This window comes from Ochrobactrum sp. XJ1, assembly GCF_024701725.1.
Classification (GTDB): Bacteria; Pseudomonadota; Alphaproteobacteria; order Rhizobiales; family Rhizobiaceae; genus Brucella; species Brucella anthropi.
In genome coordinates this window covers 516,954-573,939 of the sequence record NZ_VDGD01000001.1, presented here as the reverse complement: position 1 = coordinate 573,939, position 56,986 = coordinate 516,954, and the positions used below count along the sequence as shown (strand labels likewise).

Sequence of the window (56,986 nt, the reverse complement as noted above, 5' to 3'; positions counted from 1 at the left end):
TGACGGCAATGCGCGCCAGATGCGCGACGCGCTTGACGGTAGAAATATCGACGGACATCCTGTTCTCCGCAAATGCTAGATTGGGCGGCGAACCGCCACCCTGAAAAGTTTTCCTACCGGCTATAACGGCGCGATTGTTGAAGCGCAACATTTCTTGCGCTTCAAATCCAAAGTCAGAACGAATGAACGGTGCCAGCTGGATCGGCAATAACCTTCGTTTCCCGATGATCTGCCATTCCGGCCAAGAACTTATCCGCCGTCTGGTCGATGATCGGAAATGAGGCGTAATGGCATGGCAGCACGGTTTTGAAGTTGAAATAGCGCTGGCAGGCGAGAGCCGCGACCGCGCCACCCATCGTGAAGCGGTCGCCAATGGGAACGATGCCGATTTCTGGCTGATGGAGCTCGTTGATAAGCCCCATATCCGAGAAGATGTCCGTGTCGCCCATATGATAGAGCGTCGGTGCATCTTCGAAATGGAATACCAGACCATTAGGATTCCCCAGCGCCTGCGAGACACCGTTTTGCGTCAGCATTGCCGAAGAGTGGAGTGCATTGACGAAAGTAACGGTAAACCCGTCATGCGCCACCGTGCCACCCGTATTGCCAGGATCGAGCTTTTCCACGCCCTGGCTGCCAAGCCAGGTTGCAAGATCGGCATTGGCAATCACAATCGCGCCATGCTCCCTGGCGATGGCAACCGTATCGCCCACATGGTCGCCATGACCATGGGTCAGCGCTATATGGGTTACGCCCTTGGTCGCCTCCTTGAAGTCGATGCCCTTTGCACCGGGATTTCCGTTCAGAAACGGATCGATGAGAATAACAGCCTTTGCCGTTTCAATGCGGAAAGCGGCGTGGCCAAGCCATGTTAGTTTCATAAAGTCTCTCCTCAATCTCTGTTTCCGGCTCGATTTCCGGTTTGCGAACAGATATGACGCCGATAAAGTTGAAGGCAATATGAAACCACTTCAAAATCCGATGAGGACCAATGGCTGTCGTTGAAATCGAGGAAATTCCGGCGCTGCTTCAGTCCGGGCAGACCATTGCCGGACTGGATCTGGGAACCAAGACCATCGGCCTTGCGGTGTCTGATCTCGGTCTTTCCTTCGCGCATCCGCGCCCCGTTATCAAACGGGTGAAGTTTTCCATCGACGCACAGGTGCTTTTGAAGGCACTCGACGCCGACAAGGTCGGCGTTATCGTCATCGGTTTGCCTATGAATATGGACGGAACATCCGGTCCCCGCGTTCAGGCCACACGGGCATTTGTGCGCACCATGCAGCCGTTGACCGACCTGCCCTTCGTTTTCTGGGATGAACGCCTATCGACCGTCGCTGCCGAACGGGCACTGATCGGTATGGACGTCTCACGCGGCAAGCGGGCCGAACGGATCGATTCGGCTGCGGCATCCTTCATTCTTCAAGGCGCACTCGACCGCCTGCACAGTATCAGGCGGTCGGCATCCGACGATTACGACGCCGGATAAAGCTGATCCAGAATCCGTTCCGCATTGTGGCGCGCATCCAGCATGCCATAGGTCGAACGCCACTGGCCGCCAAGACGGGTCTCGATGAACGCATCAGCCACATCGTCGGCCCCAATCTGACGCAATTCTGCTGCTGCAGCAGCATAGGCCAGTTGCTCGGTTAGAAGGCGTGCGACACCCGGATCGGTTTCGGTCAGCTGCAATGCAGCACGCAGCACATCAAGTGTCCCTTGCCCACGCGGACCAAGCTGCCCGCCGATCCACTCCAGCACTTCATCGAAAAGCCCCGGTGCGCGCGACAGTACACGTGCCACGTCCAGTGCCATGACATTGCCGGAACCCTCCCAGATCGCATTGACCGGCGCTTCGCGATAGGCGCGTGCGAGATTGCCTTCTTCGATGTAACCGTTGCCGCCGAGGCACTCCATTGCTTCATAGAGTAATGCAGGTGCGATCTTGCAAACCCAGTATTTCACCACCGGCGTCATGCAACGGGCAAAAGCCGCCTCGGCACGATCACTGGCAGCCATATCGAAAGCGCGTGCCAGCCGCATGGAAAGTGCAGTCGCACCGGCAACATCGAGCGCCATGTCGGCAAGAACGCGCTGCATCAATGGCTGCTCGACAAGAGCCTTGCCGAATACCTGACGATAACGGCTATGGTGCACGGCTTCGGCGAGGCCTGAACGCATCAGTCCGGCCGACGCGACAGCGCAATCGAGCCGTGTCAGCGTGACCATATCCATGATCGTTTTGACGCCTTCACCGGGATTACCGATCAGATGACCGATGGCACCATCGAATTCAACCTCCGACGAAGCGTTGGACTTGTTGCCAAGCTTGTCTTTCAGGCGCTGGAAAAAGAACCCGTTCCCGCTTCCCTCTGAAGTGAGGCGCGGGAGCAGAAAACAGGAAAGGCCTTCTTCCGCCTGCGCGAGCGTCAGAAAAGCATCCGACATTGGTGCGGACATGAACCACTTGTGACCGGTTATGGCATAGGTGCCATCGTCATTGTGTGTCGCGCGGGTCGTATTGGCGCGCACATCGGTTCCGCCCTGCTTTTCAGTCATGCCCATGCCAAGCGTAATGCCCTGCTTGGCAAAAGCGGGTTTCTGCGAAAAATCGTATTTGCGCGACAGGATGACCGGCGACCATTCCTTATAGATTTCCGGCGATGCCATAAGTGCTGCGAGCGATGCGCTGGTCATGGTAAGCGGGCAGAGGTGTCCCGCCTCGAGCTGTGCGGTCAGGAAAAAGCGCGATGCACGCGCCTGATGACGGCGGCCGCTTTCGAGCGGATTGCCTTCCCAGATCGAGCAATGCAGTCCTGACGCGATGGAACGGCGCATCAGCGCATGATACGCAGGATGATATTCGACAAGGTCGATACGGTTGCCCTGCCTGTCATGCGTGCTCAATTTTGGCAGTTCGGTATTGGCGAGACGCGCAAGGTCCTGCGCTTCAGCCGACGACACAAAACGTCCCGTCTGTTCCAGATCGGCATGCAGTTCCTTCGGGAATCCTGCCGCAATCTGCATCAAGAGCGGATCGCCCAGATAGGCATTGTTACCCGTCATGGGTGGCGTCTGGTTGGTAACGTCGTGCGTTTTCAAAAGCTCGTTCCGTATTGTGCGATTCAATTTAATTTAGGTTTCTTGCATTGCATTTGCTAAAATTTTGCCATCCCGAACACAATTTGTCGTCAGAACAGCACAGGTTTTTCTTGGTGAATCGCCTGAAGCCATTATAAGGACGGTTGCGGGACCTGCCTCATGGTCCTATACGGGTGACTTGCCATGATAAATCAAACGGTCCCTCCGCTTTTCCCTCACCGCCACCTGCTGGGCATCAAGGGGCTTTCGCCCCTGGACATTCTCTGCCTTCTTGATCTCGCCGATCAGGAAATCGCTGTCTCCAGACAGCCAGAGAAGAAAAAGTCCGTGCTTCGCGGTCGCACGCAAATCAATCTCTTCTTCGAAGCATCGACACGAACGCAATCGTCGTTCGAGCTGGCCGGAAAACGGCTCGGTGCCGACGTCATGAATATGTCTGTCGGCAACTCGTCGGTCAAGAAAGGCGAAACGCTCATCGATACAGCGATGACGCTGAACGCCATGCAGCCGGATATATTGGTTATCCGTCACGCTTCGGCGGGCGCGGCTGCCCTGCTCGCGCAGAAAGTCGGCTGTTCGGTGGTCAACGCCGGTGACGGCGCGCACGAACACCCCACCCAGGCACTTCTCGATGCGCTGACCATTCGTCGCGCCAAGGGCGGAATCGAAAACCTGATCGTCGCCATTTGCGGCGATGTGCTGCATTCCCGCGTCGCACGCTCCAACATTCTCCTTCTCAACGCGCTTGGCGCAAGGGTGCGTGTCGTCGCGCCATCCACCCTTCTGCCTTCCGGCATGGCCGATATGAGCGTCGAAGTCTTCAATTCGATGGAAGAAGGCTTGAAAGATGCCGACGTCGTCATGATGCTGCGCCTTCAGCGTGAGCGCATGGCCGGCTCCTTCGTGCCTTCGGTACGCGAATATTTCCGCTTCTACGGCCTGGATAAAGAGAAGCTCAAAGTCGCCAAGCCAGACGCGCTCGTCATGCATCCCGGTCCGATGAATCGCGGCGTCGAGATCGCATCCGACGTTGCCGACGGACCGCAGAGCGTGATCCAGCAACAGGTAGAAATGGGTGTCGCCGTGCGTATGGCCGTGATGGAAGCCCTGCTCGATCCGCGCCGTAATCCCAGCAACGGAGAAGCAGCATGAGCGCGATCCTGTTTGAAAACGCGCGCGTCATCGATCCGTCGCGCGGTCTCGATGAAACCGGCAGCGTTCTGATCTGCGATGGCAAGATTGTTGCCGCCGGAGCGGATGCCCGCAATCAGGGCGCGCCGGAAGGCGCAGAAATCATCGACCTGAATGGCAAGGCAGTATTGCCTGGCCTCGTGGATGCCCGCGTCTTCGTCGGTGAGCCCGGCGCTGAACATCGCGAAACCATCGCCTCGGCAAGCCGCGCGGCAGCTGCTGGCGGTGTAACCTCAATCATCATGATGCCCGACACCGATCCGGTGATCGATGACGTAGCTCTGGTGGAATTTGTCAAACGCACGGCGCGTGACACGGCTGTCGTCAATGTGCACCCGGCTGCGGCGATCACCAAAGGTCTGCGCGGCGAAGAAATGACCGAAATCGGCCTGCTGCGCGATGCCGGTGCCGTCGCCTTCACGGAAGGCAGGCAGACGATCGCCAATACCCAGCTCATGCGGCGCGCTCTGACCTACGCCCGCGATTTCAATGCCGTGATTGCCTGCGAAACACGCGATCCGTTCCTTGGTGCGAATGGCGTGATGAACGAGGGTCTGTTTGCAAGCTGGCTCGGTCTTTCCGGGAGTCCGCGTGAAGCGGAGGTGATTCCCCTGGAACGCGATCTCCGTCTAGCAGCCCTGACCAACAGCAACTATCATGCCGCACAGCTTTCCTGCGAAATGTCGGCGGAAGCTGTTCGCCGCGCCAAGGATCTCGGCGCGAAGGTAACGGCAGGCGTATCGATCAACCATTTGTCGCTTAATGAAAACGACATTGGTGAATTCCGCACGTTTTTCCGACTTTCGCCACCTTTGCGCGGAGAACAGGATCGCCTTGCTATGGTCGAAGCCGTGAAGAACGGCACCATCGATATTGTCGTTTCGGCTCATGATCCGCAAGATGTCGATACCAAACGCCTGCCCTTTGCTGATGCCGAAGCCGGTGCCATCGGCCTTGAAACATTGCTGGGGGCCGCACTTCGTCTCTATCACAATGACAGCATTCCGCTGCCGCGGCTGGTTGAAGTGCTATCAACAGCTCCAGCGCGTATTTTCGGCCTTGATGCTGGTACGCTAAAGCCAGGCGCCAAGGCAGATCTCGCCATTGTCGATCTGGATGAGCCTTGGATCGTACGTGAAGAAGATCTGCACTCGCTATCCAAGAACAGTTGCTTTGAAAGTGCTCGCTTTCAAGGTCGCGTCGTCCACACCTTAGTGGCTGGCAAGACCGTTTACTCGGCTTGAAAAACGCCGCATAACCCGGAACAATCATTCGAAAATTCCGGGTAGGCGGAATCAAGAAACAAGGGGACATTCATGGCCGAACCGGGATTCCTTAGCTTGACGCTCATAGGGGCGCTCGTCTTCGGCTATTTTCTTGGCTCCATTCCATTTGGTTTGATCCTGACCCGGCTTGCAGGATTGGGCGACGTCCGGTCCATCGGCTCGGGCAATATCGGCGCGACGAACGTGCTGCGCACCGGTAACAAGAAGCTTGCCGCTGCGACGCTGATTTTTGACATGCTGAAAGGTACGGTCGCCGTTCTCGTCGCTTCACGCTACGGCCCGGACGCCGCTATTGGTGCAGGCTTCGGTGCCTTTATCGGGCATCTCTTTCCAGTATGGATCGGCTTCAAGGGTGGCAAAGGCGTCGCCACCTATCTGGGCGTCCTCATCGGGCTTGCATGGCCCGGAGCATTGGTCTTCGCTGCCGTCTGGATCGTGACGGCACTTTTGACGCGCTATTCCTCCCTTGCGGCACTTATCGCCAGCATCGTTGTTCCCATTGCGCTCTATTCGCGGGGGTATCCAGCAATCGCAGTGCTCTTTGCGATCATGACGGTCATCGTTATCTTCAAACATAAGGCCAACATTACGCGCCTCTTAAACGGCACCGAGAGCAAGATCGGAGCCAAGGGATGAAGGAAAGCGCGAATTCGAAAACTGGAATTCGCCTCTCTGATCGCCAGCGGCTTAACTGGCTACGCCTCATCCGAACCGACAATATCGGCCCTGTCACCTTTCGCGATCTGATTCTGTTTTGTGGCTCAGCATCAAGCGCGATAGAAATGCTACCTGATCTCAATATCAGAGGCGGCAGTGCCCGTCCGATCCGCGTTGCGTCCATGGACGACGCTGAGCGCGAGCTTGAAGCTATTGAACGCGCCGGTGCCCGTCTTGTCGGCATGGGCGAACCGGATTATCCACAGCAACTCAAGAATTGTGAGGCTCCGCCCCCTTTGGTTACGATCAAGGGGAATGCAGCCATTTTCAGCAAGCCACCCATCGCTATTGTCGGTTCACGTAATGCTTCGGTGATTGGCGCACGTTTTACCGAGCGTCTGGCACATGATCTTGGCGAGGCAGGATTTGCTGTGATTTCCGGACTTGCCCGCGGCATTGATGCCGCTGCGCACCGCGCAAGCATGAAAACCGGTACCGTAGCAGTACTTGCAGGTGGACTTGACCGCCCCTATCCGCCGGAAAACCTTCCACTCTATCACGCCATACCAGAACAAGGTGGCGCGCTCATAAGCGAAATGCCAATGGGCGCAGAGCCACGCTCGCGTGATTTTCCACGCCGCAATCGGATTATTGCAGGCTTGTCGCTGGGTTTGATCGTCGTCGAAGCAGCAGAGCGTTCCGGCTCGCTTATCAGCGCGCGTATGGCTGGGGACATGGGACGCACCGTGTTCGCTGTTCCTGGCTCTCCGCTTGATCCTCGTGCGCGCGGCACAAACCTGCTTCTGAAACAAGGTGCGACACTGGTTACCGAAGCAAACGATGTCATTGAAGCACTCCGGCCGCTGGCCGGTCCAAACGCCTATCAGGCGAATATACCAGCACAGCCAGATCTTTTATCCCCAGCGCTGGAAGAACCGGAATCGCTCCAACCGTTCGCAACGGAAGAGCAAAGAGACATCGTTATCGATGCGCTCGGTCCTGTACCGACCGACATTGACACCCTCGTTCGTCACACGGGTATGGATACTGGAGCTGTTCAGCTCATTCTGCTGGAACTGGACTTGGCAGGGCGGCTCCATCGATATGCCGGCAATCAGGTGGCATTGGTTCCGATGGAGTGACGACTGTTACGACTCGGCCTCATTGTGAAGCGCTTCCCGAGCCTCAATGAGAGCTATTTCGATCATATAGGCCAGCAACACATAATTCGTACTTTTCGCCATCAAACTGAGCTGTTCAAGCATCTGCTCTATATATGCTACCGTCTCGGAGCGAGTCGCGGTTTCCATATCCTCACCGTCTTCCATCTCTGGAAAACTCGCCGTATCATCCATACCTATCTCCTCGAGAGATAAACTCGATTTCTTCATACCCTATGCTACTATTGGTTTCATTCAACTTAACAGCAATCTTAAGTTGTATTTCGTGATTTTTGTTGTCCTGCTCTTGACCAAACGCTGCCCGCTGTTCATGTGAAGGCAACGAATTTCACGCGGAGAGGAGGTATTTTATCTCCATGGGGCGCGAATCTGGGCTGCTTTAAATGAACGTCGTCGTTGTCGAATCGCCTGCCAAGGCTAAAACCATCAATAAATATCTGGGCTCGAACTATAAGGTTCTGGCCTCGTTCGGTCATGTGCGGGACTTGCCAGCCAAGGATGGCTCGGTTCGTCCCGACGAAGACTTTGCAATGTCGTGGGAGGTGGATAGCAATTCCTCCAAACGCCTTGCCGATATTGTCAAAGCGCTGAAAGACAGCGATGGCATCATTCTCGCAACCGATCCGGATCGCGAAGGTGAAGCCATTTCCTGGCATGTGCTTGAAGTGCTCAACCAGAAAAAGGCGCTCAAGGGCAAGACAGTCAAACGTGTGGCTTTCAATGCCATCACCAAGAAGGCTGTTCTGGATGCCATCGCCAATCCGCGCGACATCGATGAACCTCTGGTCGATGCATATCTTGCACGCCGTGCACTGGATTATCTTGTCGGCTTCACGCTTTCGCCCGTTCTGTGGCGCAAACTGCCGGGCGCGCGCTCGGCTGGCCGCGTTCAGTCTGTTGCGCTGCGTCTCGTTGCAGATCGTGAATCCGAGATCGAACGCTTCATCCGTGAGGAATACTGGAATATCGCGGCGTTGTTGAAAACGCCGCGCAATGACAGTTTCACCGCCCGTCTCACTGCCGTTGACGGCAAGAAGCTCGGCAAACTCGACATCAAGAATGGTGAACAGGCAACGGCCATTCGCACCATGCTGGAAGGCGCAAGCTTCAAGGCTCTTTCTGTCGAGGCAAAGCCAACCAAGCGCAATCCGGGACCGCCATTCACCACGTCAACCTTGCAGCAGGCCGCATCCGGCCAGCTCGGATTTTCTGCCTCGCGCACCATGCAAGTGGCGCAGCGACTTTACGAAGGTGTCGATATTGGCGGCGAGACTGCCGGCCTGATCACCTATATGCGTACCGATGGCGTGCAGATAGCTCCGGAAGCCATCAATGCGGCCCGCGACGCCATCGGCAAAAGCTTCGGCGCAAAATATGTGCCGGAAAAGCCGCGCTATTATTCCAGCAAGGCAAAGAACGCACAGGAAGCGCACGAAGCCATCCGGCCAACGGATTTCTCGCGTCACCCGAAGGATGTGCGTCGCTATCTCGATGACGATCAGGCGCGGCTCTATGAGCTCATCTGGAAGCGCGCCATCGCCAGCCAGATGCAGGCTGCCGACATTGAGCGTACAACCGTCGACATTGAGGCGGTCAACAGCTCGCGTTCGGCCATGCTGCGCGCCAATGGGTCTGTCACTAAGTTCGATGGCTTCCTCGCAGCCTATATGGATCATCGCGAAGAAGAGGACGACGACGAGGATAGCGCAAAGCTGCCGGAAATTCGTTCCGGTGAAGCTCTGGCGCGCGCGAAGATCGATGCGACCCAGCATTCGACCGAACCGCCGCCGCGCTATTCGGAAGCTTCGCTCATCAAGAAGATGGAAGAACTCGGTATCGGTCGTCCTTCGACCTATGCCGCGACTCTGGCCACGCTGCGCGATCGCGAATACATCACCATCGACAAGCGCAAGCTCATTCCGGAACCCAAGGGTCGTCTGGTCACCGCCTTCCTTGAGAGTTTCTTCGAGCGCTATGTGGAATATGATTTCACGGCAGACCTTGAGGAAAAGCTCGATCTTATTTCGGACGGCAAGCTTTCCTGGAAAGACGTTTTGCGCGATTTTTGGCGCGACTTCTCGGGTAATGTCGATGACATCAAGGAATTGCGCGTCACCAATGTTCTCGACGCACTGAACGAAGAACTGGCACCACTGGTGTTCCCGGCACGAGAAGACGGTAGCGATCCACGTTCGTGCCCGACCTGCGGCACAGGAATGCTGTCGTTGAAGCTTGGAAAATACGGTGCATTCGTCGGCTGTTCCAACTATCCGGAATGCAAGTATACTCGCCAGCTCGGCGGCGACGCCAACGGCGAATCTGCTGCTGCGGACGAACCGAAATCGCTCGGCAAGGACCCCTTCACCGGTGAGGAAATCACCGCACGGACCGGTCGTTTCGGCCCCTATGTCCAACGTGGCGAGGGCAAGGAAGCAAAGCGCGCCAGCCTTCCGAAAGGCTGGACCGTAGATACGCTCGACCATGAGAAAGCCGTTGCGCTTCTGTCCCTGCCGCGCGACATCGGGCAGCATCCAGAAACCGGCAAGATGATCTCCGCTGGCATCGGTCGCTACGGGCCTTATGTTAGCCATGACGGCACGTTCGCCAATCTGGAGAATGCCGAAGAGGTCTTCTCCGTCGGCCTCAATCGCGCCGTATCGGTTCTGGCCGACAAACAGTCGAAGGGGGGCGGTCGTGGCCGCTCCACGCCGGCTGCATTGGCGACACTTGGCGACCATCCAGACGGTGGCTCGATTACAGTTCGCGACGGTCGCTATGGGCCTTATGTCAACTGGGGCAAGGTCAATGCCACTTTGCCGAAGGGCAAGGACCCGGCAAGTGTCACGCTGGAAGAAGCATTGGCTCTGATTACGGAAAAGGCCGGGTCGTCCAAGAGTAAAAAAGCCCCTGCTCGCAAGGCTTCAGCCAGCACTGAAAAGAAAGCTGCTGCAAAAAAGCCCGCGGCCAAGAAGGCATCAGCAAAAGCCAAGTCGACAGCCAAGCCGAAAGCCAAATCCAAGGCCGAGACGGTAGAGGAGTAGCAATTGGCACGCCGTTTTTCCAAATCCGATACCGGTCGATCCGCACGGACCGAACGGCGTGCAGCCAAAGCAAAATCTGCCGATGGGAAGAGCGATCCCAATGCGTTTCTGCCAACCCGCGAAGAGGTTCTCAAATATATTGAAGAGAATCCTGACCGGGCAGGCAAGCGCGAACTGGCAAAAGCATTCAACATCAAGGGCGATGCGCGGGTTTATCTGAAAGATCTTCTACGCGAACTTTCTGATGAGGGTCTGGTTGAAAAACGCGCCCGCAAACTGTCTCGCCCCGGCGCACTGCCTGCTGTCACCGTGCTGGATATTACCGGGCGCGACGAAGATGGCGGTTTGCTCGCACGTCCGTCGGAATGGGACGAGGCCGGTTACGGCAAACCACCTATTGTCCTGATCCGCCGCACCCGGCTCAACAAAGCCTCAGAAGGCGGCCCGGCAGTCGGCGTCGGCGACCGCGTTCTGGCGAAAATATTCCGCAGTGAAGATCGCGACGGACCAGATTATACCGCCCGCGTCATGAAGCGTCTCGAGCACCGCACGAACGCGGTGCTGGGTATTGTTCGCAAGCTCGGCAACGGTGAATGGCGGCTGGACCCTGTAAACCGAAAACAGCCTGAGGTGCAGCTCGATCCGGCACAGCTGGAAAACGCTGAAGCTGGCGATCTTGTTGAAGTGGACCTGATTTCCTCGCGTCGTCAGGGATTGCCGCGCGGCAAAGTTCGACAGGTGGTTGGGTCTATCGACAGCGAAAAAGCCCTGTCGATGATTGCCATCCATGAGCATGAAATTCCGCATGTTTTCCCGGCTGAAGCGCTGAGCGAAGCAGAAGCCGCCCAGCCTGCGACGATGGACGGCCGGGAAGACTGGCGTGACATTCCGCTTCTCACCATTGATCCGGCTGACGCCAAAGATCATGACGACGCCGTTTACGCCGAGCCGGATAAAGACCCTGAAAATCCGGGTGGCCAGATTGTTATCGTAGCGATTGCTGACGTCGCCGCCTATGTCCGTCCAGATTCCGCGCTTGATCGTGAAGCACAGAAGCGCGGTAACTCGGTCTATTTCCCGGACAGGGTCGTGCCGATGCTTCCCGAACGGATTTCAAACAACCTTTGTTCGCTTCGTGAGCTTGAAGATCGCCCCGCTCTTGCCGTCCGTATGATTTTTGCTTCTGACGGGCGCAAGAAGTCACACAAATTCCATCGCATCATGATGAAATCGGCAGCTAAGCTTGCCTACTCGCAAGCCCAGGCTGCCATTGACGGCGCGCCGGATGACAAGACCACGCCCATTCTCGACGGCATACTAAAACCGCTGTGGGACGCCTATGCTGTGCTGAAGCGTGGGCGCGATGCCCGCGAGCCGCTGGAACTTGACCTGCCAGAAAAGAAAATTCTGCTCACGCCCGATGGAAAGGTAGACAAGGTTATCGTTCCTGAACGGCTCGATGCACACAAGCTCATCGAAGAGTTCATGATTCAGGCGAACGTCGCTGCCGCAGAAACATTGGAAGCGCACCGCCAGCCGTTGATTTTCCGCATTCACGATGCTCCGGCTCTTGCCAAACAGGAAACCCTGCGTGAATTCCTACGTACGCTTGATCTGAGTCTTGCCAAGGGCGCGGAGCTGCAGCCAGCACAGTTCAACCGGATTCTTGAGGCCGTTGAAGGCTCGGATCATCAAGAACTGGTCAATCAGGTCGTGCTGCGCACGCAAAGCCAAGCGGAATATAACCCCGATAATATCGGGCATTTCGGCCTGCATCTGCGCCGTTATGCGCATTTCACCTCGCCGATCCGCCGCTATGCCGACCTCATCGTTCACCGCGCTTTGATCAAAGCCCTGAAACTGGGAAGTGACGGACTAACGACAGAAGAAGAAACACAGCTCGAAGAAATCTCCGCACTGATTTCCTCGACCGAGCGTCGCGCCATGCTGGCCGAGCGTGAAACAGTAGACCGCCTCATCGCGCATTTTCTCGCCGCACATCTCGGCGACGAATATGAAGGGCGCGTTACGGGCGTCACACGGGCAGGCCTTTTCGTGAACCTTGCGACATATGGCGCGGATGGGCTGGTACCCATTTCAACTTTAGGTCATGAATACTATTTATATGACGAAGCGAACCATGCGATTGCCGGTGAACGGAGCGGTAAAGGCTTCCGGCTTGGTGATACAGTGACGGTTCGGCTTGTAGAGGCGCTCCCCGTTGCGGGCGCGCTTCGCTTTGAGATGGTTTCGGAACCGCATCCCCTGCCGATGGCGACCCGCTCGCATCATAAGGCAAGCCGGACGATGCGTGGGCGAAGGGGTAAACCCGCGGGTATTCCGCGTCAGAAGAGAAGAGGTCGCTGATGAGCACGCTAGAGGCCAATTCCGCGCAAAATGTTCAGGTTTTCGGTGGCGAAAGCCCCAAGGCCGCTCACCCGAAACGCCCTTTGGGTGAAGCTATGTGGCGCGGCTTTCGCGGACGTTGCCCGCATTGTGGTGAAGGAAAGCTTTTCCGGTCGTTTGTGAAGCCAGTGGCGCAGTGTTCCGTGTGTGGCGAAGACTACACGGAACAACGTGCCGACGACCTTCCTGCATACCTCACCATTCTGATCGTGGGACACGTGGTTGTAGGCGCTTTCATGGGTGTGGAAGCAACCACCAATCTGCCACTCTGGGCTCATATGGCGATCTGGGGACCGTTGACTGTGATCATGTCGCTGCTGCTGCTTCAACCTATGAAGGGCGCGACTATCGGCCTGCAATGGGCGCTCTACATGCATGGTTTCGGAGGTAAGGGCGAAGGTGAATATGGCGACGTGACCTGAAAGTCACCATGACTGCCATGGTTCAGCCCCCATCCACTTCGACTAAAGCCGTGAAAGCTTTGCGACCGCGTGACGCCGCATCCCTTTTGCTTGTCGACCGGTCGGGCAGCAAGCCGCGAATTCTCATGGGCAGACGCCACGCCAGCCTCGCCTTTATGCCCGGAAAGTTTGTTTTTCCGGGTGGTCGTGCCGATCCTGTAGACGGCGCTATCGCTGCCGCGGCTGAACTGAATAGTAATGATGTTGCCAAGCTGCTCGCAGGCATGGGGGCTCGTGCATCGCTGCGCCGCGCCCGTGCACTCGGCCTATGTGCCATTCGCGAAACCTTTGAAGAGACTGGCCTTCGCATCGGGCAAGCGACCTCAGCACCGGTTGCTTTGCCCACACATCGCGACTGGTCGGCCTTCCTCAATAAAGGCATGATGCCGGCTTTGAACAGCCTGCGTTATTTTGCTCGTGCGGTAACGCCCCCGGACTATGTTCGCCGTTTCGACACCCGTTTTTTTATCGCATTTCGCGATCATATATCGAAACTCGATCAGCAGCCACTCGTTCCCAGTGGCGAACTGGAAGACCTCGATTGGGTTTCCATTGATCAAATCGATTCACTCGACGTCGCTCATATTACTCAGGCGATCTTGAAAGAAGCGCGCGTGCTTCTAACGGATACCGAATTTGAACTGCCAGCCACCTTGCCGGTGGTACAATATTGGAAGCGGCATGGCCGCTTCATTCGCGAAGTGATCTGAACCCGATGAATAAAGAAATCCAACCCGCCGATCTTGTCCCGCAAGAACCTGGCGGCGGGCCGGCAGAGGGCCAGATGCACTGGCGTTCGCTTGCAGCAGCCATTGCCACGATCAGTGCAGTTGGTGCAGCAATTGGGCTGGGCATTCCGCTGTTGAGCGTTCTTCTGGAAAGCCGCGGTCATTCCGCCAGTCTGATAGGCGCTAACACTGCCGTGGCAGGACTGGCATCCATCGTTGCGGCTCCCCTTGCCGCCCCCATCGCCGCACGACTGGGTGTGGTCAAGGCGATTTTCCTTATGCTCATCATCGGAAGCGGAGCCTTTCTCGGCTTCCACTTCTTTCAACCGCTCTGGGCGTGGTTTGCGCTGCGCATCGTCCTGCATTTCGCGCTGACCGTACTTTTCGTTTTGTCCGAGTACTGGATCAATGCCTCCGCACCACCTGAGAAGCGCGGGCTCGTGCTTGGAATCTATTCGACATCACTTTCGCTGGGCTTTGCACTCGGACCGTGGTTGTTCTCGAAAATCGGGAGCACGGGCGGACTGCCTTTCTATGTCGGCTTCGTCATCATTCTGATCGCCCTCATACCGGTTGCGTTCGCATGGCGCGACAGTCCCGACTTCGAAGAAGGCGAACACGTCCCGTTCCTGCCCTTCATCTTTGCCGTTCCGACTGCAACTATGGCTGTCTTTGTTTTTGGTGCTGTGGAAACCGGCGGCTTTGCCCTCTTTCCAGTCTTCGGAGCGCGTATCGGTTATCCGGAAGCAGACGCAGCACTTCTGCTTACGATGATCGGCCTCGGCAATGTGTTGATGCAGATTCCATTAGGCCTTGTCAGCGATCGCATTTCGGATCGCCGCAAACTTCTGCTCTTCTGCGCCACGACGGGCCTGATCGGTATGATCGCCCTGCCCTATCTCATGCAGCACTGGTATCTCATGGCAGCCATTCTGTTCCTATGGGGCGGTGTAGTGGCTGGCCTCTATACGATCGGCCTCGCGCATCTCGGCTCCGAGCTGACGGGACGTGAGCTGGCATCCGCCAATGCCGCTTTCGTGTTCTGTTATGCCATCGGCATGCTTGCAGGACCGCAAGCCGTTGGTGTCGGTATGGACATGCTGGGACCAAAAGGATTCCCCATGACTCTCGGTGTGTTTTTTGCCGCATATGCACTCTTTGCAGCAGGAAGGCTGCTTTTGAGGAAGAAGCGGGCTTGACTTTTCGCCGCCAATACGTAGTGTCGCGCCAAATTTCCGCTGCCGGATGAGATTACCGGAATCGCTGGAGGTTTCCATCCATTGAGCATGATCCCGAGAATTGGGAACCGATTTTCGGCAAGATCATGCTCCGGCAAAGATACAGAGCAGGTAATTCGATATGGCCAAGGCTACGACGATCAAGATCAAGCTTTTGTCGACCGCTGACACCGGCTTCTTCTACGTAACGAAGAAGAACAGCCGCACGATGACGGAAAAGATGACAAAGACCAAGTACGACCCGATTGCGCGCAAGCACGTCGAGTTCAAGGAAACGAAGATCAAGTAATTCGTTTTCGGTCGTCATCGACAAGATGATTGAGATAAAAAGCCGTCTCTTCCGAGACGGCTTTTTTGCTTCCAGCTTCGTGGGTTCTTCAGGCAGCCGAAGAGACAATGCGATTGCGACCACCTTTCTTTGCCTGATAGAGCGCAGCATCTGCCCTCGAGAAAAGAGCGTCAGCGCTATCCCCCATCAGCCTCAGCCCTGCAACGCCCATGCTTATGGTCAAGTTGACCTTGTGCTTACCGGTGGCAACCGCAAAGGGCGTGTCTGACACAGCAACCCGGATTCGCTCGGCAACAGCCTTCGCAGCCTCCACATCGCTATCCGGCAGAACGACGACAAACTCCTCTCCGCCGTAGCGACACATGAGATCCATCCCACGGATATTCTTGCGCAGGCGCGTCGCAAATTCGCGAAGAACATCGTCACCAGCATCATGCCCGTATTGGTCGTTGATCCGTTTGAAGTGATCGAAGTCGAGCATGATGACTGACAATGGCCGCTCGCGCCCCATGGCGCGGGTCAGCAGGACAGGCATATGTGTATCGAGATAGCGGCGGTTGTGCAGCCCTGTGAGACTATCCGTCACCGCCATGGTGATCGTACGGTTCAGGCTCTGCCGCAGTAAATCGTTATAGCACTTCCGTTTGATCTGGGTTCGCAAGCGCGCAAACAGCTCCAGCTTCTCAAGCGGACGCATCAGATAGTCATTTACGCCAAGCTCCAGCGCACGCACCACGAGCGCGCCCTCATCTTCCCGAACAACGAGAATGATCGGCACCAGCCTTGTGCGTTCGATGGTTCGCAACTGCGAACAAAGGCGCAGCGGATCGTAATAAGTGAAGTTGGCTGAAACGACGATACTGTCGTAATCCGTATCTATCGCCCGGATCAAAGCCGTGTTGGCATCGCTGGCCACATCGACACGATAGGTCTCTCCAAGAATGAGACGAAGGCGTGCAGCCGCCAGTTCGTCCTCATCAACTATGAGAATGCGGGCGACCTCATCCTTATCGGCATAATTCCCGCCCATCTTGCTTGCCAGCAGCGTTTCCACTTCCGCGTCCGCAACTGTGCCCGTTCGCTGGAAAAGCTCATCAGAAACCAGTTTCAGCCGCGCCAGACTCTTCACACGCGACAATAATTGAAGATCGCTGACGGGCTTTGACAGAAAGTCGTCGGCGCCAGCTTCAAGGCCGCGAATCTTGTCATCGACACCATCGAGCGACGTCACCATCACAACAGGAATATTGGACGTACGTGGATCATCTTTCAATCGACGACATACTTCAAAACCGTCCATCTCCGGCATCAATATATCTAGAAGAACGACGTCAATCTGGCCGCCCAGACAAAGCTCAATGGCTTCAGGACCGCTATAAGCCGTAATAACCTCATAATATTCGGAGAGGAGCCTTGCCTCGAGGAGCTTTACATTGGAATCCACATCGTCAACGACGAGAATTCGTGCAGTCATGATGCCCCTCGCCCTGATTTCCGCTAAGCGTCGCCCAAATAGGATTTGATTGTCTCTATGAAGCGCGGCACCGATATCGGCTTGGATATATAGGCTTCACAGCCGCCCTGCCGAATACGCTCCTCGTCGCCCTTCATTGCAAAAGCCGTCACGGCAATAACCGGAATGTGCCGCAACTCGTCATCGTCTTTCAGCCATTTTGTGACTTCCAGTCCCGACACCTCGGGAAGCTGTATGTCCATGAGAATCAGATCAGGTCGATGTTCGCGCGCAAGATCGAGCGCCTCAAGCCCGTTTCTCGTCCGGATGGTCTCATATCCGCTGGCTTCGATAAGATCGCGAAACAACTTCATATTGAGTTCGTTGTCTTCGACAATCATCACGCTTTTCGGCATCGAAAATTCCTTGGTCTTATTCCCTGCAGCAACCCGGCATTTGCTCGATTTTCTTATCCGCCAGAGAGTCCCCACTTCTTAGACTGCGGGTAGTTTAACCTCATTTCATTGATGAAAGGCAAATAATTCCATTGTTCCTCGACTGAGCGACCGTTACACATTCGGCAAAGCAACAGAAAAAGCGGAGAAACCACATGAAAACGCCGATGAGCCAGGCGGATGCGGAAGCGATCGCCATTGAAGCGTTGGCGTGGTTGGCTCAGGACAAGGACCTGCTGCCTCGCTTCCTCGCCCTGACAGGCATTGAAGCTGCGTCGATCCGGCAGGCAGCACGTGAACCTGGCTTTCTGGCGGGTGTATTACAATTTTTTCTGACACATGAGCCGACGCTGCTGCGCTACTGCGACGAGGCTGGCCGTGATCCGGCAACAATTGAGAAAGCCTTGTCATATCTGCCCGGCGGGCTGAACCAGCACCTTTAGCAAAGACTTCGATCCGCAATTAAAAGCCCGGCATTGCCGGGCTTCTTGGTAATTATTCAGCAGCGGGATTTGCCGCAGAAACCTCGGCTTCGTTCGAAACCGACAATACGTTCAACTCGTGCTGCTTGCCATCCCGTGCAGTCCAGGAAATCGACTGGCCGGGTGCAAGGCCGATCAGCGCAGTACCGATAGGCGTGAGAATCGAAATTTTGCCCTGCGCGATATCCGCTTCGCCCGGATATACCAGAGTCACCCGACGCTCCTGCCCGTCATTGGAGCGAAACTCCACAGTAGAGCCCATGTGAATCACATTCTGCGGCAAACGCTTCGCAGGAACGACTTTCGCGCGGTCAAGTTCAACCATCAACTCCTCGGCGATCTCCTCGAGACGTTCCGAAACGTTTGTGGCCAGCCCCATCAGACGCTCATAGTCGATTTCGCTAACAACGATATTGGGCTTCTTGCGATTCTTTCCGCTCATGGCGAGTGCTCACTGCTGTTGAAAGGTAATAAGTCTCCGTGCTGTTTCTGCACGAAGCCGTTCAGATTGATTTTAATGAAAGCGCTTATTTGAAATCCGCTTTTGGACAAGCGGCGTACCGTCCCCCGGAGTTCCCCTGCGCTAGGCAGAACTCGAGGGTAGCTATCCCGTGATCGGATAAACCCGATGAAGTATGGATGCAAAACGGTTGTTCATATTGCTAAACTTGGTGATATTCCCGGCAATGTCAAGTGTAAGACCAACCGGGATGATATATCCCCATGGCACTTCGGCCTTTCGATGCTATAAAAGGATGTTCCTTTTATGTTCATCAGACGGTTCGTCCTCATGGCTGACACCATTGCACCTAACAGTTCGGAAAAAGGTGTATGCCGCGACTGCCTTGCGCCGCAAAAATCGCACACTGGCAGACGATGCCATGCATGCGGCAGCCCTCGCCTTCTCCGTCACAGCGAGCTTTATAAGCTCTCTCTGGCGCATGTTGATTGTGATGCGTTTTACGCCTCGGTCGAAAAACGCGACAATCCGGAACTGCGGGACAAACCGCTCATCATCGGCGGCGGAAAACGCGGCGTGGTATCGACGGCCTGCTATCTTGCCCGCATTCATGGCGTGCGATCTGCCATGCCCATGTTCAAGGCACTGGAAGCCTGTCCCGACGCCGTCGTCGTTAAGCCAAACATGGAAAAGTATGTTCGCGTTGGTCGTGAAGTGCGGCAAATGATGCGTGACCTGACGCCCCTCGTCGAACCTCTTTCCATCGATGAGGCTTTTCTGGATCTGAGCGGCACGGAACGCCTGCATAAAGCGCCACCTGCTATTGTTCTCGCCCACTTCGCCAAACGCGTAGAGGATGAAATAGGCATTTCTGCCTCGATCGGGCTATCCTATTGCAAGTTTCTGGCCAAGGTTGCATCAGATATCGAAAAGCCGCGCGGTTTTTCCGTTATCGGTGAAGCAGAAGCCCTGACGTTTCTGCGAGACCGATCCGTCAGCACGATCTGGGGAGTAGGCAAGGCTTTCGCAGCCAAACTGGAGAGTGACGGAATCAGGTCGATTGGCCAACTCCAGACGATGGAAGAAGGTGCACTTATGAAGGCGTATGGCACTATGGGGCAGCGTCTTTACCGTTTGTCACGAGGACAGGACAGCCGGAAGGTCGAGCCGGACCACGACATGAAAAGTGTTTCGGCAGAAACAACCTTCAACAATGACTTGTCGGATGCCAACGATCTCGTTCCTGTTCTTCGGGCGCTCGCCGAAAAGGTCTCGCGGCGACTGAAAGCAAGTGAAATAGCCGGGCGTACTGTCGTTTTGAAGCTGAAAACACACGACTTCAAATCGCGTACGCGCAATCGGCAGCTTTCTGATCCCACCCAGCTCGCGGACAGAATCTTCCGCCACGGATTGCAGCTTCTTGAAAAAGAACTGGATGGAACACGATTTAGATTGCTAGGGATTGGGGTTAGCGAGCTTTCTTCAAGTGATCGCGCCGATCCGCCCGATCTTGTAGACACTCAGGCGACCAAACGCGCCGTCGCCGAAAATGCCATCGACAAGTTGCGAAACAAATTTGGATTGAGTGTTGTCGAAACCGGCTATACCTTCTCCAAGGGCAATCTGGCACGCCCGCAAATGCCGCCAGATCGAGACGACCAGCATTGAAATTACAAAGCGCGAAGAAACCTTTGTAGAAATCTTCTACATTTGGCTCTAACGGCTTGACGAGACCGATCTGTATCAATATTGGAACGGGCCAAGGCGCTACCAACTGATTTGGCAACTGCCTTACGGAAGGCCTCGTGGCGGAGTGGTTACGCAGAGGACTGCAAATCCTTGCACCCCGGTTCGATTCCGGGCGAGGCCTCCAATATTTCCATATATAAAATCAATAGACTATTGAGATCAGCGTCGAATTCGACATGGCGAGCCTTGTTGCATCATGTTGGAAGTTAATTCCTATAAATTACAAATGGTGACGCAAAAATTGGGCGAACCCGTGTGACATCGAGCGCAACATACTTGGCTCTGTTTGTTGTCGTGAACAAAACAAAAGCCTCGGCAGGTGAAGTCTAAAGAAATTGCAGTCATGTTTGGTGGTATTTGTGTTCGTGTAACACGCAATAAATACGTAATTTAGACGCTTTGTAATTTCGACAGAATTGGCAAGCGCAATCCCGCTATTGCCAGATAAGAAATATTTCAAACACTTCTGAACTCTAACGGCGCAAGGACAAGACTTTGCGGCCACTATTCATATCAGCTGACTAAGAATAACGCCCGTACCAGCACTACATAGCGCAACAAGCACCAAGAACCTCGGTATCGAAAGCTGCTCGATCCATTCAATCGCTCGTATACGAGGCGCTTCTATGCCTTTCTTATCAAGCATTATCCCCTCCCACTATTTTTGTATATTTTATCATACGGTCAAAATTTGTCACCCGTCACTTTAGTTTAGAACGAGATCAGCTATTTACCGATGTGTAAGAACACCAAACACCGCGAGAAAAAATGAGAAACCATTGAAAAAAATGACGCATGTATTGTATGACTGATTTGATGCATCGGGCGGGACGTAAACTATACTTGGCAGGAGAGCCAGCTATGTCACCGAAGCTTAAAGCTGCCCTTGTGGGTGCAGTCATCGCAGTTGTTGTCGGCTTTGCCGCGTCGCAAGGACTGATCAGCCAACAGACAGCAGAAGACATAAAAACCAAGACAAATGAGGTCCTTGCAGAAGAACCTGCACCAGCACCTCAACAGCCTGCTCCCGCGCCTGCCGAAGCTTCTCAACCGCAAGAAAACGATACGCCGGCACAATAAGGCTCAAAGCGACTTCAACCCACCGCTTCCGCCGGCATTAAAAACCGGACCAACCTGTAATAAGCGACCCAGCTAGCGTCCGGTTAGAACTTTCGGGGCAAGGATTAACTGACCTTGTCCGTTGACATAATCCATATTGAAGTAAGCTCTGGCCCATTGAGAGAGCCAAGGAATGAAGCGCAACCGTTTCATCGACGAACAAATTATTGGTATTCTGAAGGAGCATGAGGCGGGCACACTGGTCTCGGAGCTTTGTCGTAATCACAGCGTCAGCGATGCCAGCATCTATAAATGGAAGGCCAAGTTCGGCGGGATGGACGTATCTGAGGCCAAGCGACTGAAGACGCTGGGGGACGAAAACACGAAGCTGAGGTGTCTCTTGGCGGAGGCGATGCTCTATAATGCAGCTTTGAAGGACCTTTTGTGACGCCCGCAGCCCAACGGAATGCTGTCGCGTATCTGATGAACCACCATCGGATGAGCGAACGGCAGACGTGTAAAGCCATCAGCGTTTGCCGGATGACGGTTCGTTACGAAAGCAGCTGTATCGACGACCATGACCTTCGCGAGCGAATGAGACTCTTCCGATTCTATCGGGAGGAGAAGTTGACAGTAAGCAAGCGTGGCGGTCGGAAGCGAGCGATAGGCACACGTACACCGATGCTGATCCCGATGGCAGCCAATGATCGTTGGTCGCTAGACTTCGTTTCGGATCAACTCACCGATGGACGCAGGTTCCGGATCCTGACTGTCGTCGATGATTGCACGAGGGAGTACCTGGCACTCGTCGGCGAGACGTCGCTTTCCGGTTTGCGCGTTGCCTGCGAGCTTGACCGGATCATTGAGGAACGCGGCAAACCCCGACTGATCGTCAGTGACAATGGCAGCGAATTCACCAGCAACGCGATCCTGCAATGGACGGCTGCGAGACGAGTTCTTGAATGAAACCTTCTTCTCGTCATTGCCCCAAGCTCGCTCAGCGCTTTCAATTTGGCGCAGCGATTACAACGGCCACCGACCACATTCTATTCTCGGCTGGCTGACACCTGCCAAGTTCGCTCAGACTATCGACCCGCGACGCGATGCGGTACTGCGCAGCCGAAATGGGTCCGCACCGCAACCCGCCGCTACCGCCCCAAATACAGCAACCCAAAACCGCTGGAGCGAACTCAAAACTGGATAAAATTTTTTTGGGGGGGGCACGGTCAGACATTTTCACCAGACTTGAATCACATCAAGTTAGCCTTCTTGATATCTCCCCAACCTTCAATAATCGCTCGGAGGAAGCGCGAACCAACGCTCCCCGCACGGGCCAATGGCAATCCAATTGATCTGCCACCCTTGACCATCAATGTTACCTAATGTTTGTAACACGCCGAATTGTTATCGGATCAACTGAACAAGCATGTGGGCGCAGACCGCGATAACAAAAACTGCGGCGAATCCGGATTCGAGACGAAAATACCAAGGCATTGCCATTCTCCAATCATGGTTAACAGACAGCTAACCAACGCACGAAAAACGATTTGGTTCAAAATGCTTCAGCAAAGAATGAATATCATCACCCGTTAAAGGACGCATCATAGCTTCATTGCTATCTATCCGCTTTGAATTGAGATGATACCGGCGAGCTCACATGGAGGGATTTTGATCATTCGCGAAGGTATGGCCGACCGTACAATGCCTGCGCTCTCAAGCGCTTAGCTACGTCGTCTCGACAAACTCGCTAAATCGTTAGCGTGCCCTTACACCGCAATCAATAGAGTGTCCAAGTAGTTCGGTCACGCACCAAAGTGCACTGCGCCAGAAACTTCGTTTTGAATGCAATGAAAAACTGAGCAACTTCATGAGATGAAGTGGCTCCCCGGGCCGGATTCGAACCAGCGACCAACCGGTTAACAGCCGGTTGCTCTACCGCTGAGCTACCGGGGAACAGGTGCTCGTCGTGTCAGCGAGGTGGCGTATAGCAAAAGGATTTCGCGTTTGCAAAGGGCTAAATCCATTTTTTTTCATCTTTTTGCATTATGGGACAAAAACCCTATATTCTCTGGGACGTTTTCCTCCTGTGAATTGTAACATATCAGCCTAAGAGATGCGCCTGTGAGTGACGAATACGCCGAAACACCCCGGAAAAAAGCCATCGTGATTCTTGGTCGGCGAATCCCAATGCCGCAATCAGTCATGATGCGGCGCATGCTTGGCGGCACGCTCGTCGTCGGCGGCTCGTTGGGGTTTCTCCCGATTCTCGGTTTCTGGATGCTTCCACTTGGGCTTATCGTGCTTTCTCACGATTCTCATCGCGTCCGTCGCTTGCGCCGCAGAAGTGAAATCCACATCTGGCGCAAATGGCTGAAACGAAGGCCGACCGACGCGTAAAGTTGTTCAGCTATTGCGTGCCTGATGTTGCTATCGCCCAGCCCCATTGCTCTATGAGGACGACACAAGAATGGGCCATCATTGCCAAGAGCGCCCCGATAGTTCTACTTGCGTAATTCGCCTGGCGTGGTCTGTCGGTGTTTTCGCAAAGCCGTTGTAAGATGGCTCTGGCTGGAAAAATTCAAATGGTGTGCGATCTCATTTATTGGCATCGATGTTTTTCTGAGGCACCGCTCAGCTTCGTCAAGCCTCAGTTCCATCAGGTACTGGTGAGGCGTCTGCCCAAAACTCTTTCGAAAGCATGTCGAAAAATGCCCAGCTGAAATTCCCAACAATGCTGCCATATCTGGAACCGAAAGAGGCTTGTGAAAGTTTTGGTTGAGATAGGCTTCTATCTGATGACGCGCTGCTTTGCTGAGTCCGACCTTATTGTCGATTGAAGCGCGCTCATTTAACAAGCTGCGCGCGACCGTGCGCATTAGAACCAACCCGAGAGCATTCAGGTAAGCTTCATCCTGCCCACCTCGCCGGCAAATTTCATCCCAGATCATATGAGATAGCGGCATGCAATCTTTGCATGAGAAACTCGCAACGTTCTTGGAGCCGTTGATTTCCCCGAATAGAGAGGCCAGAAAGGGCCCGTCCTGCAAAAGCTGCTCATCTGGCTGCATGGATATGATTTCGATGGGATTCGGCCAGTCGATTGATAAATCCGTAGAAGCCGGAATAATGAAAACAGTTCCAGCGGGGTAACTAGATTTCTCATCTTGCCGCACAGAAGAATACCATTTTAAATTGTGGACCTGTTCTCGCAGAACCATGATGGTTGTAACATCTCTGTGGTAACTCGCCACCCCGATTTGGGTAGTCGCGCACGTTAAACCGCTCTTGCTCGCTTTCGTCTGCACTTTTGTACCAGCCTCCTTCCCCGCTCTCTAACCTGTAATAATTGATTGAAATTCAATCACTAAGCTCATCCTCACCTTAATCATTCGATCTGAAAACAGAGAATAAGAACACACAGTTTGTTGCTAGACCGCGCACAGCCTCCCTGTCGTACACTTGTAAAAAATACAACCAATCAACTTCAATGTTCACAATAATACAATTTAAACGTGTAGTTGAAATTTGCAATCGGAATCTCAAGCGCTAAACATCGATTATTCTTTTGCAAATGGTTCGCAATAGCACTTGATCGTAAAACAGCGATCGGCTATGCAATTGCAACTGATTGGCAACAAGGATTTGGATATGCTGCGTCGTATTTTACGAACAACAACACTCGGCCTCGTGAGCGGAGCTCTTCTCTGGACAAGCGCAAGCGTTGCTTTTGCGGAGAAATTCAAGGCCGTGACGACATTCACTGTTATCGCCGATATTGCGCAGAATGTTGCGGGCGATGCCGCGACGGTTGAGTCAATCACGAAGCCAGGTGCCGAGATCCACAATTATCAGCCAACACCGGGAGATCTGATTAAAGCTCAGGACGCCAAGCTGGTCCTCTGGAATGGCCTTGGTCTGGAACTATGGTTCGAAAAATTCTTTTCGCGTCTCAAGGATGTTCCAAGCGCAGTTGTTTCCGATGGCGTTGATCCAATCGATATCAGCGAGGGACCTTATAGCGGCAAGCCAAATCCGCATGCCTGGATGTCACCGAATGCCGCATTGATCTATGTCGACAATATTCGGGATGCGTTTGTCAAAAATGATCCGGCGAACGCTGACATCTACAAGGCAAATGCAGAGATTTACAAAGCGAAGATTAAAGCGACGATCGATCCTATCCGGGCTGAGCTGACGGCTATTCCTGAAGACAAGCGTTGGCTCGTTTCAAGTGAAGGCGCATTCTCCTATCTGGCTCGGGACTTCGGTTTGAAAGAGCTTTATCTCTGGCCAATCAATGCAGACCAACAGGGCACTCCACAGCAGGTGCGAAAAGTGATCGATGCAGTGCGCGAAAATGGCATTACGGCTGTCTTTTCCGAAAGCACGGTTTCTCCTGCCCCAGCCAAGCAGGTCGCTCGTGAGACCGGCGCAAAATATGCCGGTGTTCTCTATGTTGATTCACTTTCGGACCCCGACGGTCCCGTGCCGACATATATTGATCTCCTGAAAGTCACCTCCAGCACGATTGCCCAAGGGCTCAAACAATGAATGCACCCATAGATCTTCATGGAGATACCTTCGCCGTGCTGGATAAAAGCGCGGTCGACGGTATCAACGTGCAAAATGCAACTGTCACGTATCGAAACGGCCATACGGCTTTACACAATGCAAGTTTTACGACCCCAACCGGAACGATTACAGCGCTTGTCGGCGTCAACGGATCCGGCAAGTCGACCCTGTTCAAAGCGATTATGGGGTTTGTCAAACTAGCCAAGGGCGAAATATCTATTCTCGGAATGCCGGTTGGGGCTGCGCTCAAGAAGAACCTAGTGGCTTACGTCCCGCAAAGTGAGGACGTCGACTGGAACTTTCCGGTTCTCGTCGAAGATGTCGTCATGATGGGTCGCTACGGCCATATGGGCATGATGCGCATCCCGCGCCGCGCCGACAAAGAAGCCGTAGAAAAAGCGCTTGATCGCGTGAATATGCTCGAATTTCGTCATCGACAGATCGGTGAGCTTTCAGGCGGGCAAAAGAAACGGGTATTTCTTGCACGAGCGCTCGCACAAGACGGGCGCGTCATTCTTCTGGATGAACCCTTCACTGGCGTAGATGTGAAGACCGAAGAAGCAATCGTCACACTTCTTCGCAGTTTGCGAGATGAGGGGCGCGTCATGCTGGTCTCGACCCACAATCTTGGCAGTGTTCCCGAATTCTGCGACCGAACCGTATTACTGAAACGAACAGTTCTCGGTTACGGGCCGACTGCGGAGGTTTTCACACAAGAGAACCTCGAAAAGACTTTCGGCGGCGTGCTGCGCCATCTTGTACTCGGCGAGACTAGCGGTGCAGGACGAGGCGCCGTCAGCGTCATAACTGACGATGAGCGCCCGTTTGTTGTTTATGAGAACGAAGACTCCGCGACCCGCAAACGGAGCCAGCAACAATGACCGTATTACTTGAGCCGTTCAGTTATAGCTACATGCTGAATGCGATGTGGGTTTCGGCGCTGGTGGGCGGGGTATGTGCCTTTCTTTCGGCTTATCTCATGCTGAAAGGTTGGTCGCTGATTGGCGACGCTCTATCCCATTCCATCGTCCCTGGCGTTGCGGGCGCTTATATGCTTGGCCTCCCCTTCTCCATCGGCGCATTTTTCTCTGGCGGTCTCGCCGCAGCAGCGATGCTCTTTCTCAACCAACGTACAAAGCTGAAGGAAGATGCGATCATCGGTCTGATCTTCTCGTCATTCTTCGGGCTTGGCCTCTTCATGATCTCGTTAAAGCCGACGGCCGTCAGCATTCAGACCATCGTTCTCGGCAATATCCTCGCCATCACACCGGAAGATACTCTACAACTGGCAATCATCGGCTTCGTTTCCCTGTCGCTGCTTCTTTTGAAGTGGAAAGATCTGATGGTAGTGTTCTTCGATGAAAACCATGCGCGTTCGATCGGTCTCAAGCCCAATCTGTTGAAGATCATGTTCTTCACATTGCTGTCGGCATCGACTGTCGCCGCGATGCAGACGGTTGGTGCCTTTCTCGTCATCTGTATGGTGGTAACGCCCGGTGCAACCGCATATCTACTGACAGACCGGTTTTCGCGACTGCTTTGGATTGCTGTTGCTATCGGCTCTGTCACAAGCTTCACAGGAGCCTATGTAAGCTATTTTCTGGACGGTGCGACGGGAGGCATCATCGTCGTTCTCCAGACGCTTGTCTTCCTCAGTGTATTTCTGCTTGCTCCAAAGCATGGGCTGCTGGCCGCACGCCGCAAAGCGGCAATCGCTCTAAGGGAGTTCCAGCAATGACCATTCTGGATATGCTGGCCTCACCGTTTCAGTTCGAGTTCATGCGCTATGCACTGGCTATTTCCGTGCTCATCGCGATACCAACAGCATTGCTGTCGTGCTTTCTGGTCCTCAAGGGCTGGTCATTGATGGGTGACGCTATCAGCCACGCGGTTCTTCCGGGTGTGGTTGTCGCCTATATTATCGGAATACCCTTCGGTATCGGAGCCTTCGTAGCGGGCATGGCCTGCGCCCTTGCAACCGGCTACCTCACCGAAAACAGCCGCATCAAGCAGGATACGGTGATGGGCATCGTATTCTCCGGCATGTTCGGTCTTGGTCTGGTTCTTTATGTTGCGATCCGCTCGACGGTGCATCTCGATCATATTCTGTTCGGCGACATGCTCGGAATAACATTGTCCGACCTCATCGAAACGGCTATTATCGCCGCACTGACCGCTGGTATTCTTGTGGTCAAATGGCGCGACTTCCTGCTGCACGCTTTCGATCCGGCGCAAGCCAGAGCCGTCGGCCTACCGGTCCGCCTGCTGCATTACGGCTTGCTTTGCCTGATTTCACTTACAATTGTCGGCGTTTTGAAGGCCGTAGGCATCATTCTGGCTATCGCCATGTTGATTGCGCCCGGTGCAATTGCGTTTCTGCTCACACGCAAATTCAGCACCATGATGCTGCTCGCCGTAACAATTGCGGTCACCGCATCCTTCTTCGGTGTCTATCTGGCTTTTTTCATCGACAGCGCGCCCGCTCCGACAATCGTTCTGCTGATGACCGCAATGTTTCTCGCCGCGTTCATCTACTCTTCCCGGAGAAATGCCAAGTTCGAAGAACGTGCAGAAGAAGTTTGACTGAACGCTCATAACAAGCTGGGTCCTGTACACTCTCCGTCGGACCTGCTTGCGTGCGACGTGGACAGCTTTGCAAAGCTGTCCACGTCTTCGTCTTTACGTCATACAGCTGTTATAAATTCTCGCTAAACAGCGCCTAGACGACGTTCCAAAATGGAACTGAAGATAGTTTTTTCAGCGCAACTTCACTTTTGCGGCTTGTCGAGGTGGCTTAAAGATGCTTCAATCCAATTTGCACGGCTGTGCAGAAAAAATAAAATCAGCCGGCGATCCTGGGGAGGAGACGCTTATGCCAGCGTTTTTGGAGGTGGCGGACGCGCGCGTTCGTTATGGCAACAATGAAGTTCTCAAAGGCGTAAATCTATCCGTCAAGAAGGGTGAGTTCGTCGCGCTTCTCGGCTCGTCTGGGTGCGGCAAGACAACCCTGCTGCGTGCGATTGCAGGCTTCAACATGCCGTCCAACGGTGCGATCCGTGTAGACGGCAGAGACGTCACCAAATCGCCCCCGGATAAACGCGGAATGGCCCTTGTCTTCCAGTCTTACGCGCTCTGGCCGCATATGACTGTCGCGCAGAACATGGGTTATGGTCTGCGTATTCGTGGCACGACGAAGGAGACCATCAAGCAGAAGGTTGATGAAGTTGCTTGCCTGCTGGGGCTGGATGCTTTGCTGGAGCGCAAACCTGCCGCCCTTTCCGGCGGACAACGCCAGCGCGTCGCCCTCGGGCGCGCCCTCGCCATTCAGCCTGACATCCTGCTTCTCGATGAGCCGCTCTCCAATCTCGATGCACGCATCAGACTATCGGTTCGCCATGAGATCAGCGCTTTGCAGCGCCGTCTCGGCATTACAGCTGTTCACGTAACGCATGATCGGGAAGAAGCCATGGTCATGGCCGACCGTATCGTCATTCTCAATAATGGCGAAATTGCTCAGGCAGGTGCTCCAGAAGAGGTTTACAACCACCCCGCCTCGGATTTCGTCGCGGCATTTATGGGCGCTGAGAATCTGATCGAAGTACCAATCCAGATCAAAGCCGACCGTATCGAGATCGCAGCAGGCGCCAACAACAAGGCGAGCACGATTTCGGCAGGACGCCGAAATCTGTCCGACGGCATGGCATCGGCTCGTTTCCGCAGCGAAGCAGCCTGTCTCACCAAGCCGGGAGTTGATCGGAACTCCCCGACGTCCGAATTAGCCCTCAACGGCACGGTGGAGCAGACCAGCTATCCCGGTGGCCTCTGGAGACACATGATCCGCGTCGGGGATCGGCACATCATGGTCGACGCACAGGAAAGCCATCAGCCCGGCGCCAATGTAGAAATCCACATACCTGAACACGCCCTGTTTCTGTTCGACAAATAGTCAGGCGCTCGCCGTCTTTTCGTCAGTGTGCTGATGATGCGTCATTGAGTTAATGGGAGACTAGAGATCAACGAAATACGCAATTCACGTTGAACTTGATCGTGCACAGCTGTGCACGTTGACCTCGACGTCTTTCCCGCACCAAAATGGGGCCCCCCGTTTCAAGATCGTTTTCACGGGCATTTTCGTGCCCGTGAATGCCACCATTCCCGATAGACGCCACTGGATGCACTGCATCTGCTTTCAATCAAAAGACCGGAAATCCCGGTTTCATACAGGAGTCCTTTTCATGAGAACTATCCTGAACGCGGCAATGGCAATTGGCCTCACCGTTGCACCCGCCACCGCCGATGAGCTTACCGTCATCACGGCAGGTGACCAGAACATGGTTGACTATATCAATCAGTATCTCGGACCGTTGTTCGAGAAGGAAAATCCCGGAACGACCGTTCGCGTTGTGGGAACAGGTCCCGGCGATGCGGGTTCGCAGAAGGTTCTCGAGCGTTTCGAAGCCCAGTCCAAGGCTGGCGTGGAAAAATGGGACACCGACGTCGCCGTCGTCCACGAGAAGTTCGTCGGACCTATGGTAACAGCGAAGTTCCTCGAAAATTATCGCGGCAAAATCGACAGCGGTAAGCTGGTGACGCGCGATAATGCGAAAATGGCGCTCGGTACGGATGTCGACGGCTACGTCATGCCGATGTTCAACAGCCAGACCGCACTTGCCTACAATCCTGCACTCGTTGCCAATCCGCCAAAGAGTTATGACGAGCTCGTCGCATGGGCCAAGGAAAACCCAAAGCAATTCGGCTATAACGGCATCAAGGGTGGCGCATCGGGCGTGAGCTTTGTTATGGGCTGGATCTATGCTTATGGTGGCGACGCAGACAAGCTGATGAAGGGTCCATTCGAAGAGGGCGAAGCGAAGAACTGGGACAAGGCGTTTGCCTCGCTAAAGGACTTTACTAAGAACGCCACCCTCACCCCAGGCAATGCAGGCACTCTCGACATGTTGAGCCGTGGCGAAATCGCGATGGGACCAGTCTGGGTCGACATGTTCTATTCGTGGAAGGCGAATGGACAGCTTCCCCCGGAAATGAAACTTGTCCTACCGGCTCCCGGCATGCCCGGTCAGCCGATGCATTATGTGATCCCGGAAAAAAGCGCGCATAAGGAACTGGCCGAAAAATTCGTGGCATTGGCGACGAGCCCGAAAGTACAGGCCGAAGGTATCGTGAAGCGCTTCAACTGGTATCCGGGCATCGATGCCGACCATGTCAAGGCAGAGCTGGACGGTGACACCTGGAACAAGCTCTTCACCGACATTTCGCCGGATGAGCTTGCTAAATACGGCAAACCCTTCCCAATCGCACCTTATAACAGCGCGATTCTGGAAGCTTATGAGCGTCAGGTCGGCAATTAAGTCCGACAATCCTGCCTTCTATCGGAGCGCTTTGACGAACTGGGTTCCATTCGGAGCGCTCCGAAATTGACGCCGGATTACGCAATCAAAGCACCACGAGTGTTTCCGGCGCGCATCCTACTTCATGAGGTTTCGAATGTCGCATCGACTGACGGGGATTCTTCTTGTCGCGCCGGCACTGGCGATCGTCCTATTGCTGTTCATCGTACCGCTTTTTGGAGCGATCACCGGAGCTTTCAATGTTTCCGGGGAATGGGGAACCGGCAATTTCACCAAAGCATTCGAACTTTATTCCAGCGACATCATCTTCACCTTTGTCATCGTTACACTGTCGTCCCTGCTGATTGCGTTATTCTCTATCGCCATCGGCGGTTACCTGACGCTTGGCTCGAACCCGCGCGCTGTCACTGTCCTGCGCTGGCTCTATCGCTGGCCGCTTTTCATCCCCTTCATTGTCGTTGGCCAGATACTCCGCACCTTCCTTGCCAAGAACGGGTTGATGAACAGCCTGCTCATCGAAACAGGGGTCCTTACCCCCTTGCAGGCAATGAGCTTTCTCGACTGGCGTGGCATCGTCATTGCATTCGTCTGGAAACAGACGCCATTTGTCACGTTGTTGCTGGCAGGTGCAATGGCATCCATCGATCGCAGCACGATTGAATCCGCTCGCAATCTTGGTGCCGGGCGGCTGCGCATTCTCATCGAGATTGTTCTGCCGCAAGTCCGCCAAACGCTGCTCGTTGGGTTGATACTGAGCTTTGTCACCATGATGTCCGTCTTGTCCGTGCCTTTGATGATCAACGCCCAATCACCAACGATGATTACGGCAAACATGGCATTCCGTATCAATGCTTATGGGGATTACGGCGTCGCAAATGCATTGGGTACGATCTCGCTCCTCATGACCAGCCTCGTCGCCTGGGTTTACCTGCGCCAGACCATGAAGGAACACGGCCAATGAGCAACATCATCGACTGGCGCTGGATACCACGTGGCATATTGCTTGGTCTGCTCGCCTTCGCGATTTTCGGGCCACTCGCCAACCTGCTTCTGTGGGCTGTAGCTGAGCGTTGGTATTTCCCACACACACTGCCGCTTCAGTATGGTTTCTCTTTCTGGACGAATGTGTTTTCGCCTCGCGGCAATGCGCTCTCGTCACTTGGCACAAGCGTTCTTATTGCAGGCCTGACAGTGATCGTTTCACTTGGCCTCGCCATTCCCGCCGGTTACGCTCTCGCACGCCTGAAACTGCCGTTTCGCGGGCTGATCCTGCTGACGCTGCTGATCCCGCAAGCTTTTCCGAACCTGCCCGTTTACGTAAACATCGCGCAGATGTTCTACTCGTTCGGCTTGAATGGCACGATCACAGGTGTCGTTCTGGTGCATGTCACTCATGGTCTGGTCTATGCCGTCTGGATCGCCACGGCAGCGTTTTCGGCAATTGATCGGGAGCTTGAAGAAGCGGCGCGCTCAATGGGCGCTTCCGCCCTCAAGACGTTCTTCGACATCACCCTGCCAATAGCCGCACCGGGTTTGCTTGCAAGCGCGATCTTTGTCTTTCTTGAATCGCTCGACGAGTTCACCGGCACTTATTTCGTTGGCGCCCCTGATATTTCCACCCTGCCCTTGCTGCTTTATACAGCGAGTTCCGGCGGCAATTATCAAATCGCGTCGATCAGCGCATTGATATTGCTGGTGCCATCAATTGCCTTCATGTTCGTGGTCGAGCGCTTCCTCAGGGCCGATGTTCTTTCAAAAGTAGGGCGATAAAATGCCGGATAAAGAAATGCAGCGAGAACAAGACGGCGCGGATAACCAGCCACGGTTCATCAGCGCGCATGAAGTCGCGCTCGAGGCAGGCGTGTCACGCTCCGCTGTGTCCCGAACCTTTACGCCTGGCGCCAGTGTTTCGCCCTCAACACGCGAGAAAGTGCTCAAAGCTGCCGAAAAACTTGGATATCAGGTCAATGACCTTGCGCGCGGTCTTCTTGCCAATCGCAGTCGTATCGTCGGAATGATTGCGGCAGACCCGGATAGTCCTTTTCGCTCCCGCCAGATTGCAGCGCTTTCCCGTCGACTTGCAGCACGTGGCAGTGTGCCGGTGTTGATCCCGACCGGCCAGCATGGAGAAAACCTCTCTGCAGCCCACGAAACGCTGTTGCGCTATCGTGCCGAAGCGACGGTAGTTCTTTCCGGCATGCCCTCGTCGTCATTTGTCGATCTTGCCCAACGAAACGGCCAGACCCTGATCCTTGTCGGGCGAACCGAAGAGGGAGCCGATCATATTCACATCAACAATCGACTAGCCGCCGAAACGGCTGTCGAAATTTTCGCGGCACGAGGCATGAAAAAGCTTGGCCTCATAACGTCGAATGTCGGTAGTCTCAATCTGATTGAACGTGAGGAAGCTTTCATCGCCAAAGGCAAAAGCCTCGGATTGAGCGTCAGTATACAGCGCGGTGACCTGACCGACTATGACGGCGGTTACGGCGCGGCCTCCTTACTCCTCGGCGAGCGAGAGCGCGTCGAAGGCGTGTTTTGCGTCAACGACCTTATGGCTTTCGGCCTGATGGACTGCGCGCGCGATGTCTTCAATCTCTCTATTCCTGACGATATTTCGGTTATCGGCTTCGATAATGTCACGGAAGCACGCTGGGGGGCCTACCGGCTGACAACATTCGATCAGAATGCTGAACGCCTCTCTGCCGAAATCATCCGTCTGCTTGACGAGAGACAGGCCGCGCCAAATGCGCTGCCTCAGACAGTTGTGCTCGAACTACCGCTCATATTGCGGAACAGCGTCAGGCCACTTAAAAACGAACGCGGCGTTCGAGGGATGCCAAATCAATGACTTTCCACTCCATCTGGTTGCGTCCTGCACGCGATGACCTCAAATTTCTGGAATCCATCGTTGCAGAACTGGCTGGCCACTTTGCTTCGCCCGTATTTGAACCACATGCGACACTTGTACCCGATATGATACGCTCGGCAGACGAACTGCTGCCGCTGGTGCTCAGCCTTGCGGTCGGTCGCAAACCTCTGGATGTTCTCATTGAGAACGTGACCGGAACCGAGGCTTATTTCCGCTCTTTCTACGCCACGCTGCAGAAAACACCTGCACTCATGGCACTGAAACAGGATTCACTGGGTATATCTGGAGAGAACGACATCTCGACTTTCCTTCCACATGTTTCGCTTGCCTATGGCGTTGCTGATCGAGCTTCGCGCGAAACAGAGATGACTCGCCTAGCAAGATCACTTGCTGGTCGCAATCTACGCTTCGACCGAATGGTGATCGTCAGTTCTTCAAGCGAGACACCAATCGATCAATGGATCGTCAAACACGAAATTTATCTTGCCGGATAGAAAAAGCCTGCCAGTCGGCAGGCTCTCTATACGTCCTCTCGGCTCTAAAGCGGACGCGGATACTGCCTGTAAACTTTTTCGATATCAGTCAGGACATCTTCCGACAGTTTGACTTGATGGGCCGCGATATCGGTCTTCAACTGATCTACAGTCGTTGCGCCTATGATGGCCGAGGTCATAAACGGGCGTGTCAATGTAAAGGCAATCGCCATCTGGGCGATGTCGAGACCGTGCTTCTTCGCAACATCGATATAGGCGCGAATTGCGGGCTCTGAGTGAACATTGTTCCGCCAGATGCCGCCTTCGGAAATGACCGCGCGCGAACCGGCGGGCAACCTGCCGCCCAGATATTTCCCGGTCAGAACGCCAGCTGCAAGCGTCGAATAAGCAAGCAGTCCAACGTCTTCGCAGAGCGCCAGCTCTGCCATGTCAAAATCGAACTGGCGCTGCAGAAGACTATATTCGTTCTGGATTGAGGCGATGCGTGGCAGACTGTGCTGCTCCGCCAACCGAAGCCACTGCATCGTTCCCCAGGCTGTCTCATTGGAAAGACCGATATGCCTGATCTTTCCGTCGCGAACCATGTCTCCGAGCCCGAGCAGAACATCATGCATCTGTTGAGTTTCTGCCGCACAATCCGTGTTGGACGGATCGAAGCTCCAGCTCTGGCCGAAATGGTAGTGTGCACGCATCGGCCAATGGACCTGATAGAGGTCAATATAGTCCGTCTGAAGCCGTTTCAGACTGTTCTCCACCGCCTCGCGAACACTGGTTCGGCTTGGCCTGGCGCCGTCTCGAATCCACTTCTGCCTACCGCCACCGGCGATCTTGCTCGCCAGTACGATCTTGTCACGTTTTCTAGATTTCTTGAGCCAACTACCAATGTAGGTCTCTGTCTTGCCATAGCTTTCCGAACTCATCGGTATGGCATATCCCTCGGCAGTATCAATAAAGTTGATACCAGCATCGAGAGCAATGTCGAGCTGCTCATGAGCATCGGACTCGGTATTCTGTACGCCCCAGGTCATGGTGCCGAGGCAAATTTCAGTGACAGTAAGGCCGGTACGGCCCAAAGGCTTCATTTTCACGAGAATTTTCCGGATCGATTGTTCGCGACTGCGCGATATGAGAATGGGACCAATTGATAGCCCCGCTCTACCGTAACTGACAAGCCTGTCACGAAAGTTTTAGATAAAACTATAGAAACCGTTCAGCCGAATAGGGTTTCGGATCGACAAACGGCTCTTCTCCCACGAGCATCTCAGCGAGCAAGCGTCCTGTCGCAGGCCCAAGCGTCAATCCATGATGAGCATGACCGAAATTGAACCATAGTCCCTTATGTTTTGGCGCTGCCCCAATCACCGGGCGCATATCCGGCAGGCACGGGCGCAATCCAAGCCATGGCGTCGTTTCGATGGGGTCTCCCAACTGAGGCACAAGCTTGCGCGCGATTTTCTCGTCCTTCCTGAGTTGTATATGGTTGGCAGGCGCATCCGGTGAAGCAAACTCTATGCCTGTCGACAGCCGCACACCTTGTACCATTGGGGCAAGAACATAGCCCGCTTCTTCATCCACCACTGTATGACCAAGCCGCGAGCCATCCTTCATGGTGAAATGAAGATGATGACCACGCTTGATGCCAAGCGGGACCGGATAGCCGAACTTTCGGAAGATGAGGCCGGATTGCGGACCAAGTGCGACCACAACATCGCGCGCACGGACGATACCCACCTCCGTCGCCACCTGCCAGCCACTCTCATTCTGTGCCAGGCTTGCAGCATCTCCGTGAACGGAGACGCCACCATTCCTGCCGAACAGATCAGCATAGGCTTTAACCAGCCCACCCGGGTTCACAACCGTCTTGGGGTCAAGCCAGTGAATGCCACCAACCACATCGCCAAGCGACGGTTCACGCTGGCGCAAGGCTGCCGCATCCAGAATATCATAAGACAGTTTGAAGCGTTGCAAATCGGGCAAACGGCGCACTGCTGCGTCGAATGCAGAAGATGACCGGAACACCTCGATCCATCCTTGCGACCGGATCAACCGTTCACTGCCCGATTGGGCCACCAAAGTATCATGCTCGCGAACACTCGCTTCAATCAAGGGCAACATAGCATTCGTGGCAGTCTTCAACCGCTCTGGCGACGATTCCCGCCAATATTGAAACAGCCAGCGAGCCATCTTCGGTATGTAAAACGGGTTGTAGCGAACGTCTGAGCGACGGTTCATCCCGTAACGCACAAGCGTCCAGAAGCCTTGCGGAAAGGAATAGGGAATAACGCTTGATCGCTCGATCAGACCGGCATTGCCGAAACTGGTGCCATTTCCGGGCTCACCTTTGTCAATCAGGCAGACAGAACGGCCCCGCGCCTGCAGATGTAGTGCCGTGGACACGCCAACAATACCGGCGCCCAGAACGATGACATCTTGTTGCTGAATCGGCATTTCCGGCATCCACAAAACCAAACAAATAAACGCGCCGATTGCAGCCGGCGCGTTGTTGCTTACAGCAAAGAGCTGTATCTTTTACAAGCAATCAGTAGATGTCGAAGTCGAAATATTTCTTCACGATCGTGGCATAGGTTCCATCGTCGCGAATTTTCTTGATTGCCGCATTGAACTGTTCGCGTAGATCGTCATCGCCCTGACGGAGTGCAATTCCGGTATCGGTCTGCGTGCCGGGAATATCGCCGATAAGCTTGCAACAATCCGCACCGTCGCCCTTGATCCAGTCAGAGATCGGGAATTTGTCGGAAACAACCGCATCAAGCCGCCCATTCTTCAGGTCAGCATTGGCTTCGTCGGCAGTCGGGTAAAGCTTAACATCAGCGCCAGCCTTGCCGTAGACGTCCTCCGCATAATTGCCCTGCGTCGTCGATCCCTGAGCGCCAACCGACTTTCCCTTGAATGCTTCGGCATCCAGCGATGTGATCGGGCTATCCTTCGACACGGCAACGGAAAGTGGTGTGGAGTAATATTTGTCCGTGAACGCAACTTCCTTCTTGCGCTCTTCCGTGATGCTCATCGATGCAATGACCGCATCGAACTTGTTCGACTTCAGGCCGGGAATCATCCCGTCCCAGTCGTTAGCAACAATCGTGCACTTGGCATCCATCGCCTTGCACAGGGCATTGGCTATTTCGACATCAAGTCCCTGAAGCGAACCGTCCGCCGCCACGAAATTGAAAGGTGGATACGCACCTTCGGTGGCGATGCGGATTTCTTTCCATTCTTTGGCCTGCGCCGGCAAGGCAGCGATTACAGATGCTACGCCCGCAAATAGGATGGCTTTCAACATAACTATTCCCCTTACTGCTTTGTTATCGTTGTAATTGGCAGGGCACCCCCCGCGAATGGTAGCGCCTGATTTCATGCGCTTGCCATGACTGAAGCACCGGACGCCTTCCACTGCAAGCAGGTTTTGAAGACGCCCGGAGTCTAATTTGTCACATCAATAGATGTCGAAATCGAAATACTTCTTGCGGATCGTTTCGTAGGTGCCGTCGTCACGGATTTTCTTGATTGCGGCGTTGAACTGTTCACGCAGATCGTCGTCACCCTTGCGCAGGGCAACGGCGATCTTCGTTTCAGAACCCGGAATATCACCAAGGAACTTGCAGCAGTTTGCGCCCTGCTTTTTCAGCCAATCTGCGGCGAGGAATTTATCGGCAGCGATTGCGTCCAGACGACCGCTTTCGAGATCGGCATTGGCTTCGTCAGCCGTCGGGTAAAGCTTCACATCCGCGCCTGCCTTGCCGTAGACATCATCAGCATAGTTGCCCTGCGTGGTGCCAGCCTGTGCACCAACCGTCTTTCCATCGAATGCCGACGGATCGAGCGAAGTCATATCCGTATCCTTCGGCACGACAACCGCAAGCGGGGTCGTGTAATAGCGCTCGGTGAAGGCAACCTGCTTTTCGCGCTCCTCGGTGATGGCCATCGAAGCGATGACTGCATCGAACTTGTTGGCCTGCAGGCCCGGGATCATGCCGTCCCAATCATTGGCGACAATCGTGCACTTGGCTTCCATCGCTTTGCAAAGTGCATTTGCGATATCAAGATCGAAACCTTCAAGCTTGCCATCTGGAGACATGTAGTTGAACGGCGGATATGCACCTTCGCTGGCGATGCGGATTTCTTTCCACTCCTTTGCCTGAACAGGCAAAGCGAGGAAGACTGAGGCCAGACCGGCCAGCAAAACTGATTTCAACATGACTTTCCTACTTCTTTAGAAGCGCACCCGAAAACTGTGAAACGGTTCTCAGTCAAGATGCGCCGGTAGACACACATAAGGCGGAGTAGCACATCCATCCGCCAGTCTGGATTGGGCAATGCGCTTACACCCGATCCCATTCAATTGCGACTTTGATAGGACAGATTGACTGAATACCAAAACGCAAAAAGGGTCTGCTGCGTACCAGCGCAACAGACCCAGCATTCATGCGGCAGAAGCTATCAGGCAACCATACGTGCGCAATGATCTTCTTGTGCATATGCCTTGCCAAAGCGGTTCGAGAGGAATGCTTCGAGCGTAATGTCTTCCTGGCGGATAAAGCCCTGCTGTGGAAGATCACCCTTGGCCAGCATGTCGAGCACAGCGCAGATCGCCGAAGCCGTGGTGATCTGGATGCCCGAGCGAATGATCTTGCCAACCGGAGCGGCATAAACCTTGTTTGCGTAGGTTTCCTGAACCAGACGGCCGTTCTTGGTGCCGGAAACGGTCACAAAAATCACCACGACGTCCTGAAGAGTCGTCGGCAGGGCATTTTCGAAGATGTCCTTGAGCACTTCACGGCGATGGCGCAAACCGAGATCGTTGAGGAGCGCCTTCATCAGCGCAACGTGACCCGGGTAGCGGATGGTGCGATAGTTGAGCGTGCGGACCTTGCCTTCGAGCGTTTCGCAGAGCGTGCCGAGACCACCGGAGGTGTTGAAGGCTTCGTAGGTAACGCCGTCGAGCGAGAACTCTTCGCGTTCTTCGAGAGCAGGAACTTCGCTCAGCTCGCCATTCACGATGGCTTCGCACGGCTCGATATATTCGTTGATGACGCCGTCGGTGCTCCACGTCAGATTGTAGTTCAGAGCATTCGAAGGGTACTGCGGCAGAGCGCCAACGCGCATACGAACGCTGTCGAGCTTGTCGAAACGCTTTGCCAGATCATAGGCAACGATGGAGATGAAGCCAGGAGCGAGGCCACACTGCGGAATGAAAGCGGTCTTGGCTTCCTTTGCCAGTTCCTTGACGCGGCGTGTGCTGGCAACATCTTCGGTCAGGTCGAGATAGTGAACACCTGCCTTAGCAGCTGCTTCGGCGATACGGGTCGTCAGATGGAATGGAGCGGCGCTGAGTACAGCGAACTTTCCGGTCAGAGCAGTTTCAAGAGCCTTGGCATCTTCAATATCAAGTGCCTGCGTCTTGACTTCTGCGCCCGATTCCAGTGCATCGAGCTGCGCCTGAGAGCGGTCGACAACGGTAACGGCATACTCGCCTGTGGAAGCGAGAAGATCGGCAATGGTGGCACCGATTTTGCCTGCGCCGACAACTACGATCTCTTTCATATAACTTTCCCCTTGGAATGCAATTCGGATATGCAAGAATCGCATAGTTCCATGCAAAAAGAAGCATACAAACTGACGATATGACGTTGTTTGTTTGCACATATTGACGTATTTAATATGCATTATGACGACAGAAGCCGATCTTACCCTCATCGCCCTCCTCCGTGAAAATGCCCGCGCCTCGACAGCTGACCTCGCACGGCGCCTCGGAGTGTCCCGAACTACTGTCCAAAGCCGCATCGAAAAGCTTGAGAAACGCGGAGTTATCGAGGGCTACACGGTACGAATCGCACCGGAATTCGAGCGTGATCTGGTTCGCGCTCATGTGCTGGTGACCGCACTACCCAAGCTCGCGCCCAAAGTCGAAACAGTTCTGCGCGGCATGATGGCCGTTCGTTCGCTCCATTCCGTCAGCGGGCATTTCGATATGATCGTCGTTGTGGAAGCTCCTTCTATACAGGAACTCGACGCCGTTCTGGATCGTATAGGCGCGCTGGAAGGCGTTGAGCGCACGATGTCATCCATCATCCTTTCGACGCGAATTGATCGCTGAGGCACAAGATTAGTACGGCAGAAAACGAGATCGCTCTCACCTATCAGATGGAGACTGTTCCACTGGTGCGCTTTCGGCGAAAGAGCATTGCCGCAAGGCCTAAAAGCACGGTGCCTGCGATGAACAAAAATGCTGCGGCAGCGATAGCCGGGCTGATATTTTCTCGAATTGTCGAAAACATCTGGCGTGCCAAAGTACGCTGATTTGGACCAGCGACGAACAGCGTCAGCACAACCTCGTCCAATGAAGTCGCGAACGCCAATACTGCACCAGACGCGATGCCCGGCATGGCGAGCGGAAGTGTGACTTTACGAAAAACTGTCAGAGGCGATGCGCCAAGACTTTCGGCTGCCAGTTCAACACGGCGGTCGATACCTGCCAGAGCACCCGTAACGCTCACCAGAACAAAGGGGATCGAAATCACTGTATGCGCGATAATCACACCGAGATAGGAATTCGCTATTCCGAGCCGGACAAACAATAGCTGCATACCGACGCCCATTACCACGGCGGGAACGACCATGGGCAACAGGAACAAAGTTTTAATGGGGCCTGAAAGAAACAAAATCCTGCTGCGCAGGCCAAGTGCGGCCATCGTTCCCAGCACAGTCGCCAAAATCGTCGTTCCTGAGCCGATAATAAGGCTGTTGACGATTGCGCGCCGCCAGACATCCGCCGTGGCGAGTTCTTCAAACCAGCGCACTGACCAGCCGGGCACTGGATAGGTCAGAAACACGCTGGATGTGAAAGCAAGTGGAAGAATTGCAAACAGCGGAGCAATCAAAAAGACCACCGCGGCCACGCCGAACAGGATTTTCGCGAAGCGCCCCATGGTTACGCTCTCCCCGGTTCATCGGCAGTGAGCCGTCCGTAGACAGCATAGAGTACGAGACAGGCGACGAGCAGCACGAGTCCCAATGCGCCGGCCATACCCCAGTTGGCCGAACCGGTTGCGTAATAGGCGATGATCGAGCTTATCATCTGGTCGCCCGGTCCACCGATCAGAGCCGGAGTTATGTAGTAGCCAATAGCGCTCATGAACACGAGCAGCATGCCAGACAGGATGCCACGCATACTTAAAGGCAGTAGTACCCGCACGAAAGCCCTCCAAGGCGGTGCGCCGAGCGATGCAGCAGCCGGCATGAGATTGCTCGGGATCGATACAAGAACGCTATAAATCGGCAGCACCATGAACGGCAAAAGTACATGGGTCATGGCTATCACTACCCCTGCCCTGTTGAAGATCAACGGTAGCGGTCCATCGGTGACACCAAACCAGATCAACGTATCGTTGATAAGTCCCTTGTCCTGTAGAAGAATGAACCAGGCCGCAGTACGCACCAGCAATGATGTCCACAACGGCAACAGAACTGCCGCAAAAAGCACACTCCTGATCCAGCCTGAGGATGATGTGAGCAAGACGGCATAGGGATAGCCAATTATTGCACAGGCAAGTGTTACCAGCGCGGCAATCCAGAACGTGCGCAGCATAATCGCCCGGTTGGCCGATGTACCGGGCGCCATTGAAACAATTTCTCCGGATGTATCGCGCTCCATATCGACCGCCGCGAGCAGGTTGCGATCAGTTGTTGGTGAAAGCGCATTCGCAATAGCATGCCAAAACTCCGGTCGGCTCCATCGCTTGTCGATCATTTCCAGGTCAGGAACAGGATCGCCCTTCTCGATGGCTGAAAGTGTTTTGCTCATCAAGGTACGAAAGCCCGATTGGGCGCTGTTCAAGCGGCGGACCATGTCGCCTACGGCCTGCTGGTCGGTCGAAGCCTTCAGGTCTGCCACGAGCGCCTGTTTCATTTCAGGTGATGGAGCCGATTGTCCGTCCCAAAAAGTTACAGCCTCGGCGGTCTGGGGGAGAACACGCAAAACCGCCGTATCGGACACGGCCTGTTTCATCATCACCCCAAGCGGCCACAGAAAAAACAAGACAATGAAAACAAGCAGGGGCGCGATCAGAAATATCGCTCGGACAGTTTTGCCGGATGGAACCGTCATGCTGCAATAGTCCAGCAATCAGCAGCATTGAACCCCGCTACGACATCTGTTCCAGGCGCCCATTCACGCGCTTTCCTGTCAAGACGCACAATAAAGTCATGAGCGCTGGCATCCAGCTGGATGCGCAGATGGTCCCCTTGATAGACACTGTCGATCACACGTGTTTTAAGAAGATTGTCTGAACCACCCTCCTCGCCCAGTTCGATGCGCTCGGGCCGGATGGACAGAAGAACTTTCTGTCCCGCCCCCAACGTTTCGTTCGATGACGCGGTTAGTGTGCCGCCATCCTTCAGACGAATGAAAGCGCTCGTACCTTCCACCCGCTCGACCGTTCCTTCAGCAAGATTGGTTTCGCCTATAAATTCGGCGACGAAACGGGTCTGCGGCTCATCATAAATTGCACGCGGCGTGCCAATCTGTTCGATTTTTCCTTTGTTGAAGACAGCGATCCGGTCCGACATGGTCAGCGCTTCGCTTTGATCATGGGTGACAAAGACAATCGTCAGTCCTAACCGGCCATGCAACGCACGAATGTCAAGTTGCATCTGTTCACGTAACTGTTTGTCGAGCGCGCCAAGCGGCTCGTCCATCAAGACCACGCCCGGCTCGAAAACCAGTGCACGGGCGAGCGCCACGCGCTGTTGTTGGCCGCCAGAGAGTTGCGATGGCTTGCGTTCACGCATCGTGGAAAGCTGAACCATATCGAGCACCTTATCCACCAGCTCGCCAATCTCTGCTCTCCCAATACCTCGCATCTGAAGCGGAAAGGCGACATTCTCGCCAACTGTCATATGGGGGAAAAGCGCGTAGTTCTGAAAAACCACTCCCATGTTGCGCTTGTATGAAGGAACCGTATTGATTGCCTTGCCATCGACATGGATTGCTCCACTGCTTGGACTTTCAAACCCGGCAAGCATCATCAAAAGCGTCGTCTTGCCTGAACCCGAAGGACCAAGAAGACTCACGAATTCACCGCGATCAATATCGAGGTTCAAACCATCTATAACTTTGAAATCACCGTAGGATTTGCTGATATTCTCGAAGCGGATGCGGCAGTCCGTCAATGAATCACTCCATCTTCCGGAAAACAGGGAAACCCCGCCGATATTGCACCGACGGGGCCATGACTGTGGATTATTGCGCCAGCCAGGCGTTGAAGCGCTTCGTCAACTCCTCGGAGTTATCGATCCAGAAATCGACGTTAAGAGGAAGGGCGCCTTTCAGATTGTCTTCCGCCGTTGGAAGATCCGATGCGAATTCCGCAGGCACCTTGCTTGCAGCTTCCTTGTTCGGCAGACCGTAAGCGACATATTTCGGCAGCTTCACCTGATTGTCGGGCTGGCTGGCAAAAGCAATGAAATCCAGCCCAGCATCCTTGTTCTCGGCATCTTTCAGGATCACCCAGCTATCGACAGCATAAATACTGCCCGGCCAGACCACCTTGAAGTTCTTGCCTTCGCTCCTGTTTATGCCCGTGATGCGTCCGTTATAGGCCGATGCCATCACCACTTCATCCGAGGCCAGCAATTGCAGCGGCTGTGCTCCTGCTTCCCACCAGACGATGTTCGGCTTCAATTCATCAAGTTTTTTGAACGCGCGATCCACGCCCTCCGGGGTTGAGAGCACATCATAGACCTCATCCTTGTTGACCCCATCGGCGAGGAGAGCGAATTCAAGCGTATACTTGGCGCCCTTACGCAAGGAGCGCTTGCCTGGAAACTTCTTCACATCCCAGAAATCAGCCCAGGATTGTGGGCCATCTTTCAGCTTGTCCGCATTATAGGCGATTGCTGTCGACCACACGATTGCCCCTACACCGCAATCATTGACCGCACTGTCGAGGAACTTGTCCTTGCCGCCAACCTTGTCCCAATCGATTTTCTCGTAAAGACCGTCAGCACAGCCGAGAGCGAGTTCTTCGGCTTCTACCTGCACGACATCCCAGTTGGGTTTTCCTGCTTTCACCTTCGCCTGAACGACGCCGTAACCACCGTCCCAGGATTCATCTAGCAAAGGTTTGCCGGTCTTCTCGGAAAAAGGTTTGAAGTAAATTTCACGCTGGGCGTCCTGATAGTTGCCACCCCAAGACACGACCGTCAGGTCGCGGGCAGCAGCGGAGCCAGTATAAAGTGCGGTTGCTAGGAGTCCGCCCATCAGGGCAAGGCGAGCAATTTTCATCGACATGTTCCCCATTTTGGTTCGACGGGTTGTTCCCGCCGTTGTTGTAATGAGGTCATGCTAACTTGATCGGTAGTCGTGGGCAATATTGTAGTCGTCCAAGAATACAAAAGTAGTATCTGCCCAGCTAGATGTGACAAATCCGGGCGGGAAAGCACCCGGATATGTGATCTAGTCAGTGTCAGACGCGTTCCAGCGCAATGGCGATCCCCTGCCCGACGCCGATGCACATCGTTGCAAGAGCGTGTTTGCCGCCATTGAGCGCAAGTTCGAGCGCCGCCGTGCCCGCGATACGCGCCCCGGACATGCCTAGCGGATGCCCGAGCGCAATAGCGCCACCATTGGGATTGACGCGTTTGTCGTCATCAGCAATTCCAAGATCGCGCAACACTGCCAGTCCCTGCGACGCAAATGCTTCATTCAGTTCAATCACATCGAATGCGTCGGGTGCGATACCGATACGCGCAGATAGCTTCTTTGTCGCCGGAGCGGGACCAATACCCATAATGCGCGGAGGAACACCCGCCGTGGCGCCGCCCATAATACGGGCAATCGGTGTGAGGCCGTATTTCCTGATGGCTGCTTCAGATGCGATGATAAGCGCGGCAGCTCCATCATTGACACCGGAAGCATTGCCCGCCGTCACAGTGCCACCCTCACGAAAGGGCGTGCCCAACTTCGCCAGTGCTTCCAGGCTCGTGGCGCGAGGGTGTTCATCCTTAACGACAACGACCGGATCGCCCTTGCGTTGCGAGATCGTGATCGGAACGATTTCCTTTGCAAGGCGTCCATTGGCTTGCGCGGCTGCCGCCTTTTCCTGACTGCGAAGTGCAAAAGCGTCCTGATCCCGCCGCGAGACGTTGAAATCTTCGGCAACATTTTCACCCGTTTCAGGCATAGAATCGACACCGTACTGTTTTTTCATCAAAGGGTTGATGAACCGCCAGCCGATTGTCGTATCGAAGATTTCCGCCTTGCGTGAAAATGCACTGTCGGCCTTAGGCATGACAAAGGGGGCGCGGCTCATGCTCTCCACACCGCCAGCAATGAGCAGTTCCGCCTCACCAGCCCTGATAGCACGTGCAGCCGTTATGACTGCATCCATCCCGGAACCACAGAGACGGTTTATCGTCGTTCCAGACACTCCTGCCGGCAGCCCGGCCAGAAGCAGCGACATGCGCGCAACATTGCGGTTGTCTTCGCCCGCCTGATTGGCCGAGCCGAAAATCACATCGTCGACAGCTTCCCAATCGACGGAACCATTACGCTCCATAAGCGCTTTCAGCGGAATGGCGCCGAGATCGTCGGCACGCACGGAAGAAAGCGCGCCACCATAACGACCAATGGGAGTGCGAATGTAATCGCAGATATAGGCTTCACTCATTACATGGTCTCACAATTCGGGAACAACGAGATCGGCGACCGGGCCGTCGATATGCAACGTCGCGCCGGTCATGGCTTGAAGGTCTTCCAGCGTCATGGCGGCCAGCTTTTCACGCAACACGAAACGCCCCTTGTCGATATCGATCACAGCATGGCTGGTATAGATGCGGGTGATACATGCGACGCCGCTTAGCGGAAAAGTGCACTTTTCAACCAGCTTCGGTTCACCCTTCTTCGTTACATGCTCGGTGATGACGACAACTTGCTTCGCACCATGTACCAGATCCATCGCACCGCCCACTGCGGGCACGCCTTTGGCGCCAACACGCCAATTGGCGAGATCACCATTCTGGGCAACCTGATAGGCGCCGAGAATCGCGACATCGAGATGTCCGCCGCGCACCATCGCGAAACTATCGGCATGATGGAAAAATGCCGCGCCGGACTTTAGCGTAACAGCCTTCTTGCCAGCATTGATCAGGTCCCAGTCTTCCTCACCTGCTGGCGGCGCTTCACCGAAATCCAGAACGCCGTTCTCCGTGTGAAAAATCGCTTCACGTCCTTCCGGTTGATAGCGGGCGACCATTTCGGGAAAGCCAATTCCAAGATTTACATAGGCACCATCCTGAATATCCTGCGCGGCGCGCCATGCGATCTGGGCGTTGGACAGTTTGATGTCATCATGAATATCAATCATCATACGTAGGTCACTCCAGCACGAATGAGCTCTTCTTCTTGCTGCGGATTTGCAACTTCAACGACACTGTCGACGAAGATACCCGGCGTGATGATATTTTCCGGCTCAATGCCTCCGAGCGGAACGATTTCCGATACCTGTACAATCGTCCTTGCAGCAGCCATACACATGAGTGGATTGAAATTACGCGCAGCCATGCGGTAGGTCAGATTGCCGTGCGTATCGCCAAGATGCGCTTTAATGAGCGCATAATCAGCTTTCAGCCAACGCTCCTGCACGTAAGGTCGTCCATCAAATTCAGCTATTACCTTGCCTTCGGCGAGTTCCGTGCCATAGGCTGTCGGCGTGTAGAACGCCGGGATACCAGCGCCACCTGCTCGGATACGCTCAGCAAGCGTTCCTTGCGGTACAAGTTCCAGATCGATTTCACCGGCAATATATTTGTCCGTGAAAGCGCGCGGATCGGAAGACCGCGGGAATGAACAGATCATCTTGCGCACCATCCCGGCGTCAATCATTGCCGCGATGCCGATGCGCCCATTGCCCGCATTATTGTTGATCACCGTCAAGTTCTTCGGCCCCTTATCGATCAGGGCATGGATCAATTCTATTGGCGCGCCTGAGCCACCGAACCCCCCGATCATGACCGTAGCGCCATCGTCTATTCCGGCAACAGCCTCGGTCAGACTTCCGATTGTCTTGTCCATTTTACCTCCATACCAGAGCGTTCGAGCTTCGTGCTTGAGCGTCCGGTCGCAATCGCACTGGAGTTAGCCACCTCGTCGGCAAAGGGTCAAACATTTTGTGCGATATTTGACATTTGTTCAGATACCGCACAAAGTATCTACGCAAACTGAGAGGGATTTCATGCGCGAAACAGATTTCATCGGCGGTTTTGCAAAGGGATTGAAGGTCATCGAAGCGTTCGGTGAAGACCAACCACGTCTTTCAATAGCGGACGTTTCAAAAATAACTGGTCTCGATCGTGCAACCGCACGACGGTGCCTGCTGACGCTGACCGAGCTCGAATATGCCGAGTATGACGGCAAGTTCTTCATGCTTCTGCCCAAAATTCTTCGGCTCGGGCATGCCTATCTATCTTCGACGCCATTGCCGACAATTATCCAGCCGCATCTGGACCGGCTCTCTGATGCCGTCGGAGAGAGCGCATCCGCATCCGTTCTGGATGGAACGGAAATTGTTTACATCGCGCGCGCCTCACAAATGCGCGTGATTTCCATCAACTTGATGGCGGGAAGCAGGCTTCCAGCCTACTGTGCTTCGATGGGGCGTGTGCTTCTGGCCTGGCTTCATGAACCCGAGGCTCAGGTGCTTCTCGAGCGCACTGAACGGAAAGCTTTGACACCATTTACAAAGGTGGAAATTGCCCCGCTGATGACAGAACTCTCCATTATTCGTGGTCAAGGTTATGCAATCAACGATCAGGAACTGGAGATCGGACTACGCTCCATCGCTGTTCCTGTTTTCAATCATCGAGGTTTAGTAGTTGCGGCGCTTAACATCGGGGCACCCGTGGCACATGTCGAAACAATTGACCTTGTGGAACGCTTCCTGCCTGCAATGCTTCAAGTCCAGTTGGATCTACGCAATTTGCTGAGATGACCGCAGAGAATGAAAAATCCAATTAATTCTATGATGATGAATCCAGAGCGGCCAGACGCTCGCGCTCCCTCAAACGGAATGTACGGGGTGTTTCGCTCGTCATCTTCAGGAAAAAGCGTGAAAAATATGCGGGATCTGAAAAGCCAAGGCTGTAGGCGATATGCTGCACCGACGATGGCATGGCTATCAAATCGCGCTTGGCCGTCTCAATCAGCCTGCTTGCAACCATGTCTTGTGTCGTCCTTCCTGTCAGTTGTTTGACAGTCCGGTTGAGATGCGTTGATGAAACACCCAACAGTTTCGCATAAAATGAAACGGGCTTGTGTTCTCGGTAATGACGGTCGATCAGTTCCTGCAAGCGCTCAATACGAGCATGCCCATATATCTGACGGTCTTCCTGCTTTGCGGAATTTGAAGAATAAGCGTGTCGCAGAACATAGACGAATGCGGCTTGAACAAGAGATTCCAGCAGGCTGTTTTTATATGGTTTTCTCGTGTGAAACTCATCTTGTACTTGCCGCAGAAGAGAGGAAAGTAACGCCAGATTCTCGTCGCCCGCTCCTTTCATCGATATGAGTTGAGGATGCATCAACCACTTCGCCATAACGCCCCCAGAGCCGTCTCCAATAAACGGCATATGAGGGCTCAAAATCGTTACAATGTGCCCCACTATATCTCGAGAGAATGCAAACCCATGATTGAAACCGGGTGGCACCATAATGGCACATGGCGTTTGAAAGGGGTAGATGACGCCATCGAAGCTCACCTGCCCCGCACCCCCTTCAATATATAAAAGCTGAAAGAAGCTCTCGTGACGATGCAACGAAATTTCGAAATTATGCAAACTTGATCGCGAGAAAAGCGTCTCGCAGTGTAGCCAAAAATCCGGCTTCTGCTCGCGTTCTTCTCCATAAAGCTCGTATGTTGGAACAAAATTATCCGACACTTACCCTCCAATCATGTTCGATTTGTACAATAAATAGTCGAGATTATCCATTGCCAGCAGGAACGTTCCTTCAAGAATAAAGACGGAATTGCATTGGGAGGAACTTATGCGCACTCAGGTGGCAATCATCGGATCGGGCCCGGCCGGCCTGCTCCTCGGCCAACTTCTGACTAAAGCCGGGATAGACAATGTCGTGCTGGATCGCGTCAGCGCGGATTATATTCTGGGCCGTGTACGTGCTGGCGTCTTGGAAGAAGGCACCGTCAATCTGATGGATGAAGCCGAAGCTTCAACACGCCTTCAAGCAGAGGGATTGCCACATGACGGTTTCTCACTCGCCTTCGACGGTCGGGATCACCGTATCGACCTGCACAAACTGACCGGCAAGCGCGTTACGGTTTATGGCCAGACTGAGATGACGCACGACCTTATGGATGAACGGCGGAAGTCGAACACCACCAGCATTTATGAAGCCGCCAACGTAACACCGCATGATTTCGATACGACATCGCCATATATTACCTACGAAAAGGACGGCAAAACCCATCGCATCGACTGCGATTTCATCGCTGGATGTGACGGGTATCACGGCATAAGCCGCAAATCTGTACCGGACAAGGCAATCGATATCTTTGAAAAGATCTATCCTTTCGGCTGGCTCGGTATTCTGGCCGACATTCCGCCGGTCGCTCATGAGTTGATCTATGCCAACCACGAACGTGGTTTTGCGCTTTGCTCCATGCGCTCGCTCACACGCAGCCGTTACTACATCCAATGTTCACTTGATGAAAAGATCGAAAACTGGAGCGACGAACGCTTTTACGATGAACTGCGCTGTCGCCTTCCGGCACATCATGCCGAAGCAATGATAACCGGACCGTCTTTCGAGAAATCCATTGCGCCTATACGCTCTTTCGTGGCTGAACCAATGCGCTTTGGACAGCTTTTCCTTGTTGGAGATGCCGCTCATATCGTTCCTCCGACAGGTGCGAAAGGGCTAAACCTCGCCGCCAGCGACGTGCACTATCTTTACGAAGGATTGAGAGAGTTTTATCTGGGCAAATCAAAATCTGGCATCGACGCTTATTCTGCTAATGCGCTTGCGCGCATCTGGAAGGCCGAACGCTTTTCATGGTCCATGACCAAAATGCTACACCGATTTCCTGATATGGTTCCGTTTGATCAGAAAGTGCAGGAAGCAGAACTTGACTACTTCTGCACTTCCGAAGCTGCCTCAACCGCACTTGCTGAAAACTACGTCGGATTGCCGTTCTGAACGGTGAATACTATAAATAAGGTTTAACTAATTTTATTTAATAAAACATATAGAACTGATGCTTTAATTTAGAATTGATGTAGAATTCTATTTCTAATCGAACCCCCAGCAAGAAGTTCCGGCCAGAACTTCTTGCAAATAGCGCGGTCAGCTACCTTATTTGGGTAGCTGGCCGCGTTAATCTCTAGAGCTTCACACCAGCAGCTTCGCGCAACGTCTGGATCAGAATTTGCATAGCGGCTGTCTGTGTCGTGTCAGTTCGCATGGTCAACCCTACCGGACCTGTCGTTTCGCTTGTATCGATGGAAAGAGCGACAAGCTTGCCTTCAGATACATCTCTGGCAGCAACCCCTTCTGAAATGATCCACACCGCATCACTGTCGCGGACGAAAGCACGTCCAAATGCATCGGAAACGGTCTCAATCTGAACTGGCAGGGCACCTATACCGTTCGTAATCAGCAAACGATCCACAAACGGGCGAATGATTGAATTGCGTGTCGGCATCAGAACCGGGTAGTCGGCCAGATGCTCGAAAACCGCGCGTCCGTCCGTCAGGGGATGCCCTGTCCTGACAAGAAATCGAACCTGCTCCGAATAAAGATGCTCGAATGAAAAACCGGTCATCTTTTCTGGCGCGGCAAGCCGCCCTACAACCAGATCGAGATCGCCAACCCGTAGCTGCTCCAGAAGAACAGCATTTTCACCCGTAACGATTTTTACACGGCTAGACGTTCTTTCCGCGAGAAACAGGCTCATCGCTTTCGGCATGATGCGTGTTGAGACTGTCGGCAAGGCGCCAATACGAATAGGCGGTCCTGATCCATCCAATTCTTGCGACACGGAATCCAGCCCTTGCCGTAAGGCGGTCAAAGCCGTCCCAGCATGACGCAGGAATACTTCACCGAACCGCGTTATCCTTATGCCACGACCATCGCGTTCCACTACTGGAACGCCCAGAATCTCCTCCAGCTCACGCATCGTCTTGGTCACTGCTGGTTGGCTGATACTCAGGAGTTCGGAGGCCTTGACCACACTCTTCTGTCGCGCAACCTCAACAAACGTATGCAGATGACGAAATTTGATCCTGTTCCCAATCACTTATCTATAACCCTGTAGTTATGATTTTTGCGAATAATATCATTTTACTTAACCAGTTCAAAGCACGACAGTGCGATGCAAGAGGAGAAAGCTGTGCAGTTCGCATCCATAAACGACGTCGTCATCCATTATGATTTCCAGCCAATAGCCGCAGAGAAGCCTGTTCTGGTTTTCATCAACTCGCTCGGAACCGATTTCCGGATATGGGATGAAGTTCGCGCACGCCTGCGCAACGACGTATCGACGCTCGTTTATGATAAGCGCGGCCACGGCCTTTCAGATGTCGGAGCCCCCCCCTACACAATCGAACTCCTTGCGACCGACCTCATCAACCTGCTCGACAAGCTTTCGATAAAACGGGCGATCATTTGCGGTCTTTCCGTCGGTGGACTGATCGCGCAAGGTGTTTATGCAGCGCGCCCCGATCTGGTGGCCGGATTCGTTTTGTCCAACACCGCTCACAAGATCGGTACAGCAGCGATGTGGGACGCGCGCATAGCTGCTATTCAGCAAGATGGCCTTTCAAGCATCCTCGACGCGACAATGCCCCGCTGGTTCACGTCGGACTATCGCCGCTCCGATAATCCTGCCTATCATGCCTATTTCAATATGTTCGTTCGGCAACCGCTCGACGGCTATGCGGCCACCTGTGCCGCGCTGCGTGAAGCGGATTTAACCGAAGTAGCCAGAACTATTTCGGTGCCAACACTTTGTTTGGTCGGTGATCAGGACGGCTCCACGCCGCCTACCCTTGTGCGCGAACTGGCAAGTCTTATCCCTGAAGCAGATTTCACGGAGATTGCCGCCAGCGGTCACATTCCCTGCGTTGAACAGCCCGATGCCTATGTCTCGCTGTTGCGCAACTTTATTTCAAACAGATTCTAACATGGAGAGTAGCCATGGCTGACAAGGCAGTGCGGTCGGAACGCTACAAGATCGGCATGAACGTGCGCCGTTCAGTTCTGGGCGATACGCATGTGGATCGCGCTTCAAACGGTGCAACCGACCTTGATGCTCCGTTTCAGGAGCTTATAACAGAAGCCGCATGGGGCACGGTCTGGGCGCGACCCGGCTGGACCAAACGAGAACGGTCGATCGTTACGATTGCACTGCTTGCAGCACTCGGGCAAGACGATGAAGTTGCCATGCATATACGCGCTACGAAAAATACGGGCGCAACGAAGGAGGACATCTGCGAAGCATTGATGCATGTTGCAATCTATGCGGGGGTTCCGGCATCGAACCACGCTTTCAAGATCGCAAAGCAGACCTATGCGCAGATGGAAGCGGAGGAAACTGAAAAATGAAGAACAGTCTGCCGGAGGCAACTCCGTTCTTTGCTCGCGATCTGTCCATGCATCCACCGGCTTACACGCCGTGGTATAAGACCTCCGTCCTTCGCTCGCCTACTCGTGCTTTGCTTTCGCTCGAAGGCACCAAAAGTGAAATTACGGGCCCGGTATTCGGGCACAGTATGCTGCACGAGCTGGATAATGACCTCATCCTCAATTATGCGCGCCCCGGCGAAATGCCGATAGGTCCGCGCATCCTTGTTCATGGTCGTGTTCTGGACGAGAGTAGCCGTCCTGTTCCAGGCGCACTGCTGGAATTCTGGCAGGCCAACGCTGGCGGGCGTTATCGCCACAAGAAAGAAACCTATCTTGCGGCCATCGACCCCAACTTCGGCGGCGTCGGTCGCACGGTCACGGACGAAAACGGCTACTACTGGTTCAAGACCATAAAGCCCGGCCCGTACCCTTGGCCAAATGGTGTCAATGACTGGCGTCCGGCTCACATCCATTTTTCTGTGTTCGGTCATGGCTTTGCACAGCGCCTCATCACACAGATGTATTTCGAGGGCGATCCGCTAATCTGGATTTGCCCGATCGTAAAAACTATTCCCGACAAATCAGCTGTCGAACGGCTGGTCGCACCTCTGGACATGAACGCTAATTTGCCGATGGATATGCTTGCTTACAAGTTCGACATTGTGTTGCGCGGGCGCCGCGCAACCTTGTTTGAAAATCGCCCGGAGGGCAACTGATATGGTGCAACCTCTCGGCTATCTGAAAGAAACCGTATCACAGACTGCGGGCCCTTACGTCCATATCGGATTGACACCCAATTTTGTTGGCATCAACGGCATTTTCGAGCAGGATCTCGGCTCCGGCCCTCTCTATAATGAGAAGACGACAGGCGAACGCATCACTATCAAGGGCCATGTCATCGATGGCATAGGCGCACCAATCCGCGATGCGTTGGTAGAAATATGGCAGGCTGATGCAAAAGGCCTCTATAACAGCCCCTCTGAAACCGGCGGCAAGGCCGACCCTGGCTTTCGTGGATGGGGCCGTTGTGCGAGCCATATGGACACGGGCGAGTTCACTTTCGAGACGATCAAACCTGGCCGCGTTTTTTTCAAAGATGGCCGCCTCATGGCACCACACGTTACCTTGTGGATCGTGGCCCGCGGCATTAATCTCGGACTGCAGACGCGGATGTATTTTTCCGATGAAGCCGATGCGAATGCAGAGGACCCGGTCCTTGCACGCATCGAACATCGCAGCCGGGCGCAAACACTGATTGGTCAGCGTGAGGGTAGCGTCTATCATTTCGATATTCACTTGCAGGGCGAGAAAGAAACTGTCTTTTTCGATATTTGACGCATGAGCATCTCGGTCTTCGAACATCCGTTTCTGGCACAGCTTTTCGGCGACGACGAAGAGATATTGAGCCTGTTTACTGCGGCGGCTGATATTGCCGAGATGTTGCGCTTTGAAGCGGCTTTGGCTGAAGCTCAAGCGGGGCTCGGCTTGATACCGGTCGAGGCAGGACAAGCGATCAAACAAGCCTCAGAAACGTTCGAACCCAACCTATCCGATCTGGCAACAGCGACAGCGCGTGACGGGGTTGTCATTCCCTCACTCGTGAAAGAACTGCGTCTGGCGGTCGGAACGGATTACGGCGAATACGTTCATTTCGGCGCGACGAGCCAGGATGCCATCGATACGAGCCTGATTTTGCGGCTGAAACGCGCAAGTACAATTCTTTATGGGCGAATTCAGCAACTCACGCAGCGTTTCGATTGGCTTGATGCGACGTTCGGAAGGAATGCTCTGACGGGTTATACACGTATGCAATCCGCTATTCCGATCACCGTATCGGACCGCATCTCAAGCTGGAAAAACCCGCTCAACGCTTATGAGACCAAACTGAACACCATCGTCTTTCCCGTACAGTTCGGAGGTGCAGCCGGAACGCTTGAAAAATTCGGAGATCAGGCACCGGCTCTGCGTGCTTTGCTGGCTGATAGGCTCGGATTGCACGATAGCCCGCAATGGCATAGCCAGCGGGCCTTCATTGTCGAGTTCGGCAATCTGCTTTCGCTCATCACGGGTACTCTTGGAAAATTCGGGCAAGATATTGCGCTTATGGCTGAACTGGGCACCGAACTGTCCTTGACCGGTGGTGGCGGTTCGTCCGCCATGCCCCACAAGCAAAATCCGGTGTCAGCAGAGATACTGGTCAGCCTTGCCCGTTTCAACGCGGCCCAAATGGGTGGTTTGCATCAGGCTATGGTGCATGAGCAGGAGCGCTCAGGCGCGGCCTGGATGATCGAATGGATGATCCTGCCGCAAATTGTTGCGTCGACTGGCAGTGCCCTCAAGATTGCATCAATCCTGATCGATAAGGTGGTTCGAATCGGAAACGAACAATTCTCGGACACATAACCATCCGGGTATCGTTTATGAGGAATTTTTCATTTTACATGACCAATTAGATAGGCATGCTGAAATCAGGACATTCCCTGTTGCGACGAGACGGTCACGCGCGGGAATGGTGGGCGATAGGGAGGAGAACATGAAGAAAATTGTATTCACCGCGCTTGCGGTCTTTTCACTCACAGCATCAGCAGCTTATGCCGATGTGGTAAAGGTCGGCGTCATTGGTCCATTTTCAGGCCCGTTTGCTCTTCAGGGCAAGAACTTCAAGGCCGGCATCGACGCCTATATGACAGAGCACGGCAACACGATCGGCGATGACACTGTCGAGATCGTTTATCGTGATGTGCCGCAGGCCGATCCGGCGCAATCGAAGGCGCTTGCGCAGGAACTCGTGGTCAAGGAAGGCGTCCAATATCTTGCTGGCTTCTATTTCACCCCTGACGCCATGGCGGTTACGCCCATTCTCAAACAGGGCAATGTGCCGATGGTCGTCATGAATGCCGCCACCTCTTCCATTGTAACGAAGAGCCCTTATGTGGTGCGCACCTCGTTCACCACATGGCAAACGTCAACCCCGATCGCAAAGGTTGCACTCGACAAGGGTGTGAAGAAAGTCATCTCGGTTGTCAGCGATTATGGGCCCGGCGTGGATGCGGAAAACGCTTTCAAGGCAGCGTTTACAGAAGCTGGTGGCGAAGTGGTCGAAGCTATTCGGATGCCGCTCGCTACGAACGATTTCAGCCCTATCATGCAGCGTATAAAAGACTCTGGCGCGCAAGGCGTGTTTGCTTTTCTGCCGTCTGGACCAACCACGCTCGGTTTCATGAAATCCTATGTCGACAACGGATTGAAAGGCTCGGGCATTCAGCTTTTTGCTCCAGGTGACCTGACACAAGAATCCGATCTTCCCGCACTCGGAGAAAATGCTCTCGGTGTTCTGACGACTTTCCACTACGCAGTCTCGCATGACTCGCCAGAAAACAAGAAGTTTGTCGAGGAAGCTCGAAAGGCCATCGGCAATCCTGTGGAGTTGTCCTTCCCTTCGGTCGGCGCTTATGATGGCATGCATGTCATCTACAAGATGATCGAAGCGACCGGCGGTGAAAAAGATGCTGAAAAGGCGGTAGAGGCCGTGAAAGGCATGGAATGGATCAGTCCTCGCGGCCCTGTATCCATCGACCCCGAAAGCCGCCATATGACGCAGAACATCTATCTGCGCGAAGTCGCCAAGGCTGATGACGGCACTTACTATAACAAGGAAATTCAAACCTTCGAAAAGCAGGGCGACCCCGGCCTAAAAGCTCAATAACTCCGGCATTCAAGAGTTAACGCCTTGATGCCTGAGCAGGCGTAAAGCGCGCTCATAGCTCATAACTGCTTATTTTAACG

General features: G+C 54.1%; 56 protein-coding genes, 2 tRNA genes and 1 pseudogene (1 of these 59 running past the window's edge). 36 read left to right on the top strand and 23 right to left on the bottom strand.

The window, feature by feature from the left end; all coding sequences use genetic code 11:
* Both gatC and FG152_RS02745 read right to left on the bottom strand, forming a co-directional pair.
* On the bottom strand, positions 1–58 hold the 5' portion of the coding sequence (gene gatC, locus FG152_RS02750) for an Asp-tRNA(Asn)/Glu-tRNA(Gln) amidotransferase subunit GatC (protein ID WP_010658861.1). The gene continues 230 nt to the left of window position 1, outside the view; 58 of the gene's 288 nt are visible here — the first part of the coding sequence; the start codon lies at positions 56–58; its stop codon lies beyond the left edge, outside the window.
* 115 nt (positions 59–173) lie between these two features.
* Positions 174–881: a metal-dependent hydrolase gene (locus FG152_RS02745; protein WP_010658862.1), complete on the bottom strand. Its 708-nt coding sequence runs from the start codon at positions 879–881 to the stop codon at positions 174–176.
* Between the two features lie 110 nt (positions 882–991).
* Between FG152_RS02745 and ruvX the strand changes: the two genes are divergently transcribed.
* Positions 992–1,489 carry a Holliday junction resolvase RuvX gene (ruvX, locus tag FG152_RS02740; protein WP_029927310.1) on the top strand — a complete coding sequence of 166 codons (498 nt, stop codon included), beginning with the start codon at positions 992–994 and terminating at the stop codon, positions 1,487–1,489.
* On the opposite strand, the gene FG152_RS02735 is transcribed toward ruvX, so the two are convergent.
* Entirely contained in the window at positions 1,474–3,102 is a 1,629-nt protein-coding gene (locus tag FG152_RS02735) for an acyl-CoA dehydrogenase family protein (RefSeq protein ID WP_029375966.1), read from the bottom strand. The genes ruvX and FG152_RS02735 overlap by 16 nt on opposite strands.
* A gap of 183 nt (positions 3,103–3,285) precedes the next feature.
* Here FG152_RS02735 and FG152_RS02730 point away from each other — a divergent pair, with 183 nt between their 5' ends.
* The 4 genes from FG152_RS02730 to dprA all read left to right on the top strand — a co-directional run bounded on the left by FG152_RS02730 (position 3,286) and on the right by dprA (position 7,378).
* On the top strand, positions 3,286–4,254 hold the full coding sequence (locus FG152_RS02730) for an aspartate carbamoyltransferase catalytic subunit (protein ID WP_010658865.1): 969 nt from the start codon (positions 3,286–3,288) through the stop codon (positions 4,252–4,254).
* A complete protein-coding gene (locus tag FG152_RS02725; protein ID WP_010658866.1) occupies positions 4,251–5,537 on the top strand; it encodes a dihydroorotase in 1,287 nt (428 codons plus the stop codon). Before FG152_RS02730 ends, FG152_RS02725 begins: the two co-directional genes overlap by 4 nt.
* A gap of 72 nt (positions 5,538–5,609) precedes the next feature.
* Positions 5,610–6,215, top strand: a complete 606-nt coding sequence (gene plsY / locus FG152_RS02720; RefSeq protein ID WP_010658867.1) for a glycerol-3-phosphate 1-O-acyltransferase PlsY — start codon at positions 5,610–5,612, stop codon at positions 6,213–6,215.
* A complete protein-coding gene (gene dprA / locus FG152_RS02715) occupies positions 6,212–7,378 on the top strand; it encodes a DNA-processing protein DprA (protein ID WP_010658868.1) in 1,167 nt (388 codons plus the stop codon). Before plsY ends, dprA begins: the two co-directional genes overlap by 4 nt.
* A 6-nt stretch (positions 7,379–7,384) precedes the next feature.
* Here dprA and FG152_RS02710 read toward each other — a convergent pair whose 3' ends face one another.
* The gene (locus FG152_RS02710; protein ID WP_010658869.1) at positions 7,385–7,591 is read right to left on the bottom strand and encodes a hypothetical protein; all 207 of its coding nucleotides are present in this window, start codon (positions 7,589–7,591) and stop codon (positions 7,385–7,387) included.
* 209 nt (positions 7,592–7,800) lie between these two features.
* On the opposite strand from FG152_RS02710, the gene topA reads away from it, so the two are divergent.
* The 6 genes from topA (at position 7,801) to rpmG (ending at position 15,580) form a co-directional block, all read left to right on the top strand.
* Complete coding sequence (gene topA / locus FG152_RS02705; RefSeq protein ID WP_010658870.1) at positions 7,801–10,458, top strand: type I DNA topoisomerase; 2,658 nt, start codon at positions 7,801–7,803, stop codon at positions 10,456–10,458.
* 3 nt (positions 10,459–10,461) lie between these two features.
* The gene (gene rnr, locus FG152_RS02700; RefSeq protein WP_010658871.1) at positions 10,462–12,825 is read left to right on the top strand and encodes a ribonuclease R; all 2,364 of its coding nucleotides are present in this window, start codon (positions 10,462–10,464) and stop codon (positions 12,823–12,825) included.
* On the top strand, positions 12,825–13,286 hold the full coding sequence (locus FG152_RS02695) for a DUF983 domain-containing protein (protein ID WP_010658872.1): 462 nt from the start codon (positions 12,825–12,827) through the stop codon (positions 13,284–13,286). Before rnr ends, FG152_RS02695 begins: the two co-directional genes overlap by 1 nt.
* 8 nt (positions 13,287–13,294) lie before the next feature.
* Complete coding sequence (locus FG152_RS02690; protein WP_036563468.1) at positions 13,295–14,035, top strand: NUDIX hydrolase; 741 nt, start codon at positions 13,295–13,297, stop codon at positions 14,033–14,035.
* 74 nt (positions 14,036–14,109) lie between these two features.
* The gene (locus tag FG152_RS02685) at positions 14,110–15,252 is read left to right on the top strand and encodes an MFS transporter (RefSeq protein ID WP_010658874.1); all 1,143 of its coding nucleotides are present in this window, start codon (positions 14,110–14,112) and stop codon (positions 15,250–15,252) included.
* 160 nt (positions 15,253–15,412) lie between these two features.
* Complete coding sequence (gene rpmG / locus FG152_RS02680) at positions 15,413–15,580, top strand: 50S ribosomal protein L33 (RefSeq protein ID WP_002966024.1); 168 nt, start codon at positions 15,413–15,415, stop codon at positions 15,578–15,580.
* Between the two features lie 88 nt (positions 15,581–15,668).
* Here the strand turns inward: rpmG and FG152_RS02675 are convergent, their stop codons facing one another.
* Positions 15,669–17,054 carry a PleD family two-component system response regulator gene (locus FG152_RS02675; protein WP_010658875.1) on the bottom strand — a complete coding sequence of 462 codons (1,386 nt, stop codon included), beginning with the start codon at positions 17,052–17,054 and terminating at the stop codon, positions 15,669–15,671.
* Positions 17,055–17,077: 23 nt separating this feature from the next.
* The gene (locus FG152_RS02670) at positions 17,078–17,449 is read right to left on the bottom strand and encodes a response regulator (RefSeq protein ID WP_010658876.1); all 372 of its coding nucleotides are present in this window, start codon (positions 17,447–17,449) and stop codon (positions 17,078–17,080) included.
* Positions 17,450–17,643: 194 nt separating this feature from the next.
* Here FG152_RS02670 and FG152_RS02665 point away from each other — a divergent pair, with 194 nt between their 5' ends.
* Complete coding sequence (locus FG152_RS02665; protein ID WP_010658877.1) at positions 17,644–17,931, top strand: DUF3572 domain-containing protein; 288 nt, start codon at positions 17,644–17,646, stop codon at positions 17,929–17,931.
* A gap of 52 nt (positions 17,932–17,983) precedes the next feature.
* Here FG152_RS02665 and rnk read toward each other — a convergent pair whose 3' ends face one another.
* Positions 17,984–18,412, bottom strand: coding sequence for a nucleoside diphosphate kinase regulator (rnk, locus tag FG152_RS02660; RefSeq protein WP_010658878.1), 429 nt, complete (start codon positions 18,410–18,412; stop codon positions 17,984–17,986).
* 348 nt (positions 18,413–18,760) lie between these two features.
* On the opposite strand from rnk, the gene FG152_RS02655 reads away from it, so the two are divergent.
* From FG152_RS02655 to FG152_RS02640, 4 genes and pseudogenes are all read left to right on the top strand, one after another.
* Positions 18,761–20,098 (top strand): DNA polymerase IV, encoded by a 1,338-nt coding sequence (locus FG152_RS02655; RefSeq protein WP_151576584.1) that lies wholly within the window; start codon positions 18,761–18,763, stop codon positions 20,096–20,098.
* Positions 20,099–20,229: 131 nt separating this feature from the next.
* Positions 20,230–20,303: transfer RNA gene (locus tag FG152_RS02650), tRNA-Cys, on the top strand.
* A gap of 737 nt (positions 20,304–21,040) precedes the next feature.
* Positions 21,041–21,259: a hypothetical protein gene (locus FG152_RS02645; protein WP_010658880.1), complete on the top strand. Its 219-nt coding sequence runs from the start codon at positions 21,041–21,043 to the stop codon at positions 21,257–21,259.
* Positions 21,260–21,431: 172 nt separating this feature from the next.
* Positions 21,432–22,442: pseudogene (locus FG152_RS02640) on the top strand (transposase).
* A 674-nt stretch (positions 22,443–23,116) separates the two neighbouring features.
* Here the strand turns inward: FG152_RS02640 and FG152_RS02635 are convergent.
* A tRNA-Asn gene (locus tag FG152_RS02635) sits at positions 23,117–23,191 on the bottom strand.
* 234 nt (positions 23,192–23,425) lie between these two features.
* Here FG152_RS02635 and FG152_RS02630 point away from each other — a divergent pair.
* Positions 23,426–23,635, top strand: a complete 210-nt coding sequence (locus FG152_RS02630; RefSeq protein WP_010658883.1) for a hypothetical protein — start codon at positions 23,426–23,428, stop codon at positions 23,633–23,635.
* A 104-nt stretch (positions 23,636–23,739) separates the two neighbouring features.
* Here FG152_RS02630 and FG152_RS02625 read toward each other — a convergent pair whose 3' ends face one another.
* On the bottom strand, positions 23,740–24,543 hold the full coding sequence (locus FG152_RS02625) for an AraC family transcriptional regulator (RefSeq protein WP_010658884.1): 804 nt from the start codon (positions 24,541–24,543) through the stop codon (positions 23,740–23,742).
* Between the two features lie 343 nt (positions 24,544–24,886).
* On the opposite strand from FG152_RS02625, the gene FG152_RS02620 reads away from it, so the two are divergent.
* The 10 genes from FG152_RS02620 (at position 24,887) to FG152_RS02575 (ending at position 34,545) form a co-directional block, all read left to right on the top strand.
* Positions 24,887–25,789 (top strand): metal ABC transporter substrate-binding protein, encoded by a 903-nt coding sequence (locus FG152_RS02620; RefSeq protein WP_029375968.1) that lies wholly within the window; start codon positions 24,887–24,889, stop codon positions 25,787–25,789.
* Positions 25,786–26,691: a manganese/iron ABC transporter ATP-binding protein gene (locus FG152_RS02615; protein ID WP_010658886.1), complete on the top strand. Its 906-nt coding sequence runs from the start codon at positions 25,786–25,788 to the stop codon at positions 26,689–26,691. The genes FG152_RS02620 and FG152_RS02615 overlap by 4 nt, the downstream gene beginning before the upstream one ends.
* Positions 26,688–27,548 carry a metal ABC transporter permease gene (locus tag FG152_RS02610; RefSeq protein WP_010658887.1) on the top strand — a complete coding sequence of 287 codons (861 nt, stop codon included), beginning with the start codon at positions 26,688–26,690 and terminating at the stop codon, positions 27,546–27,548. Before FG152_RS02615 ends, FG152_RS02610 begins: the two co-directional genes overlap by 4 nt.
* Positions 27,545–28,393: a metal ABC transporter permease gene (locus FG152_RS02605; protein WP_010658888.1), complete on the top strand. Its 849-nt coding sequence runs from the start codon at positions 27,545–27,547 to the stop codon at positions 28,391–28,393. The genes FG152_RS02610 and FG152_RS02605 overlap by 4 nt, the downstream gene beginning before the upstream one ends.
* 289 nt (positions 28,394–28,682) lie before the next feature.
* A complete protein-coding gene (locus FG152_RS02600; RefSeq protein ID WP_010658889.1) occupies positions 28,683–29,756 on the top strand; it encodes an ABC transporter ATP-binding protein in 1,074 nt (357 codons plus the stop codon).
* A gap of 289 nt (positions 29,757–30,045) precedes the next feature.
* A complete protein-coding gene (locus tag FG152_RS02595) occupies positions 30,046–31,179 on the top strand; it encodes an ABC transporter substrate-binding protein (protein ID WP_029375970.1) in 1,134 nt (377 codons plus the stop codon).
* 136 nt (positions 31,180–31,315) lie between these two features.
* Positions 31,316–32,140, top strand: a complete 825-nt coding sequence (locus FG152_RS02590; protein ID WP_010658891.1) for an ABC transporter permease — start codon at positions 31,316–31,318, stop codon at positions 32,138–32,140.
* Positions 32,137–32,949 carry an ABC transporter permease gene (locus FG152_RS02585; RefSeq protein ID WP_010658892.1) on the top strand — a complete coding sequence of 271 codons (813 nt, stop codon included), beginning with the start codon at positions 32,137–32,139 and terminating at the stop codon, positions 32,947–32,949. Before FG152_RS02590 ends, FG152_RS02585 begins: the two co-directional genes overlap by 4 nt.
* Before the next feature lies 1 nt (position 32,950).
* Entirely contained in the window at positions 32,951–34,030 is a 1,080-nt protein-coding gene (locus FG152_RS02580) for a LacI family DNA-binding transcriptional regulator (protein ID WP_029375971.1), read from the top strand.
* Positions 34,027–34,545: a haloacid dehalogenase gene (locus FG152_RS02575; RefSeq protein ID WP_010658894.1), complete on the top strand. Its 519-nt coding sequence runs from the start codon at positions 34,027–34,029 to the stop codon at positions 34,543–34,545. The genes FG152_RS02580 and FG152_RS02575 overlap by 4 nt, the downstream gene beginning before the upstream one ends.
* A 44-nt stretch (positions 34,546–34,589) precedes the next feature.
* On the opposite strand, the gene FG152_RS02570 is transcribed toward FG152_RS02575, so the two are convergent.
* From FG152_RS02570 to FG152_RS02550, 5 genes are all read right to left on the bottom strand, one after another.
* Complete coding sequence (locus FG152_RS02570; RefSeq protein ID WP_010658895.1) at positions 34,590–35,627, bottom strand: aldo/keto reductase; 1,038 nt, start codon at positions 35,625–35,627, stop codon at positions 34,590–34,592.
* 115 nt (positions 35,628–35,742) lie between these two features.
* Positions 35,743–36,993 carry an NAD(P)/FAD-dependent oxidoreductase gene (locus FG152_RS02565; protein WP_010658896.1) on the bottom strand — a complete coding sequence of 417 codons (1,251 nt, stop codon included), beginning with the start codon at positions 36,991–36,993 and terminating at the stop codon, positions 35,743–35,745.
* A 91-nt stretch (positions 36,994–37,084) separates the two neighbouring features.
* The gene (locus FG152_RS02560) at positions 37,085–37,846 is read right to left on the bottom strand and encodes an ABC transporter substrate-binding protein (RefSeq protein ID WP_010658897.1); all 762 of its coding nucleotides are present in this window, start codon (positions 37,844–37,846) and stop codon (positions 37,085–37,087) included.
* 153 nt (positions 37,847–37,999) lie between these two features.
* The gene (locus FG152_RS02555) at positions 38,000–38,761 is read right to left on the bottom strand and encodes an ABC transporter substrate-binding protein (protein WP_010658898.1); all 762 of its coding nucleotides are present in this window, start codon (positions 38,759–38,761) and stop codon (positions 38,000–38,002) included.
* Between the two features lie 242 nt (positions 38,762–39,003).
* The gene (locus FG152_RS02550) at positions 39,004–40,107 is read right to left on the bottom strand and encodes a saccharopine dehydrogenase family protein (RefSeq protein WP_010658899.1); all 1,104 of its coding nucleotides are present in this window, start codon (positions 40,105–40,107) and stop codon (positions 39,004–39,006) included.
* Between the two features lie 124 nt (positions 40,108–40,231).
* On the opposite strand from FG152_RS02550, the gene FG152_RS02545 reads away from it, so the two are divergent.
* Positions 40,232–40,660, top strand: coding sequence for an Lrp/AsnC family transcriptional regulator (locus tag FG152_RS02545; protein WP_029375973.1), 429 nt, complete (start codon positions 40,232–40,234; stop codon positions 40,658–40,660).
* Positions 40,661–40,703: 43 nt separating this feature from the next.
* Here the strand turns inward: FG152_RS02545 and FG152_RS02540 are convergent, their stop codons facing one another.
* The 7 genes from FG152_RS02540 to FG152_RS02510 all read right to left on the bottom strand — a co-directional run bounded on the left by FG152_RS02540 (position 40,704) and on the right by FG152_RS02510 (position 47,635).
* The gene (locus tag FG152_RS02540) at positions 40,704–41,492 is read right to left on the bottom strand and encodes an ABC transporter permease (protein ID WP_010658901.1); all 789 of its coding nucleotides are present in this window, start codon (positions 41,490–41,492) and stop codon (positions 40,704–40,706) included.
* Between the two features lie 2 nt (positions 41,493–41,494).
* Complete coding sequence (locus tag FG152_RS02535) at positions 41,495–42,670, bottom strand: ABC transporter permease (protein WP_010658902.1); 1,176 nt, start codon at positions 42,668–42,670, stop codon at positions 41,495–41,497.
* The gene (locus FG152_RS02530; protein ID WP_498985190.1) at positions 42,667–43,734 is read right to left on the bottom strand and encodes an ABC transporter ATP-binding protein; all 1,068 of its coding nucleotides are present in this window, start codon (positions 43,732–43,734) and stop codon (positions 42,667–42,669) included. Before FG152_RS02530 ends, FG152_RS02535 begins: the two co-directional genes overlap by 4 nt.
* Positions 43,735–43,804: 70 nt before the next feature.
* Positions 43,805–44,848, bottom strand: a complete 1,044-nt coding sequence (locus FG152_RS02525) for an ABC transporter substrate-binding protein (RefSeq protein ID WP_010658904.1) — start codon at positions 44,846–44,848, stop codon at positions 43,805–43,807.
* A gap of 181 nt (positions 44,849–45,029) precedes the next feature.
* The gene (gene pcaF, locus FG152_RS02520) at positions 45,030–46,232 is read right to left on the bottom strand and encodes a 3-oxoadipyl-CoA thiolase (protein WP_010658905.1); all 1,203 of its coding nucleotides are present in this window, start codon (positions 46,230–46,232) and stop codon (positions 45,030–45,032) included.
* 9 nt (positions 46,233–46,241) lie between these two features.
* Positions 46,242–46,931, bottom strand: a complete 690-nt coding sequence (locus FG152_RS02515) for a CoA transferase subunit B (protein ID WP_010658906.1) — start codon at positions 46,929–46,931, stop codon at positions 46,242–46,244.
* Positions 46,928–47,635, bottom strand: coding sequence for a 3-oxoacid CoA-transferase subunit A (locus tag FG152_RS02510; RefSeq protein WP_010658907.1), 708 nt, complete (start codon positions 47,633–47,635; stop codon positions 46,928–46,930). The genes FG152_RS02515 and FG152_RS02510 overlap by 4 nt, the downstream gene beginning before the upstream one ends.
* A gap of 160 nt (positions 47,636–47,795) precedes the next feature.
* On the opposite strand from FG152_RS02510, the gene FG152_RS02505 reads away from it, so the two are divergent.
* A complete protein-coding gene (locus FG152_RS02505) occupies positions 47,796–48,551 on the top strand; it encodes an IclR family transcriptional regulator (protein ID WP_010658908.1) in 756 nt (251 codons plus the stop codon).
* A gap of 28 nt (positions 48,552–48,579) precedes the next feature.
* Here FG152_RS02505 and FG152_RS02500 read toward each other — a convergent pair whose 3' ends face one another.
* Positions 48,580–49,497 carry a helix-turn-helix domain-containing protein gene (locus tag FG152_RS02500; RefSeq protein ID WP_029375974.1) on the bottom strand — a complete coding sequence of 306 codons (918 nt, stop codon included), beginning with the start codon at positions 49,495–49,497 and terminating at the stop codon, positions 48,580–48,582.
* A gap of 106 nt (positions 49,498–49,603) precedes the next feature.
* Here FG152_RS02500 and pobA point away from each other — a divergent pair, with 106 nt between their 5' ends.
* Positions 49,604–50,773 carry a 4-hydroxybenzoate 3-monooxygenase gene (gene pobA, locus FG152_RS02495; RefSeq protein ID WP_376912466.1) on the top strand — a complete coding sequence of 390 codons (1,170 nt, stop codon included), beginning with the start codon at positions 49,604–49,606 and terminating at the stop codon, positions 50,771–50,773.
* A gap of 184 nt (positions 50,774–50,957) precedes the next feature.
* Here pobA and pcaQ read toward each other — a convergent pair whose 3' ends face one another.
* Complete coding sequence (gene pcaQ / locus FG152_RS02490) at positions 50,958–51,872, bottom strand: pca operon transcription factor PcaQ (RefSeq protein ID WP_010658911.1); 915 nt, start codon at positions 51,870–51,872, stop codon at positions 50,958–50,960.
* 93 nt (positions 51,873–51,965) lie between these two features.
* Here pcaQ and pcaD point away from each other — a divergent pair, with 93 nt between their 5' ends.
* The 6 genes from pcaD (at position 51,966) to FG152_RS02460 (ending at position 56,906) form a co-directional block, all read left to right on the top strand.
* Positions 51,966–52,757, top strand: coding sequence for a 3-oxoadipate enol-lactonase (gene pcaD, locus FG152_RS02485; protein WP_498985183.1), 792 nt, complete (start codon positions 51,966–51,968; stop codon positions 52,755–52,757).
* A gap of 14 nt (positions 52,758–52,771) precedes the next feature.
* A complete protein-coding gene (gene pcaC, locus FG152_RS02480) occupies positions 52,772–53,179 on the top strand; it encodes a 4-carboxymuconolactone decarboxylase (protein ID WP_010658913.1) in 408 nt (135 codons plus the stop codon).
* On the top strand, positions 53,176–53,916 hold the full coding sequence (gene pcaH, locus FG152_RS02475) for a protocatechuate 3,4-dioxygenase subunit beta (protein WP_010658914.1): 741 nt from the start codon (positions 53,176–53,178) through the stop codon (positions 53,914–53,916). Before pcaC ends, pcaH begins: the two co-directional genes overlap by 4 nt.
* Before the next feature lies 1 nt (position 53,917).
* On the top strand, positions 53,918–54,535 hold the full coding sequence (gene pcaG, locus FG152_RS02470; RefSeq protein WP_010658915.1) for a protocatechuate 3,4-dioxygenase subunit alpha: 618 nt from the start codon (positions 53,918–53,920) through the stop codon (positions 54,533–54,535).
* A gap of 3 nt (positions 54,536–54,538) precedes the next feature.
* Positions 54,539–55,603: a 3-carboxy-cis,cis-muconate cycloisomerase gene (locus tag FG152_RS02465; RefSeq protein ID WP_010658916.1), complete on the top strand. Its 1,065-nt coding sequence runs from the start codon at positions 54,539–54,541 to the stop codon at positions 55,601–55,603.
* Positions 55,604–55,733: 130 nt separating this feature from the next.
* On the top strand, positions 55,734–56,906 hold the full coding sequence (locus FG152_RS02460) for an ABC transporter substrate-binding protein (protein ID WP_010658917.1): 1,173 nt from the start codon (positions 55,734–55,736) through the stop codon (positions 56,904–56,906).
* Positions 56,907–56,986: the final 80 nt, after the last annotated feature.

Excerpts from the sequence above, each read along its gene's own strand:
- FG152_RS02745 (WP_010658862.1), bottom strand. The coding sequence starts at position 881 with ATGAAACTAACATGGCTTGGCCACGCCGCTTTCCGCATTGAAACGGCA.
- ruvX (WP_029927310.1), top strand. The coding sequence starts at position 992 with ATGGCTGTCGTTGAAATCGAGGAAATTCCGGCGCTGCTTCAGTCCGGG.
- FG152_RS02730 (WP_010658865.1), top strand. The coding sequence starts at position 3,286 with ATGATAAATCAAACGGTCCCTCCGCTTTTCCCTCACCGCCACCTGCTG.
- FG152_RS02725 (WP_010658866.1), top strand. The coding sequence starts at position 4,251 with ATGAGCGCGATCCTGTTTGAAAACGCGCGCGTCATCGATCCGTCGCGC.
- plsY (WP_010658867.1), top strand. The coding sequence starts at position 5,610 with ATGGCCGAACCGGGATTCCTTAGCTTGACGCTCATAGGGGCGCTCGTC.
- dprA (WP_010658868.1), top strand. The coding sequence starts at position 6,212 with ATGAAGGAAAGCGCGAATTCGAAAACTGGAATTCGCCTCTCTGATCGC.
- FG152_RS02710 (WP_010658869.1), bottom strand. The coding sequence starts at position 7,591 with ATGGATGATACGGCGAGTTTTCCAGAGATGGAAGACGGTGAGGATATG.
- topA (WP_010658870.1), top strand. The coding sequence starts at position 7,801 with ATGAACGTCGTCGTTGTCGAATCGCCTGCCAAGGCTAAAACCATCAAT.
- FG152_RS02695 (WP_010658872.1), top strand. The coding sequence starts at position 12,825 with ATGAGCACGCTAGAGGCCAATTCCGCGCAAAATGTTCAGGTTTTCGGT.
- FG152_RS02690 (WP_036563468.1), top strand. The coding sequence starts at position 13,295 with ATGACTGCCATGGTTCAGCCCCCATCCACTTCGACTAAAGCCGTGAAA.
- FG152_RS02685 (WP_010658874.1), top strand. The coding sequence starts at position 14,110 with ATGCACTGGCGTTCGCTTGCAGCAGCCATTGCCACGATCAGTGCAGTT.
- rpmG (WP_002966024.1), top strand. The coding sequence starts at position 15,413 with ATGGCCAAGGCTACGACGATCAAGATCAAGCTTTTGTCGACCGCTGAC.
- FG152_RS02675 (WP_010658875.1), bottom strand. The coding sequence starts at position 17,054 with ATGACTGCACGAATTCTCGTCGTTGACGATGTGGATTCCAATGTAAAG.
- FG152_RS02670 (WP_010658876.1), bottom strand. The coding sequence starts at position 17,449 with ATGCCGAAAAGCGTGATGATTGTCGAAGACAACGAACTCAATATGAAG.
- FG152_RS02665 (WP_010658877.1), top strand. The coding sequence starts at position 17,644 with ATGAAAACGCCGATGAGCCAGGCGGATGCGGAAGCGATCGCCATTGAA.
- rnk (WP_010658878.1), bottom strand. The coding sequence starts at position 18,412 with ATGAGCGGAAAGAATCGCAAGAAGCCCAATATCGTTGTTAGCGAAATC.
- FG152_RS02655 (WP_151576584.1), top strand. The coding sequence starts at position 18,761 with ATGGCTGACACCATTGCACCTAACAGTTCGGAAAAAGGTGTATGCCGC.
- FG152_RS02645 (WP_010658880.1), top strand. The coding sequence starts at position 21,041 with ATGTCACCGAAGCTTAAAGCTGCCCTTGTGGGTGCAGTCATCGCAGTT.
- FG152_RS02630 (WP_010658883.1), top strand. The coding sequence starts at position 23,426 with ATGCCGCAATCAGTCATGATGCGGCGCATGCTTGGCGGCACGCTCGTC.
- FG152_RS02620 (WP_029375968.1), top strand. The coding sequence starts at position 24,887 with ATGCTGCGTCGTATTTTACGAACAACAACACTCGGCCTCGTGAGCGGA.
- FG152_RS02615 (WP_010658886.1), top strand. The coding sequence starts at position 25,786 with ATGAATGCACCCATAGATCTTCATGGAGATACCTTCGCCGTGCTGGAT.
- FG152_RS02610 (WP_010658887.1), top strand. The coding sequence starts at position 26,688 with ATGACCGTATTACTTGAGCCGTTCAGTTATAGCTACATGCTGAATGCG.
- FG152_RS02605 (WP_010658888.1), top strand. The coding sequence starts at position 27,545 with ATGACCATTCTGGATATGCTGGCCTCACCGTTTCAGTTCGAGTTCATG.
- FG152_RS02600 (WP_010658889.1), top strand. The coding sequence starts at position 28,683 with ATGCCAGCGTTTTTGGAGGTGGCGGACGCGCGCGTTCGTTATGGCAAC.
- FG152_RS02595 (WP_029375970.1), top strand. The coding sequence starts at position 30,046 with ATGAGAACTATCCTGAACGCGGCAATGGCAATTGGCCTCACCGTTGCA.
- FG152_RS02590 (WP_010658891.1), top strand. The coding sequence starts at position 31,316 with ATGTCGCATCGACTGACGGGGATTCTTCTTGTCGCGCCGGCACTGGCG.
- FG152_RS02585 (WP_010658892.1), top strand. The coding sequence starts at position 32,137 with ATGAGCAACATCATCGACTGGCGCTGGATACCACGTGGCATATTGCTT.
- FG152_RS02580 (WP_029375971.1), top strand. The coding sequence starts at position 32,951 with ATGCCGGATAAAGAAATGCAGCGAGAACAAGACGGCGCGGATAACCAG.
- FG152_RS02575 (WP_010658894.1), top strand. The coding sequence starts at position 34,027 with ATGACTTTCCACTCCATCTGGTTGCGTCCTGCACGCGATGACCTCAAA.
- FG152_RS02570 (WP_010658895.1), bottom strand. The coding sequence starts at position 35,627 with ATGAAGCCTTTGGGCCGTACCGGCCTTACTGTCACTGAAATTTGCCTC.
- FG152_RS02565 (WP_010658896.1), bottom strand. The coding sequence starts at position 36,993 with ATGCCGATTCAGCAACAAGATGTCATCGTTCTGGGCGCCGGTATTGTT.
- FG152_RS02560 (WP_010658897.1), bottom strand. The coding sequence starts at position 37,846 with ATGTTGAAAGCCATCCTATTTGCGGGCGTAGCATCTGTAATCGCTGCC.
- FG152_RS02555 (WP_010658898.1), bottom strand. The coding sequence starts at position 38,761 with ATGTTGAAATCAGTTTTGCTGGCCGGTCTGGCCTCAGTCTTCCTCGCT.
- FG152_RS02550 (WP_010658899.1), bottom strand. The coding sequence starts at position 40,107 with ATGAAAGAGATCGTAGTTGTCGGCGCAGGCAAAATCGGTGCCACCATT.
- FG152_RS02545 (WP_029375973.1), top strand. The coding sequence starts at position 40,232 with ATGACGACAGAAGCCGATCTTACCCTCATCGCCCTCCTCCGTGAAAAT.
- FG152_RS02540 (WP_010658901.1), bottom strand. The coding sequence starts at position 41,492 with ATGGGGCGCTTCGCGAAAATCCTGTTCGGCGTGGCCGCGGTGGTCTTT.
- FG152_RS02535 (WP_010658902.1), bottom strand. The coding sequence starts at position 42,670 with ATGACGGTTCCATCCGGCAAAACTGTCCGAGCGATATTTCTGATCGCG.
- FG152_RS02525 (WP_010658904.1), bottom strand. The coding sequence starts at position 44,848 with ATGAAAATTGCTCGCCTTGCCCTGATGGGCGGACTCCTAGCAACCGCA.
- pcaF (WP_010658905.1), bottom strand. The coding sequence starts at position 46,232 with ATGAGTGAAGCCTATATCTGCGATTACATTCGCACTCCCATTGGTCGT.
- FG152_RS02515 (WP_010658906.1), bottom strand. The coding sequence starts at position 46,931 with ATGATGATTGATATTCATGATGACATCAAACTGTCCAACGCCCAGATC.
- FG152_RS02510 (WP_010658907.1), bottom strand. The coding sequence starts at position 47,635 with ATGGACAAGACAATCGGAAGTCTGACCGAGGCTGTTGCCGGAATAGAC.
- FG152_RS02505 (WP_010658908.1), top strand. The coding sequence starts at position 47,796 with ATGCGCGAAACAGATTTCATCGGCGGTTTTGCAAAGGGATTGAAGGTC.
- pobA (WP_376912466.1), top strand. The coding sequence starts at position 49,604 with ATGCGCACTCAGGTGGCAATCATCGGATCGGGCCCGGCCGGCCTGCTC.
- pcaC (WP_010658913.1), top strand. The coding sequence starts at position 52,772 with ATGGCTGACAAGGCAGTGCGGTCGGAACGCTACAAGATCGGCATGAAC.
- pcaH (WP_010658914.1), top strand. The coding sequence starts at position 53,176 with ATGAAGAACAGTCTGCCGGAGGCAACTCCGTTCTTTGCTCGCGATCTG.
- pcaG (WP_010658915.1), top strand. The coding sequence starts at position 53,918 with ATGGTGCAACCTCTCGGCTATCTGAAAGAAACCGTATCACAGACTGCG.
- FG152_RS02465 (WP_010658916.1), top strand. The coding sequence starts at position 54,539 with ATGAGCATCTCGGTCTTCGAACATCCGTTTCTGGCACAGCTTTTCGGC.
- FG152_RS02460 (WP_010658917.1), top strand. The coding sequence starts at position 55,734 with ATGAAGAAAATTGTATTCACCGCGCTTGCGGTCTTTTCACTCACAGCA.